Origin of the sequence: Rhodovulum sp. 12E13 (assembly GCF_003340565.1) — a bacterium.
Lineage (GTDB): Bacteria > Pseudomonadota > Alphaproteobacteria > Rhodobacterales > Rhodobacteraceae > HLUCCA09.
On the sequence record NZ_QPLK01000010.1, the window covers coordinates 1 to 55,533 of the forward strand.

At 70.1% G+C, this 55,533-nt stretch carries 51 protein-coding genes and 1 pseudogene (1 of these 52 only partly in view); 22 read left to right on the forward strand and 30 right to left on the reverse strand.

All coding sequences use genetic code 11. The features are described from left to right. The first annotated feature begins 376 nt into the window (after positions 1-376). The 4 genes from DLJ49_RS10455 to DLJ49_RS10470 are packed head-to-tail and all read left to right on the forward strand — an operon-like array spanning position 377 to position 7,283. Complete coding sequence (locus DLJ49_RS10455) at positions 377-1,159, forward strand: cation transporting ATPase C-terminal domain-containing protein (protein WP_158547445.1); 783 nt, start codon at positions 377-379, stop codon at positions 1,157-1,159. Next, positions 1,156-3,570 (forward strand): phosphoenolpyruvate synthase, encoded by a 2,415-nt coding sequence (gene ppsA, locus DLJ49_RS10460; RefSeq protein WP_115393501.1) that lies wholly within the window; start codon positions 1,156-1,158, stop codon positions 3,568-3,570. Before DLJ49_RS10455 ends, ppsA begins: the two co-directional genes overlap by 4 nt. Continuing rightward, positions 3,567-4,571 carry a hydroxyacid dehydrogenase gene (locus DLJ49_RS10465; RefSeq protein ID WP_115393502.1) on the forward strand — a complete coding sequence of 335 codons (1,005 nt, stop codon included), beginning with the start codon at positions 3,567-3,569 and terminating at the stop codon, positions 4,569-4,571. Before ppsA ends, DLJ49_RS10465 begins: the two co-directional genes overlap by 4 nt. Positions 4,572-4,592: 21 nt before the next feature. Next, positions 4,593-7,283: a cation-translocating P-type ATPase gene (locus DLJ49_RS10470; protein ID WP_115393503.1), complete on the forward strand. Its 2,691-nt coding sequence runs from the start codon at positions 4,593-4,595 to the stop codon at positions 7,281-7,283. Positions 7,284-7,370: 87 nt separating this feature from the next. Here DLJ49_RS10470 and DLJ49_RS22075 read toward each other — a convergent pair whose 3' ends face one another. Both DLJ49_RS22075 and otsB read right to left on the reverse strand, forming a co-directional pair. Continuing rightward, positions 7,371-9,848: a glycoside hydrolase family 65 protein gene (locus tag DLJ49_RS22075; RefSeq protein WP_199533346.1), complete on the reverse strand. Its 2,478-nt coding sequence runs from the start codon at positions 9,846-9,848 to the stop codon at positions 7,371-7,373. Next, a complete protein-coding gene (gene otsB / locus DLJ49_RS22080; RefSeq protein ID WP_199533347.1) occupies positions 9,845-11,401 on the reverse strand; it encodes a trehalose-phosphatase in 1,557 nt (518 codons plus the stop codon). Before otsB ends, DLJ49_RS22075 begins: the two co-directional genes overlap by 4 nt. 201 nt (positions 11,402-11,602) lie before the next feature. On the opposite strand from otsB, the gene gpmA reads away from it, so the two are divergent. Next, positions 11,603-12,256 carry a 2,3-diphosphoglycerate-dependent phosphoglycerate mutase gene (gene gpmA / locus DLJ49_RS10480; protein ID WP_115393504.1) on the forward strand — a complete coding sequence of 218 codons (654 nt, stop codon included), beginning with the start codon at positions 11,603-11,605 and terminating at the stop codon, positions 12,254-12,256. A 76-nt stretch (positions 12,257-12,332) separates the two neighbouring features. Beyond that, positions 12,333-13,631: a cation:proton antiporter gene (locus tag DLJ49_RS10485; RefSeq protein WP_115393505.1), complete on the forward strand. Its 1,299-nt coding sequence runs from the start codon at positions 12,333-12,335 to the stop codon at positions 13,629-13,631. Positions 13,632-13,687: 56 nt separating this feature from the next. On the opposite strand, the gene DLJ49_RS10490 is transcribed toward DLJ49_RS10485, so the two are convergent. The 7 genes from DLJ49_RS10490 to DLJ49_RS10520 all read right to left on the reverse strand — a co-directional run bounded on the left by DLJ49_RS10490 (position 13,688) and on the right by DLJ49_RS10520 (position 19,076). Beyond that, a complete protein-coding gene (locus DLJ49_RS10490) occupies positions 13,688-14,227 on the reverse strand; it encodes a VIT1/CCC1 transporter family protein (RefSeq protein WP_115393506.1) in 540 nt (179 codons plus the stop codon). Beyond that, positions 14,224-14,535, reverse strand: coding sequence for a hypothetical protein (locus DLJ49_RS10495; RefSeq protein WP_115393507.1), 312 nt, complete (start codon positions 14,533-14,535; stop codon positions 14,224-14,226). Before DLJ49_RS10495 ends, DLJ49_RS10490 begins: the two co-directional genes overlap by 4 nt. 72 nt (positions 14,536-14,607) lie before the next feature. After that, entirely contained in the window at positions 14,608-16,602 is a 1,995-nt protein-coding gene (locus DLJ49_RS10500) for a protein-L-isoaspartate(D-aspartate) O-methyltransferase (RefSeq protein ID WP_233488945.1), read from the reverse strand. A 7-nt stretch (positions 16,603-16,609) separates the two neighbouring features. Further along, on the reverse strand, positions 16,610-17,101 hold the full coding sequence (locus DLJ49_RS10505; protein ID WP_115393508.1) for a YciE/YciF ferroxidase family protein: 492 nt from the start codon (positions 17,099-17,101) through the stop codon (positions 16,610-16,612). A gap of 53 nt (positions 17,102-17,154) precedes the next feature. Next, positions 17,155-17,385 carry a hypothetical protein gene (locus DLJ49_RS10510; protein ID WP_115393509.1) on the reverse strand — a complete coding sequence of 77 codons (231 nt, stop codon included), beginning with the start codon at positions 17,383-17,385 and terminating at the stop codon, positions 17,155-17,157. A gap of 54 nt (positions 17,386-17,439) precedes the next feature. After that, complete coding sequence (locus DLJ49_RS10515; RefSeq protein ID WP_115393510.1) at positions 17,440-17,979, reverse strand: DUF2795 domain-containing protein; 540 nt, start codon at positions 17,977-17,979, stop codon at positions 17,440-17,442. Then, entirely contained in the window at positions 17,979-19,076 is a 1,098-nt protein-coding gene (locus tag DLJ49_RS10520) for a DUF2795 domain-containing protein (RefSeq protein ID WP_199533348.1), read from the reverse strand. The genes DLJ49_RS10515 and DLJ49_RS10520 overlap by 1 nt, the downstream gene beginning before the upstream one ends. Before the next feature lie 224 nt (positions 19,077-19,300). Here DLJ49_RS10520 and DLJ49_RS10525 point away from each other — a divergent pair, with 224 nt between their 5' ends. Further along, positions 19,301-20,257: a PRC-barrel domain-containing protein gene (locus DLJ49_RS10525; protein ID WP_115393512.1), complete on the forward strand. Its 957-nt coding sequence runs from the start codon at positions 19,301-19,303 to the stop codon at positions 20,255-20,257. 317 nt (positions 20,258-20,574) lie between these two features. Here the strand turns inward: DLJ49_RS10525 and DLJ49_RS10530 are convergent, their stop codons facing one another. Further along, on the reverse strand, positions 20,575-21,132 hold the full coding sequence (locus DLJ49_RS10530) for an NADPH-dependent FMN reductase (protein WP_115393513.1): 558 nt from the start codon (positions 21,130-21,132) through the stop codon (positions 20,575-20,577). A gap of 86 nt (positions 21,133-21,218) precedes the next feature. After that, the gene (locus DLJ49_RS10535; protein ID WP_233488947.1) at positions 21,219-21,743 is read right to left on the reverse strand and encodes a cytochrome P460 family protein; all 525 of its coding nucleotides are present in this window, start codon (positions 21,741-21,743) and stop codon (positions 21,219-21,221) included. 274 nt (positions 21,744-22,017) lie between these two features. Between DLJ49_RS10535 and DLJ49_RS22430 the strand changes: the two are divergent. Beyond that, positions 22,018-22,179, forward strand: a pseudogene (locus tag DLJ49_RS22430) (IS5/IS1182 family transposase); the annotation flags it as partial. A gap of 464 nt (positions 22,180-22,643) precedes the next feature. Further along, positions 22,644-26,084 carry a hypothetical protein gene (locus DLJ49_RS10540; protein WP_115393515.1) on the forward strand — a complete coding sequence of 1,147 codons (3,441 nt, stop codon included), beginning with the start codon at positions 22,644-22,646 and terminating at the stop codon, positions 26,082-26,084. 122 nt (positions 26,085-26,206) lie between these two features. Here the strand turns inward: DLJ49_RS10540 and DLJ49_RS10545 are convergent, their stop codons facing one another. Next, entirely contained in the window at positions 26,207-26,425 is a 219-nt protein-coding gene (locus DLJ49_RS10545) for a peptidase associated/transthyretin-like domain-containing protein (protein WP_115393516.1), read from the reverse strand. Between the two features lie 319 nt (positions 26,426-26,744). Between DLJ49_RS10545 and DLJ49_RS10550 the strand changes: the two genes are divergently transcribed. Continuing rightward, positions 26,745-27,341 carry a thymidine kinase gene (locus tag DLJ49_RS10550; protein ID WP_115393517.1) on the forward strand — a complete coding sequence of 199 codons (597 nt, stop codon included), beginning with the start codon at positions 26,745-26,747 and terminating at the stop codon, positions 27,339-27,341. Positions 27,342-27,433: 92 nt separating this feature from the next. On the opposite strand, the gene irr is transcribed toward DLJ49_RS10550, so the two are convergent. Further along, positions 27,434-27,871, reverse strand: coding sequence for a Fur family transcriptional regulator Irr (gene irr, locus DLJ49_RS10555; RefSeq protein ID WP_369932512.1), 438 nt, complete (start codon positions 27,869-27,871; stop codon positions 27,434-27,436). A 169-nt stretch (positions 27,872-28,040) separates the two neighbouring features. Between irr and fabA the strand changes: the two genes are divergently transcribed. The 3 genes from fabA to DLJ49_RS10570 are packed head-to-tail and all read left to right on the forward strand — an operon-like array spanning position 28,041 to position 30,605. Beyond that, a complete protein-coding gene (gene fabA / locus DLJ49_RS10560) occupies positions 28,041-28,550 on the forward strand; it encodes a bifunctional 3-hydroxydecanoyl-ACP dehydratase/trans-2-decenoyl-ACP isomerase (RefSeq protein WP_115393518.1) in 510 nt (169 codons plus the stop codon). Positions 28,551-28,581: 31 nt separating this feature from the next. Beyond that, positions 28,582-29,811, forward strand: coding sequence for a beta-ketoacyl synthase N-terminal-like domain-containing protein (locus DLJ49_RS10565; RefSeq protein ID WP_115393519.1), 1,230 nt, complete (start codon positions 28,582-28,584; stop codon positions 29,809-29,811). Between the two features lie 5 nt (positions 29,812-29,816). After that, positions 29,817-30,605 carry an enoyl-ACP reductase FabI gene (locus DLJ49_RS10570; protein ID WP_115393520.1) on the forward strand — a complete coding sequence of 263 codons (789 nt, stop codon included), beginning with the start codon at positions 29,817-29,819 and terminating at the stop codon, positions 30,603-30,605. 114 nt (positions 30,606-30,719) lie between these two features. On the opposite strand, the gene DLJ49_RS10575 is transcribed toward DLJ49_RS10570, so the two are convergent. From DLJ49_RS10575 to DLJ49_RS10585, 3 genes are all read right to left on the reverse strand, one after another. Continuing rightward, positions 30,720-31,154 carry a VOC family protein gene (locus DLJ49_RS10575; protein WP_115393521.1) on the reverse strand — a complete coding sequence of 145 codons (435 nt, stop codon included), beginning with the start codon at positions 31,152-31,154 and terminating at the stop codon, positions 30,720-30,722. Positions 31,155-31,224: 70 nt separating this feature from the next. After that, the gene (locus DLJ49_RS10580; RefSeq protein ID WP_115393522.1) at positions 31,225-31,422 is read right to left on the reverse strand and encodes a hypothetical protein; all 198 of its coding nucleotides are present in this window, start codon (positions 31,420-31,422) and stop codon (positions 31,225-31,227) included. A gap of 158 nt (positions 31,423-31,580) precedes the next feature. Continuing rightward, the gene (locus tag DLJ49_RS10585; RefSeq protein ID WP_115393523.1) at positions 31,581-32,078 is read right to left on the reverse strand and encodes a Dps family protein; all 498 of its coding nucleotides are present in this window, start codon (positions 32,076-32,078) and stop codon (positions 31,581-31,583) included. Between the two features lie 280 nt (positions 32,079-32,358). On the opposite strand from DLJ49_RS10585, the gene DLJ49_RS10590 reads away from it, so the two are divergent. The 9 genes from DLJ49_RS10590 (at position 32,359) to mtnA (ending at position 41,137) form a co-directional block, all read left to right on the forward strand. Next, positions 32,359-33,204 carry a response regulator gene (locus DLJ49_RS10590; RefSeq protein ID WP_115393524.1) on the forward strand — a complete coding sequence of 282 codons (846 nt, stop codon included), beginning with the start codon at positions 32,359-32,361 and terminating at the stop codon, positions 33,202-33,204. Positions 33,205-33,334: 130 nt separating this feature from the next. Beyond that, entirely contained in the window at positions 33,335-34,021 is a 687-nt protein-coding gene (locus tag DLJ49_RS10595; protein WP_115393525.1) for a haloacid dehalogenase type II, read from the forward strand. Beyond that, a complete protein-coding gene (locus DLJ49_RS10600; protein WP_115393526.1) occupies positions 34,018-34,854 on the forward strand; it encodes an alpha/beta fold hydrolase in 837 nt (278 codons plus the stop codon). Before DLJ49_RS10595 ends, DLJ49_RS10600 begins: the two co-directional genes overlap by 4 nt. A 100-nt stretch (positions 34,855-34,954) precedes the next feature. Further along, positions 34,955-36,013, forward strand: a complete 1,059-nt coding sequence (locus tag DLJ49_RS10605; protein ID WP_115393527.1) for a threonine ammonia-lyase — start codon at positions 34,955-34,957, stop codon at positions 36,011-36,013. After that, on the forward strand, positions 36,010-36,810 hold the full coding sequence (gene pcaD, locus DLJ49_RS10610; RefSeq protein WP_115393528.1) for a 3-oxoadipate enol-lactonase: 801 nt from the start codon (positions 36,010-36,012) through the stop codon (positions 36,808-36,810). Before DLJ49_RS10605 ends, pcaD begins: the two co-directional genes overlap by 4 nt. Beyond that, a complete protein-coding gene (locus tag DLJ49_RS10615; protein ID WP_115393529.1) occupies positions 36,807-37,031 on the forward strand; it encodes a hypothetical protein in 225 nt (74 codons plus the stop codon). Before pcaD ends, DLJ49_RS10615 begins: the two co-directional genes overlap by 4 nt. A 69-nt stretch (positions 37,032-37,100) precedes the next feature. After that, entirely contained in the window at positions 37,101-38,363 is a 1,263-nt protein-coding gene (locus DLJ49_RS10620; RefSeq protein ID WP_115393530.1) for a TCR/Tet family MFS transporter, read from the forward strand. 29 nt (positions 38,364-38,392) lie between these two features. Further along, on the forward strand, positions 38,393-39,472 hold the full coding sequence (locus DLJ49_RS10625) for an alcohol dehydrogenase catalytic domain-containing protein (RefSeq protein WP_115393531.1): 1,080 nt from the start codon (positions 38,393-38,395) through the stop codon (positions 39,470-39,472). Between the two features lie 564 nt (positions 39,473-40,036). Beyond that, entirely contained in the window at positions 40,037-41,137 is a 1,101-nt protein-coding gene (gene mtnA, locus DLJ49_RS10630; RefSeq protein ID WP_115393532.1) for an S-methyl-5-thioribose-1-phosphate isomerase, read from the forward strand. Between the two features lie 14 nt (positions 41,138-41,151). On the opposite strand, the gene DLJ49_RS10635 is transcribed toward mtnA, so the two are convergent. The 14 genes from DLJ49_RS10635 to DLJ49_RS10700 all read right to left on the reverse strand — a co-directional run. Further along, positions 41,152-42,510: a proton-conducting transporter transmembrane domain-containing protein gene (locus DLJ49_RS10635; RefSeq protein ID WP_115393533.1), complete on the reverse strand. Its 1,359-nt coding sequence runs from the start codon at positions 42,508-42,510 to the stop codon at positions 41,152-41,154. Beyond that, entirely contained in the window at positions 42,507-43,964 is a 1,458-nt protein-coding gene (locus tag DLJ49_RS10640) for a complex I subunit 4 family protein (RefSeq protein WP_115393534.1), read from the reverse strand. The genes DLJ49_RS10635 and DLJ49_RS10640 overlap by 4 nt, the downstream gene beginning before the upstream one ends. Further along, complete coding sequence (locus tag DLJ49_RS10645; RefSeq protein WP_115393535.1) at positions 43,955-45,898, reverse strand: NADH-quinone oxidoreductase subunit 5 family protein; 1,944 nt, start codon at positions 45,896-45,898, stop codon at positions 43,955-43,957. The genes DLJ49_RS10640 and DLJ49_RS10645 overlap by 10 nt, the downstream gene beginning before the upstream one ends. 5 nt (positions 45,899-45,903) lie before the next feature. Continuing rightward, positions 45,904-46,206 (reverse strand): NADH-quinone oxidoreductase subunit NuoK, encoded by a 303-nt coding sequence (gene nuoK / locus DLJ49_RS10650; RefSeq protein WP_115393536.1) that lies wholly within the window; start codon positions 46,204-46,206, stop codon positions 45,904-45,906. After that, entirely contained in the window at positions 46,203-46,697 is a 495-nt protein-coding gene (locus DLJ49_RS10655; protein WP_115393537.1) for an NADH-quinone oxidoreductase subunit J family protein, read from the reverse strand. Before DLJ49_RS10655 ends, nuoK begins: the two co-directional genes overlap by 4 nt. Positions 46,698-46,707: 10 nt before the next feature. Continuing rightward, the gene (gene nuoI / locus DLJ49_RS10660; RefSeq protein ID WP_115393538.1) at positions 46,708-47,223 is read right to left on the reverse strand and encodes an NADH-quinone oxidoreductase subunit NuoI; all 516 of its coding nucleotides are present in this window, start codon (positions 47,221-47,223) and stop codon (positions 46,708-46,710) included. After that, positions 47,220-48,176 (reverse strand): NADH-quinone oxidoreductase subunit NuoH, encoded by a 957-nt coding sequence (nuoH, locus tag DLJ49_RS10665; protein WP_115393539.1) that lies wholly within the window; start codon positions 48,174-48,176, stop codon positions 47,220-47,222. Before nuoH ends, nuoI begins: the two co-directional genes overlap by 4 nt. Then, positions 48,173-50,773, reverse strand: a complete 2,601-nt coding sequence (nuoG, locus tag DLJ49_RS10670) for an NADH-quinone oxidoreductase subunit NuoG (RefSeq protein WP_115393540.1) — start codon at positions 50,771-50,773, stop codon at positions 48,173-48,175. The genes nuoH and nuoG overlap by 4 nt, the downstream gene beginning before the upstream one ends. Further along, positions 50,770-52,077 carry a complex I 51 kDa subunit family protein gene (locus tag DLJ49_RS10675; protein WP_115393541.1) on the reverse strand — a complete coding sequence of 436 codons (1,308 nt, stop codon included), beginning with the start codon at positions 52,075-52,077 and terminating at the stop codon, positions 50,770-50,772. Before DLJ49_RS10675 ends, nuoG begins: the two co-directional genes overlap by 4 nt. Beyond that, the gene (gene nuoE, locus DLJ49_RS10680; RefSeq protein ID WP_115393542.1) at positions 52,074-52,550 is read right to left on the reverse strand and encodes an NADH-quinone oxidoreductase subunit NuoE; all 477 of its coding nucleotides are present in this window, start codon (positions 52,548-52,550) and stop codon (positions 52,074-52,076) included. Before nuoE ends, DLJ49_RS10675 begins: the two co-directional genes overlap by 4 nt. Continuing rightward, on the reverse strand, positions 52,547-54,304 hold the full coding sequence (gene nuoC / locus DLJ49_RS10685; protein ID WP_115393543.1) for an NADH-quinone oxidoreductase subunit C/D: 1,758 nt from the start codon (positions 54,302-54,304) through the stop codon (positions 52,547-52,549). Before nuoC ends, nuoE begins: the two co-directional genes overlap by 4 nt. Next, positions 54,301-54,906, reverse strand: a complete 606-nt coding sequence (locus tag DLJ49_RS10690; protein ID WP_115393544.1) for an NADH-quinone oxidoreductase subunit B — start codon at positions 54,904-54,906, stop codon at positions 54,301-54,303. Before DLJ49_RS10690 ends, nuoC begins: the two co-directional genes overlap by 4 nt. Beyond that, positions 54,903-55,310, reverse strand: coding sequence for an NADH-quinone oxidoreductase subunit A (locus DLJ49_RS10695; RefSeq protein WP_115393545.1), 408 nt, complete (start codon positions 55,308-55,310; stop codon positions 54,903-54,905). The genes DLJ49_RS10690 and DLJ49_RS10695 overlap by 4 nt, the downstream gene beginning before the upstream one ends. Positions 55,311-55,479: 169 nt before the next feature. Then, on the reverse strand, positions 55,480-55,533 hold the end of the coding sequence (locus tag DLJ49_RS10700) for a cysteate racemase (RefSeq protein ID WP_199533350.1). Its footprint extends 648 nt past the window's final position; the window shows 54 of its 702 coding nt (coding positions 649-702); the start codon falls outside the window, past its right edge — the gene reads right to left on this strand; the stop codon is at positions 55,480-55,482.

The following is a 55,533-nucleotide window of genomic DNA, read 5'->3' on the forward strand; positions in this document are numbered from 1 at the left end:
AACGCGTGCTCCGCGCCGGCGCCAGGCTCGTCCTCTCGGGCCGCCGGATGACGCTCGCGCTCTCCAGCAGCGCCGCGCCCTTCTGGGCTCTCCTCTGGCCGAGGATCGACAGGATGCACTGGGCCGGCCCCTGACCACGACCGCCTGAACATCTCCGGCTCCGACACCACCGCCGCGCCCGGCGGCCCGGTCCGACATGCACCGCGACTGCCCACGGACCCGCCTCGCACCGCGTCGAAGGGCCCACGCGCACCGTCAACAGGCGTCGCGCCGCTCGGGAGGGTCTGCACAACCCTCGACCGGTCCTCACGACCGGCCCACGACCGCCAAATCCGCCGCTCAGACGCATTCGGTGAATACTGCGGGCTCAACCGGGGTGGCCGAACTCGTCCTGTTCACCCTGTCCGTCATCTTCGACACCGCGCTGCCGCTGACGCCGGTGCAGCTTCTCTGGCTGAACCTGGTGACAAACGGCATCCAGGACATCGCGCTGTCCTTCGAGAAAGGCGAGCCCGGCGTGCTGAAAAGGCGACCGCGCGATCCCGACGAGCGCATCTTCAATCGGCTGATGATCGAGGAAGTCCTGGTTTCAGGCGTGTACATGGGGCTCGTGGCCTTCGCCGTCTTCCATTTCCTGACGGCCGAGATGAATTTCGACACTTTCGAGGCGCGCAATCACCTTCTGCTTCTGATGGTGCTGTTCGAGAACGTCCACGCCTTCAACGTCCGTTCCGAGACGCGCTCCGCCTTCCGTATTCCGCTCGGCAACAACTGGCTCCTTGTCGGCGCTGTCATCGCCTCTCAGGGCGCGCACATCCTTTCGATGTTCGTCCCCGGCTGGCGCTCCGTGCTGGAAGTCGAGCCTGTCGCCTTCACCACATGGGCGATCCTTCTGGCCATCACGCTGACCAAGTTCGCCATCGTCGAGGGCTACAAGGCATTCCGGGCTCGTAAGCTGGCCGAAGAGACGCAGCGGCAGCCTTCGTACCGTGCGAAAAAGGGCGATGGCTCAAGTCCGGTCATCGCAGATCACGCAAAAACCGCCGACTACGCCGAGCGCGCCGAACATGCCGAGTACGCGAAGACCGCCGAGCGGGCGGAGAGGATCGTCTCGGACCAAGCACCGTCCGACCGAAAGGACAAGGAGAACACATCATGAGCAGCGGGCCGGTTTTCGTGCGCGACCTTGCCGATCTCGGGCGGCGGGATGGAGCGGTCGTGGGGGGCAAGAATGCCTCGCTCGGCGAGATGATCCGCAACCTGCACGAGGTGGGCGTCCGGGTTCCTGCAGGCTTCGCGACGACGGCGGACGTCTACTGGCGCTTCATCGACGACAACGACCTGCGGCAGAAGATTTCCGACGACCTCGACAAGCTGAAGGGCGACCGCAGCAACCTGTCGAAGGTGGGCGAGGCGGTGCGCGGGCACATCCTCGGCGGCGAGACGCCCGGCCCGGTGGCCGAAGCGATCCGGCAGTCTTATCGCGATCTCGCCGCGCGGCTGGAGCGCGAGGATCTCGACGTGGCCGTGCGCAGTTCCGCCACCGCCGAGGATCTGCCCGAGGCGAGCTTCGCCGGGCAGCTCGAGACCTTCCTCAATATCCGGGGCGAGGAGGCGCTGCTTGACGCGGTGAAACGCTGCTTTGCCTCGCTCTTCACCGACCGGGCCATCGCCTACCGCGAGGAGAACGGCTTCGACCACATGGGCATCGCGCTATCGGTGGGCGTGCAGCAGATGGCGCGCTCCGACCTCGCTGGATCGGGCGTGATGTTCTCCATCGACACCGAGACCGGCTTCCCGCGCTCGGTGCTGATCACCGGGGCCTGGGGCCTCGGCGAGACGGTGGTTCAGGGGATGGTGGACCCGGACGAATACCACGTCTTCAAGCCGCTTCTGGGCGATCCCGACATGCGCCCCATCGTGTCGAAGCATCTCGGCGGCAAGGATCGGAAGATGGTCTATGGCGGGGACAGGTCGGAGACGAAGCTGGTCGACACGAAGAAGGACGAACGCGCGCGCTTCGTCCTGACCGACGACGAGATCCTGCATCTCGCCCGCTGGGGGGCCACCATTGAGGGGCATTACGGCCAGGCGATGGACATGGAATGGGCCAAGGACGGCGAGACGGGCGCGCTCTTTATCGTCCAGGCCCGCCCGGAGACGGTGCAGTCGCAGAAGGAGGCCGACACGCTGAAATCCTACCGCCTGAACGAGACGGGCGAAGTGCTGGTGGGCGGGCTGGCCATCGGCGATTCCATCTCGGCGGGCAAGGTCCTGCGCCTCGACAGCCCCGACGAGATCGAGCGTTTCGAGGACGGCGCCGTGCTGGTGACCGGCATGACCGACCCGGACTGGGTGCCGATCATGAAGAAGGCGTCGGCCATCGTCACCGACCACGGCGGACGCACCAGCCACGCGGCCATCGTCAGCCGCGAGATGGGGCTGACCGCCATCGTCGGCACGGGACATGCCACGTCGACACTCGAGGACGGGCAAGACGTCACGGTCTCCTGCGCCGAGGGCGACGAGGGGGTCGTCCATGACGGCATCCTCGACTTCGAGACACGGGAGATCGCGCTCGACGACGTGCCGGACACGCGGACGGACGTGATGGTCAACCTCGCCAATCCTGCGGCCGCCTATCGCTGGTGGCGCCTTCCGACCGACGGCGTGGGCCTGGCGCGGATGGAGTTCATCATCAACAACATGATCCGCATTCACCCCATGGCGCTGATCCGCTACGACGAGCTGGAGGACAAGGACGCCAAGAAGCGGATCGACGAGCTGACGCGCGCCTACGACGACCGGGCGGAATATTTCGTCGATACGCTCGCCCGCGGCATCGCACGCATCGCCTCGGCGCATCACCCGAACCCGGTCGTGGTGCGGATGAGCGACTTCAAGACCAACGAATACGCCGAGCTGATCGGCGGCGCCGCCTTCGAGCCGGAGGAGGAGAACCCGATGCTCGGCTGGCGCGGCGCCTCACGCTATTACGATGACGACTACTGCGAGGGTTTCGCGCTGGAATGCCGGGCCGTGCGGCGGGCGCGGGAGGAGATCGGGCTGTCGAACATCGTCCTGATGATCCCGTTCTGCCGCACGCTCGACGAGGCCGACCGCGTGTTGGAGACGCTGGCGGGCGAGGGGCTGATGCGGGGCAGGGCGGGCCTGTCGGTCTACGTGATGGCCGAGATCCCGGCCAACGTGTTCCTTGCCGAAGGCTTTGCCGCCCGCTTCGACGGGTTCTCCATCGGCTCCAACGACCTGACGCAGCTCGTCCTCGGCGTGGACCGGGACAGCGCACGCCTCCGCCGCCTCTTCGACGAGCGCGACGATGCGGTGAAGGCCGCCATCGCGGAGCTGCTGGGCAGGGCGAACCGTGCCGGCGTGCATACCGGCATCTGCGGGCAGGCGCCGAGCGACCACCCGGAATTCGCGCAGTTCCTCGTCCGGCACGGCATCGGCTCGATCTCGGTCAGCCCCGACAGCTTCCTGCAGGTGAAACGGCAGATCGCCGAGGCGGAAGCGCTGGCCGATCGGCGCAAGCATCAGGAGGCCGCGCAATGAAGATCGTGATCTTCGATGTCGAGCCCTGGGAATGCGAGACCTTCGAGCCGCTGCAGGAGAAACACGAACTCGTCTTCGAGCAGGACGCACTCGATGCAGAGGCGGCCGAGAAGCACGTCGACGCCGATATCGTTTCGGCGTTCATCTACTCGGATTTTTCGCGCGAGGTTCTCGACCGCTTCGGCAACCTGCAGTTCATCGCGACCCGCTCGACCGGCGTCGACCATATCGACATGGACTGGTGCCGCGAAAACGGTGTCGCCGTCTCGAACGTGCCGACCTACGGCGCCAACACCGTTGCCGAGCATGTCTTCGCGCTTCTGCTCGCCATCAGCCACAATGTCGTCGACGCGGCCGAGCGCACCCGGCGCGGCGACTTCATGCAGGGCGGCCTGCAGGGCTTCGACCTGATGGGCAGGACGATGGGCGTGATCGGGACAGGGGACATCGGCGTGCACACGGCCCGCATCGCGCGGGGCTTCGGAATGGAGGTGCTGGCCTTCGACGTGAAGCCGAGGGAGGATGTCGCGCGCGAGACTGGGTTCGACTATGTGGAGATGGACGAACTGCTGCGACGCTCCGACGTGATCTCGCTGCATGTTCCGGGCAACGAGAAGACGCGCAACCTCATCGATGCCGACGTCTTCGACAGGATGAAGGACGGCGCGGTGCTCATCAACACCGCCCGCGGCACGGTGGTCGAGACGGAGGCGCTGCTTCAGGCGCTGTCGAGCGGCAAGCTCCGCGCAGCCGGGCTCGACGTCCTGCCCGAGGAGCCGGTGGTGCGCGAGGAGGCCGAGCTCCTGCGCTCGTATTTCGACCGCGCGCACCATCTCGACACGCTGCTGGCCGACCATATCCTGCTCAGGATGCGCAACGTCCTGATCACGCCGCATACCGGGTTCAACACGCGCGAGGCCGTTCAAAGGATCCTGGACACCACGCGGGAGAATATCGAGGGCTTCATGGCGGGCCGGGCGCCGAACCTCGTCACACCCTGACGGATACCAGAGAGGCGGGGAATGGCCGAACACGCTTATCGGAAATCCGGCGACGAGGTGATCGAAGCTTGGGGCGCAGACCCCGCGACCGGGCTCTCCGAACGGGAGGCGCAGAGCCGCCTCGAAGAGCACGGGAAAAACGTGCTGGAAGAGGCCGAGCGACGCTCTGCCTGGCGCATCTTCGTCGATCAGTTCAAGAGCCTGATCTTCGCCATCCTCTTCGGTGCGGCGGCCCTGTCCTTCGCCTTTTCCGAGGTGGTGCAGGGCATCGCCATTCTCGTCGCCATCGCGATCAACGCGGGCGTCGGCTACTTTACCGAGTTGCGGGCCACCCGGTCGATGGAAGCCCTGCGCGAGATGGAGCGCATTACCGCCCGCGTCCGGCGCGACGGCGAGAAGCGCGACATCGACGCGGCAGAGCTGGTGCCGGGCGACATCGTGCTGCTGGAAGCGGGCGATATCGTGCCGGCCGACCTGCGCCTGATCGAAGCGGGGAACCTGCGGGTGAACGAATCCGCCCTGACCGGAGAGTCGGTGCCGCAGGGCAAGACGACCGACCCCATCGAGGGCGAGGTGGACCTCGCCGACCGCGAGAACATGGCCTACAAGGGCACCTCGATCAGCAACGGCAGCGCCGTGGGCGTCGTCGTGGCGACCGGCATGGGCACCGAGCTCGGCCATATCTCGCGACTCGCCGAGGAGGCCGAGGAGGAGGAGACGCCGCTGGAAAAGCGCCTCGACCGGCTGGCGCGGCGGCTGCTTGTCGTGATCGTCATCGTCGCCGCCGTGACCTCGGTCATCGGCATCGTCGCGGGGCGCGAGCTGTTCCTGATGGTCGAGACCGGGGTGGCGCTGGTCGTGGCCGCCGTGCCCGAGGGGCTGCCGATCGTCGCCAGCGTCGCGCTCGCCCGCGGCATGTGGCGGCTGGCGAAGCGCAACGCGCTGATCGAGCGGCTGTCGGCGGTCGAGACGCTGGGCGCGACCAACGTCATCTGCTCCGACAAGACCGGCACGCTGACCGAGAACCGCATGACGCTTGCGCGCCTCGCCCTGCCGGAGGGCGATGTGGAGGTGCCGGGGGACGAGGGCGGCGCCTTCCGCCTCGATGGCGAGGATGTCGACCCGAGGGAGCGTCCCGTCATCCGCCGTGCGCTCGAGGTGGGTGTGCTCTGCAACGCGGCCGACCTCGACGGCTCGGACGAGGACGAGCGCGGCACGGGCGACCCGATGGAGATCGCGCTGCTGGTCGGTGGCAGTCGGGCCGGAATGCTGCGGGACGAACTCGTCGGCGAATACGAGGAGGTCCGGCGCGAGGAGTTCGATCCCTCGGTCAAGATGATGGCGACCTTCCACGAGGACGAGGACGGTATCCGCGTCGCAGTCAAAGGCGCGCCGGAAGCGGTGCTGGAGGTCTGCACGCATGTCTTTCGGGGCGAGAGCCGTCGCGAGCTCGATGACGAGGGGCGCGACGCCTGGCTGGAGCGCAACGAGGCCACGGCCGCCGAGGGGCTGCGCGCCCTCGCCCTGGCCGAGAAGACCGCACACAGCGCGGACGAGGATCCTTACGAGGGCCTGACCCTGATCGGCCTCGTCGGTCTGCTCGACCCGCCGCGGGCGGAGGTGCGCGAGGCCGTGCAGGACTGCCGCAAGGCCGGCATCCATGCGGTGATGGTCACCGGCGACCAGCCGAGCACGGCCCGCGCCATCGCCGAAGCCGTCGGGCTGGTGGACGACGCCGACGAGGCCGCGGTGATGACCGGCAGCGACATGAAGTCGGCGGTGCAGCTGTCGAAGAAGGACAGACGCCGCATCCTCAGGACGCCGATCTTCGCCCGCTTCGACCCCGAGCAGAAGCTCGACCTGATCCAGGTCTACCAGGACGACGGCCAGGTCGTCGCCATGACCGGCGACGGCGTCAACGACGCGCCCGCGCTGAAGAAGGCCAATATCGGCGTCGCCATGGGCCGGCGCGGCACCGAGGTCGCGCGCGAGGCGGCCGACATGGTGCTGCGGGACGACAGCTTCGCCAGCATCGTCGAGGCGATCCGGCAGGGCCGCACGATCTTCGGCAACATCCGCAAGTTCGTGATCTACATGCTTTCGGGCAACACGGGCGAGATCTTCGCCGTCTCGCTGGTGGCGCTGCTGAACGCGCCGCTGCCGCTCCTGCCTCTGCAGATCCTCTACATCAATATCGTCTCCGACGTGTTCCCGGCGCTCGCGCTTGGCATGGGCGGGACCAAGGCCGACGTGATGAAGCGCCCGCCGCGCGACCCGAAGGAGCCGATCCTGACCCGCTTTCACTGGGGCGTGATCGGCGGCTACGGCGCGGTGATCGGGCTGTCGGTGCTGACGGTCTTCTGGATGGCCTTCCAGCTCGATCTGGGCGCGGATGAGGCGGTGACGATCTCGTTTCTCACCTTCGCCTTCGCCCGGCTCTGGCACGTCTTCAACATGCGCGATCCCGACGCGCCGTTTTTCCGCAACGAGGTGACGACGAACGGGTATGTCTGGATCGCGCTGGCCATCGGCGTCGCGCTGACGCTCGCCGCGGCTTACCTGCCGGGCCTGAGCCCCGTGCTCGGCACCGTGGCGCCCAGCGGCGAAGGCTGGCTCCTGATCGCGGTCGGCAGCCTCGTTCCGCTCATCATCGGCCAGATCGTCAAGCTGCCTTTCGTCCGCCGGCTCCTGCCCGGAGGCAAGCAGACCTGAGTGCGTCGCCGCCCCTCCCCGTGGCGAAGAACTCCGGGAGTGAGGCGGCGGCCGGGGCGGGCGGGCGCCCCCCGACTGCCGCACGGGTCAGCTTGCCGCCGTTTCGAAACGGGTCTGCTGCTCTACCCGGATCCGCTCGCGCTCGGAGCGGTCGGGCTTGATCTCGGGGATAAGGCGGAAGGTGAAGGACTGCCCCGGGCTCATCTCACGGCCCTGCCCACGGTAGGAGATCGTCACCGGATGCGCGGTCATCGGTCGGCTGGTCACGGTCAGTTCGTCCTGCGTGATCTCGAAATCGAGGATCTGGCGGCGGAACCGGACCGTCGAGCGCAGCTGCTTCACCTCCTCGGGCAGGCGCGGGTTGAACATCAGCGTCCCCGCCCTGAGCTCGATGCCCGTATAGCAGCGCTGCATCAGGTCCACCGTCCCGGCCATGGCGCCGAGATGGATGCCCTCCTTCGTCGTGCCGCCCTGGATGTCGGCGATGTCGGCATCCAGCGCCTTGAGCGCCAGTTGCCAGGACCGCTGCCGGTCGGCGCGGGCGAGCACCCAGGCATGCGCCACCCAGCTCAGGGTCGAGCCGTGCGAGGTGCGGCGCATGTAGTACTGGATGTTGCGCAGGATCATCTCGGGGTCGAAGGCATAGCCCAGCCGGTCGAGGATGTGCCCGATCTCGTCGCTGCTGAAGAGGTAGAAGATCATCAGCGTGTCGGCCTGCTTGGACACCTTGTAGTCGTTGGGATCCTTTCCCTCCGCCTCGAGGATTCGGTCGAGGCGCTGTAGGTTGCCGTATTTCTCGCGATACCCGTCCCAGTCGAGTTCCCGCAGCTTCTCGTATCCCTCGAACTGGCTGATGAGTCCGTCCTCGTGGAAAGGGATGAAGAGCCTGCAGCTCACGTCCTCCCAGTGCGCCATTTCCTCGGGGCCGAGCCCGATGCGCTCGCACAGGCGCCGCCGCTCATCCGCCGGGATCAGCTCCAGCACGTCGTCGGCGCGCGAAAGCACCCAGGAGGTCATGAAGTTCATGTAGGCGTTGTTGTCGAGCCCGCCGTCGGTGCTGGGATCGGCGCCGGGATAGGCGGTGTGGAACTCGTCGGGCCCCATCACCCCGCAGATGCCGTAGCGGCCATCAGGGCGCTCTTCGGCGAGGCTCGAGAGATACCGCGCGATCTCGCAGAACAGCTCCGCGCCATAGTCGCGCAGGAAGTCGCGGTCGTCGGTGGCCTGTACGTATTCCCAGACATTGTAGGCGATGGCGGCCCCGATATGTCGCTGGCGCCAGGAATTGTCGGGAATCCACCGCCCCGACCGGGGGTTGAGATGGATGCGCTGGCTCTCTTCCCGGCCATTCGACCCGCTCTGCCAGGGAAACATCGCGCCCTTCAGACCAGCCTCGCGCGCCGCGCGCCGGGCCTCGTCGAGACGATGGTAGCGGTAGCGCAGGAGCGCGCGGGTCAGCACCGGCATGCGAAGCGTCAGATAGGGGAAGATGAACAACTCGTCCCACATGATGTGGCCGCGGTAGGCCTCGCCGTGCCAACCGCGCGGAGGGACACCGACATCCATGTCGACCGAGTGGATCGACGCGGTCTGCAGCAGGTGCAGGATGTGCAGGCGCAGCTTGAGTTGCGCGTCGCTGTCGGCGTCGTCGAGGCGAATGTCGAACTGGTCCCACAGGTGGTGCCAGCCCAGCGAGTGCTCCTCTTCGAGGGCGCGGAAATCGAGGGCGTGGCGCACATGGTTCGCCGCCTCGTGAAGCGGTTCGGTGATACCGGCGTCCCGGCTGTCGAAATGGGCCGCGATCTTTTCGACGGCGACCGGGCGCCCCTCCTTCGCCTCGAGATCGAACTGCTCCTCGACGATATCGGGCAGGATCTCGCAACGTGCGGCCGGTATATGCCCGCCGTCGATCACGACCGAGGTCCGGGCCGCCAGCGCCACCTCTCGCCGGGCCTGCACGAACCGGGACCGCAAGACGAGAACGCCGCCCTCCTCCTGTCCGGTATGCACCGTCTCGAGATGTCGGCTCGCCAGATCGCGGTAGCGTGCCACGCCCCAGTTGATGACGCTTCCGTCCAGACCGGCCCGGAGCTGCATCTCGCCCGACCAGTTCTCGGGCGTCAGCGTCACCGACAGAGCGGCGAGGTGGGGATCGTGCATGGACACGAAGCGCCGTTCGTCCCACCGGGTCACCCGTCCGGCCTGATCCCGAAAGCGCAGGAAGCGCGTCAGCACGTTTCCCCTTAGGTCGATCTCCTGCCGATAGTCGAGATACTCGACATCGTCGGGGCCGAGCCAGTCGCCATCCTCCGCCCGCATGGTCAGCGGCAGCCAGTTGGGAATGTTGACGAGGTCTTCGTTCTCGATCCGGTGCCCCGCGATCTCGGAAGTCAGCCGATCGTAACCGCCGGCAAGGTAAGTGCCGGGATAATGCACCTCGTCGGCATGGGCATTCGGAGCCGCTGCGCGCGAGACGATGTAGCCGTTGCCGAGCGCGCACAGCGTCTCGCGCAGGCCCTCGGATGCGGGATCGTAGCCGGAATACTTCAGATGCCAGGCGTTCATCGTTCCCCCGTGTCCGGTCCGGCCAGCCAGTCGACGAAGCGGCGCACGTCCTGCGGATCGGCCAGCGCGTAATCCGCGAGTGTGGCACGACTGTCGCCTCGCACGGCGATGCAGAGGCCGGACTCGCCCAGGGCGCTGAAGGCGTCTTCGTCGGTCAGGTCGTCGCCGAGATAGATCGGCAGGGCGTCGCCGCCGCCGAGCCGCGTGTGCGCGAGCAGCCATTCGACGGCCCGGCCCTTGTCCCAGTCGGCGCGGGGCTGGATCTCGAAGACCTTCTTGCCCCGGCCCTTGCGCAGCTTCTCGTGGCGTGCGACCACCCTGTCCACCGCGTCCTCGATCGCAGCGACCGCCGCCTCGGCAGCGCGGCGATAGTGCACCGCCACCGAAAAGGTCTTGCGCTCCACGTCGGCCCCCTGGATGCCCGACAGCGCCTCTCGCAGGTCGGCGTCGGCGTCGTCGATGGGGCGCAGAAAGCCCTCGGCCTCGTCGGGGCGTGCCTCGAGAACGTCGGGCCCGGCGATGTCGAACCCGTGGCTGCCGGCATAGATGACTCCGTCGAGGCCGACACGCTCGCGCACGTCGCCGAGGTCGCGGCCGCTGATGACGGCGACCGGGCAGCGCCCGGCCAGGCGCGCGACGGCGGTGCGGGTTTCCTCGGAGATCGTCGCGTCGCGGTGATCGGCGACGATGGGCGACAGCGTGCCGTCGAAGTCGAGGAAAACGGAGAGCGGCCGCGACCCGAGGCGGTCGCGGATGTCGTCCATCCGGTCCCAGACAAGCGGCAGCCGGTCCAGGAACCTGATCCCGCCCTCGGGCAGACATAATTGCCGCAGATTGCGTGTGACGAGGTCGGCACCGTTCGACCGCAGGGCATGGCGATGGCGGCCGGAATCGGCCTGCCGGTCCACGCCGATCACGAGGCCGAAGCGCCCGGCCGCGCCAGCCTGCACACCGGCGACGGCATCCTCGACCACCGCGGCCTCGGACGGCGCGCAGCCGAGGCGCTGCGCCGTCTCCACCAGTTGGTCCGGTGCGGGCTTGGGCGACAGGTCGCGCTCGTGTGCATCCGCACCGCCGACCGTGGCGCCGAAGAGCTCGGCGATCCCGGCGCTTTCCAGCACCCGTGGCGCGTTGCGGCTGGCCGAGAAGACGCCGACGCCGATGCCGCCCTTCTTCAGTTCGTCGATCAACTCGACGGCATCGTCGAAGACCGTCACGCGGTTTCCTTCCAGCCACTCGCGGAAATACCGGTTCTTCCGATTGCCGATGCCACGTATTGTTCCCAGGCCGTCGTCGTCATCCGCGCCCTCGGGCAGCTCGATCCCGCGCGAGCGGAGGAATTGGCGCACGCCGTCGTGGCGGGGAATGCCGTCGACATGGGCGAGGTAGTCGTCCCGCGTGAACGCTGCATCTTCCCCGCGCGCCTCGAGAACCTTGTCGAAGACCCGCTTCCATGCTGCGAAATGCGCACCCGCGGTGTCGGTCACGACACCGTCCATGTCGAAGACGACCGCCGCGATGTCCGCGCCGTTCTGGCCGGCAGACCCGTTCATTCCTGACTCCCCGTCCAATTCGCCAGACGCCCTCTCGCCTTGCCGGAGCGGACGCGCGCGCCGGTCCACCCGGTAAAACCCCGGGCGCGAAAATCGGTTCCCTTGCCGTGAACCCGAACCTCGGGTTGCGACGTTGGGCCCGGACACGCGAGGCCGCCATCGAGGCCCGGCCCCGGGCGGACACCGCGAGAGGAGGGGCGAATGCCGCGACTTGTTCTTCTGCGCCATGGCGAGAGCCTGTGGAACCGCGACAACCGGTTTACCGGCTGGACCGATGTCGACCTCAGCGAGGACGGCATACAGGAGGCACGCCGGGCCGCGATGCTGATCGCCCGCGACGGCATCGCGTTCGACCTATGCCTCACCTCGGTGCAGAAACGCGCGATCCGCACGCTCTGGATCGTCCTCGACGAGCTCGACCTCATGTACATGCATGTCGAGCGGCACTGGCGCCTGAACGAGCGCCATTACGGCGCCCTGCAGGGCCATAACAAGGACGAGAAGCGCCGCGAGGTCGGCGAGGCGCAGGTGCACGAATGGCGCCGCAGCTTTGCGACCAGACCACCCGCCCTCGACGAGACGGACGAGCGCTTTCCTGGTCACGAGCGCAAGTATGACGGCCTGCCCGACGCCGAAGTGCCGCGCACCGAGAGCCTGGAGGACTGCATCGCGCGCATGCTGCCCTACTGGCGGATGCGCATCGAACCTGCGCTCATGGCAGGCCGCACACCCCTCGTCGTCGCGCACGGCAACAGCATGCGCGGGATCGTGAAGCATCTCGACGGTATCCCCGACGACGAGATCCCGGGCCTCGAGATCCCGACGGGCGTGCCGCTGGTCTACGAGTTCGACTAGGCGCTGCGGCCGAGCGGCAGCCGCTACCTCGACGAGTCCGGCCAGCTCCACCGTCGATGAGAGGCGCGAGGTTTCCATGACGAACGCCGTTCAGTCGACGTCGTCCCTGATCCTGCTGATCGGCCTGCTGATCGCCGCAGCGGTCGCGGTGCGCGCGTTTCTCGACCGCACCTACGTGCCCGCGCTCGTCGGCTTCATCGGTCTGGGCATCCTGCTTCGGCTGGCAGACGACAGGTTCGACCTCCTCTCCGAGGATGGCCACGCCGCGTTCGACATTCTGGCGGAGCTGGGCATCGTCGCGCTCCTGTTCCGGGTCGGGCTGGAAAGCGACATCGCCGGGCTGCGACGGCAACTCGGCAGCGCCAGCCTCGTGTGGCTGGGCAACATCCTGTTGAGCGCCGTGCCCGGCTATTTCGTCATGTCGTGGCTCCTGGGCTACGACCAGATCCCCAGCCTGATCGCGGCCGTGGCATTGACGGCGACGAGCATCGGGGTTTCGGTCGGCATGTGGCAGCAGCACGATGCGCTGGGAACGCCGAAGGGCCAGCTGCTGACGGACGTGGCCGAGCTGGACGACCTGTCGGGCCTCGCGCTGATGGTCATGCTCTTCGCCATCGTGCCGATCCTGCACGAGACCGTGGCCGGCGCCGAAGGCAACCGCCCCGGTGCCAACGGGCACGGGTCCGGCGGTGGCATCTGGTCGCAACTGCTGTCCACGGGCGGCATCCTTCTTGCCAAGTTTCTCGGCTTCGGCGCGCTGTGCGTGGCCTTTGCGCGCCATCTCGAAAAGCCGATGACCCGCGCCTTCGAGGGCTACGCGACGCGATCCGAGACGATCGTTTTCGTCGCGGGCATCGGGATCGCGATCGCGGGCGTGTCGGCCTGGCTCGGATTCTCGGCCGCGGTCGGCGCGCTCTTCGCCGGGCTGGCCTTCAGTCGTGATCCCGACGCCGTGAAATTCGATACCGGCTTCACCGGCCTGTACCATCTTTTCACGCCGTTCTTCTTCATCGGCATCGGCCTGTCCCTCGAGCCCGCGGCCTTCGCCTCTGCCCTCGGGGCGGGCGCAGCGCTTGCGGCGGTGGCCGTCGCGGGCAAGGTCGTCGGGGCCGGCCTTCCGGCGCTTGTCGCCACCGGCGCGACGGGGGCCGCGCTGATCGGGGTCAGCATGGTGCCCCGGGCGGAAATCACGATGATCATCATGGAACGCGGGCAGCGGCTCGGCGACTGGGCGGTGCCGGACGACCTTTATGCGGCCTTCGTGCTTGTGTCGGCTATCACCTGTCTGGTCGCGCCCGTGAGCCTCGAAGTCATGTTCCGGCGGTGGCCCGCCCAGATCGGCCGGGCGCGGAAGTCAGAGAAGAAAGCCGAATGATCCGCACGGGCTGACGGCTTCGGGCGATGTGCGGCATGCATGGCCCGCGGTGACGCTCACGGGGGCCGGCCTGCGCTGCCGGTGATTTGCGCGCCCAGATGGCCCACACCGAACGCCACGGTCGCCGCGCCAGCGCCTATGAGCAGCATTTCTAGACCGGCGCGAAGAAACGTGCGGTCAGTGAAGAAGGCGCGCGACGCGCCGACGAAAAACAGCATGGCCCCGGCCAGTCCTGCGGAGAGCGCGAAGCGCGGAATCTGGAAGGACGGAAGGAGATAGGCCAGAAGCGGAACGAAGCCCGCTGCGATGAAGCCGCAGAAGGTCGCCGCGCCGTGGCGTGACGCTTCGCGTAACGACGGGCGATTCTCGGATCTCGATCTTTCGGCCAGGACGTTGCTTGCCGCCATCGAGATCCCGTCCGCGAAAAGGCTGGCAAAGCCCAGGATCAGAATGGCGCTGCTCGTGAGGGAGGCGCCGACGATGCCCGAAACGATGGCAAAGGTCGTGACGATCCCATCGTTGGCGCCGTAGACCAGCTCCGGAAGGTAGCGACGTATCAGGGTCTTGGCGAGGGTTTCCGAACGGTCGCGTCTCATGCCTGATCCGGCTCCCCGTCCGCTGGACGGGAGCGGGACAGGGGCCCGAGCCCCGACGTGGCGATCCAGGCGTCGAGCGCGGCTGTTGCGAGCACCACCTCGTTGATGTCGGGGTGATCCTGCCACCCCGGAGCCTGCCGCCGCCTCGAAGCGGACCGAGTGGCAGGACTGCGCCCGCTCGTCTCGGTGCGAGCGCGGAGCGGGTCACCCTCGGGCCGGTCGCCGAGCCGACCGGCACCGGAACCGCCTCCAGTGCGTGCGGCGAAGTCGTCCATCGGGCGCATCGCCGCCGTGGTGTCAGTCTTCATCGAGACCCCTTCTGCAGTGGCTTGCTCGTCCGCATTCGTGAGATCGCCCGTCCACCTGAATGCCGCCCTCGCTCAGAGACCGAACGGCCAGGTGTCGGGCACGCCCTCGCGGCGGTGGTCGGGCGGCAGCGGCGTGATGGCACGGGTTTCGTCGAACCAGACCCAACCGTCGAACTGTCGTGGCAGGGCGGCGTTGGCGTAGTGGCTCGCCAGCTCGGTTTCGGGGCGGTAGATCACGCCGATGAAGCGCTCGAGCCGCTGATCCATGAGGCGCCGACGCAGCGCCTCGTCGCGGCGCATGTCGAGCAGGAAGCCAGGCATGCCCGCGTCGTGACACACCCGCTCGTAGCTGTCCTCGCGAGAGGGCCGCACGCGCTTGACCTCCATCTCTCCGCCCCAGTCGGTCGCCGCAGCGACGGTGCCGGTGTGGGTGCCGAAGCCGATCAGCGCGGCCTCGTCGCCGAACCGCTCGCGGCAGAGCTGGCCGATATTGTGCTCTCCGCGGACGGCGCCCATCTCGGTCGCGCGGGCATCGCCGATATGGCTGTTATGCGCCCAGACCACCGCCTTCGCCTCCGGGCCGCGCGCCTCCAGAAGGTGCTCGAGGGTCTCGAACATGTGGCTGTCGCGCAGGTTCCAGCTCTCGGCGCCGCCGTAATACATGACGCGGTAATACTGCTCGGCCGACCGCACCAGACGCGCGTTCTGTGCCGCGTCGAGAAAACTCGCCCCGTCCTGCGCCTCGTAGTCCAGCCGGCGCTCGAGCAGGTCGCGGAGTTGGGCCACCACCTCGTCCTCGCAGTCGCGATAGCGCTGGCTCAGAACCGCCCGGCCATAGGTGGCGGGATCGCGCTGCCAGGGCGTCAGGCAGCCGTACCGCTCGCGGGCGATGCGCGCAGCGTCCGGGTCGACCTCGTCGAGATAGTCGAGCACCGCCGCGATGGAACCGCGCATGTTGTAGATGTCGAGACCGTAGAAACCGGCCTGCCGTTCTGGGTCGGCGAGGCGGCCGTTATGCACGCGCAGCCATTCGGCCAGGCCCTCGATGACGGTGTTGCGCCACATCCAGGTCGGGAAGCGGGTGAAGGCGGGATCCTCGAAATCGCGCGCGGTCTGGTGCGTGACGTAGCGGTTGACCGCGGCGGCGTCGGGCCAGTCGGCCTCAACGGCGACGATGGTGAATCCGTGGTTCTCGACCAGGTGCCGCGTGATCGCGGCATGGGCGCGGTAGAACTCCGACGTGCCATGGCTGGCCTCGCCCAGGAGCACCACGCGCCGGTCGCCGTAGCGGTCGAACAGCGCACCGAAGGCCGGGTCGTCGATATCGGGCAGCGGCTCCGCGGCGTCTGCGAGCATCCGAGGCAGTGTCTTGCCGCTGTTCTGACCGGGCACGTGGCTGGAGGCAGCGCGGCGCCCGTCCTCGGTCCAGCCCTGCGCGCCGATCAGAGGCACGAAGCGGACCGCGCCGATATCTTCCTCGTCCCAGCTGTCGGGGCCGGTGCGGGTGATACGCCGCAAGGATTGCCCGAGTTCGGCCTCGCCGACCGGAATCACAAGTCGACCGCCCTCCTTCAGCTGCTCCTTCAGCGCCTCCGGCACCGAGGGTCCGCCGGCGGCCACCACGATCGCGTCGAAGGGCGCGGCGTCGGGCCAGCCGAGCGTGCCGTCGGCAACGTGCACCTCGACGTTGTCGATACCGGCGGCGGCGATCCGCTGCTGCGCGGCATGGCCCAGCGGCCCCTGCCGCTCGATCGCATGCACATGCGCGGCGATCTCGCCCATGACCGCGGCGGCGTAGCCGGAGCCGGCGCCGATCTCGAGCACGCGGTCGCCCGGCTGGATGCCGGCCGCCTCGATCATCAACGCGACGATGTAAGGCTGCGAAATCGTCTGGCCGTGCCCGATGGGCAGCGGAGCGTCATCGTAGGCAAACTCCTCGTGACCGGGCGCGACGAAGGCCTCGCGCGGCACTTTCCGCATCGCGCCGAGCACGTTCGGATCGCGCACGCCGCGCCGCGCGATCTGGACGTCGACCATCCTGTTGCGGGCGTCTTCGGTTCCGGGCATGGCGTCTCTACGCGGCCGCATCTGGGTTGACCTCGCCCTTCGCCAGCCGGGTCAGCGCGTCGTCTGCCGACTTATCCTCCGCGAGGATCGCGCGCAGGGTCGCGGCATCCTTCTCGAGACCAAGCTGCACGGCCCAGCTGGCGAGCGTTCCGTAGACCGCGATCTCGTAGTGCTCGATACGCTGCGCCGAAGCGATCAGCCCGGCATCGCGACACGCCTGGTCATCTACCATGCCGGCCCACTTGTCGGTCTCGGCAATGATCCGCTGCATCGACTGGTCGCTGTGGGCGCGTGTGTCGACGCCGTGACGCCGGAGGATATCGTCTATCCTGTCGAGCTGAGACCGTGTCTCGCCCAGATGGTCGGCGAGCGCGCGCTTCAGGTCTTTCGCGTTCGCCGCATCCCCCATCTTCGGCAGGGCCTCTGAAAGCTGTGCCTCGACCGAGCGCGCTTCCTGCAGCTCGGCGAGGTAGCGGTCTCCGAGATTCTCGACGTTCATCAGTATGCTCCCTTGTCCGGAGACGACGCCGGCGCGGCGGGTGTCTCGACAGGTCAGTCGACGACGACGGGCGGCGCCGTCCATGGCCAGGCGATGGCCAGCAGGCCCAGCCAGAACAAGACCAGGATCAGGATCGCGAGGCCGGCCGCCGTGGCGCTCGCCGCGTATCGGTAGCCGCCGCCGCGGCGGTAGGGCCAGCGCTCATAGGTGTAGGGCCAGGTCGGCCATGAGAAAATCATCACGACCAGCAGCAGGATGAGAAGCCAGAAGAAGAAGTCCGCCATTTTCGGTGTTCTCCATTTTCGTTGCGTGACAGGGGGCTTCGACGGAGCGGCCGGTCAGGACCGGTCCGCGCCCTTCACCTCGCCGAAGGCCTGCGCGACATCGGACATGTCGCTGTATCGACGATCCGGCAGGCGGGAGATGACATCCATTTCGCGCTCTCCGGCCTGCGCGCGCGCGTGGGATTTCAGGTCCTCCGCGGAGGCGGGGAACTCCATCTCGGCAAAGAGGCTTGCTGCGCGCGCCGCCGAAATCGCTTCGGTCTGCATCGCCGCGTCGCCACCGCGTCGGCTCGGCTGATCGTCCGGCTTCTCCTCGTGCGCGCGGATCCCGCCGAAGGCCCGCGCGACATCAGCGGCGTCGCGATAGTCGCGGTCTGGCAACTGTTCCAGAATGTCGGCGATCTCGTCCGCGCCGCTGTCGTGCGCATGCCGGGCCAGCGCGTCGCGGGACGCCGGATACTCCATGCCGGAGAGGGCCTGTTCCAGATCGGCCGCCGAGGGCGCGCGCTCCGGGTGTGACGTCTGCATGTGCCGGCGGTACTCCGACAACGTGTCGAACTCCGCGCCGCAGATCTCGCAACGGTGCCGGCTCATCAGCGCACCTCCCCGACTGCCTTGCTCACATCTGCCATTGTTTCGAAGCGGCGCTCCGGCATGTTCTCGATCAGGTCGATCACCTCGTCGGGCGCGTCGTTGTCGCGGGCCTGGCGGACCAGCCCGGCGCGATCGGACGGAAAGGAGATGCCCGTCAGCGCCGAGGTCACGCCGGCCGCGGAATCGGTGCGCGCTGCCACGGGCCCGCCGCGCCGGCCGCCCTTGCTGCGGTCACCCTCGGACTCCACCGGCTCGGCGTCGCCCGTCGCCGCGGCGAAGGCGCCGCTCTCGAGCGGGTCGTCGGGCCAGTCCCCCGCCGCGAGCCCAAAGGTCGCGAACGGGTCCGCCTTGCCGTTGGCGCCTATCTCCAGGGGGGCGGCCTGCTCTTCCGCGCCGATCAGCACGAGCTGTGCGTCCTCGTGATCCAGAAGCCGGGAGTCCGAGATGTCGATCCACCGCTCGTCGGCGAACTTTACGGAGAGATCGCTCGGATAGTCCGGCTGCGCGTCGGGAAACCCAGGCACCTTGACCGAGGGGTTTCTGACGGCAATCACGAAGCGCGCCTCGTCCTGAATGTTCAGAGCCTCTTGCGCCGCGCCGACCGTCTTGGGCGCGCGCAGCCTGTAGGCGATCTGCGTGGAGTCGTCGCGCGCCGCGATCACGTAGCGGCCGGAGCCAACGGGGATCGCCTGCGGCGTCTGCCGTTCGCCACGGGTCTTCGTCTCGTAGTGTACGGGGCGCAGCGCCTCGCCGATCTCCACCGGCGTGCCGACCTCGGCCAACAGCAGCCAGTGCCGCTCCGACGGGTCGGCCTCCCCGGCAAGAATGTCGGGCAACTGCTTGCGACCGACGATGAACAACCGGGCGAGATCCCGGTCGTCGGGCACCAGCGCGAGATACATGCGCTGGAGGTCGTCGACGCCCGAGGGCTGGTACACGTCGATCTTGGGCCTGTAGAAGAAATGTATCTCGCCCGTCTCGATCATCTGTGTCATTGCGGCCTCGCATACGGTCGGTGATGTCAGCGGCACCCCGAAGGCCGGAAGCGTGGGCAGATCGGCATCCCGTTTTTCTCCTGCCCGGGCGGCCGTCTCCACGCCGTGGTCCGACATCCGCGAAACGCGAGAGACCGAAGGAGGTTCCTCGCCGCCATCCCCCACAGCGACGTTCAGAACGTCCCGGCGATGATGGCCTCCCGTTCCGCCACGTCGGCGCGGTCGTGAAAGCCCCCAGCCTTCTTCGGAAGGCGGCGCCGTCCGGCTGGAACAATGCACCGTGACAGCCCTTTCCATCGGGGAATTCGTTCGCAAAGGAGATCGACATGCTGTTCAGGATCGCCAAGGCTGCAACCAGCGCAGTCGCCCTGATCGCGGCCGTTCCTGCCTCGGCGCAGGACCAGGAGCAGGATGGAGTGGAGCTGCTGTCAAACTGGAGCTACGATCCGCTCTACGCCGAAGGCTGGAGCGTCGAGAACATGTTCGACATGACGGAAATCGTCGACGCTGCCGGCGAGGAAATCGGCGATGTCGAGAACGTCCTATTCGCCAACGACGGAGAAGTGCTCGGCATCATCGCCCAAGTCGGCGGGTTCTGGGACATTCTCGATACGCATGTGTATGTCCCATGGGACGAAGTGACCATGGAAGCGGGCATTCAGCGGATGGGAATCCCGGTAACGGAAGAAACCGTAGACGACTACGACGTGTTCGGCGACTTCGACTTCGACGAACAGGTCATCGACGAGAGCGATACAGGCGAAACGCAGCCGGTCGACGACGACCTCGCTGCAGGGGCGGGGGTCTTCAAGGCGACCGACCTCGTCGGGGATTACGCCTACCTCTCCGATGGGGCGCGGTACGGTTACGTGGCGGACCTCATCGTGCAGGATGGGGCGATTTCCGCCGTCGTCACGGATGCGGCGGCTTACGGCCGCCCCGGCTATTACGCATACCCCTATTCCTATCGTGGCGCCATGAGCCCCCGATACGAAATTCCCTATGACCCGGTCGAGATCGACACGCTCGAGAACTTCGACTACGAGCAGCTTCAGTCTCGCGCGATGCCTTGGCGCAGTGCCACGTCTCCCGGCCGCCGGCCCTCAAGCTGCGCGCATGGGCCGGCGGTCGGTCTGCTCTCCGGCACAAAAACGACATCGGGCCGTCGGCTGGCGGGGCAGGGGGGCTGCCCGGCGCCGTACAACCCGTGCGAGGATGGTGGAGCCCACCATGAATGGGCCGTCCTGCTTGGGGAGCGGACGAGCCCCAGGCGGGTTCGTTGAGGGCAATGGCGAGGGAAATCGACGTGTCGCAGGAATGACGTCTCAGGCCCCTCTGCCCGTCATCGCGCCGTTCGATCACGAAACTCATGAACTCGTGCGCCAGCAATGCTTGATCGGCGCACGCCACGGCATGCGCCACGGCGTCCGAGGGCATGCATCGGGGGCCGCCGAGCGCAGCGCGACCGAGCTGTGACCAGGCCGCTCGATGCGCTACGCCGGCCAGCGAAGGTCAGCCGCCGACGCGCCGGCGGCAAGCATTTCCGGTACGAGGCGCAGCTGCCGATCTTGCCGCCATCGTCCGGTCGCGGTCCCGATCGTCACGCGTGGCGATCGACCCAGGCGGCGAATTTCTCCAGCATGTCCTTGAGAACGGCGCGCGTCTCCTCGTCGGTGAGCTGGCCCTCGTCGTCGAACCGTTCACCGGCACGGGCGATCAGAACCTCCGCCGTGGGCAGCAGGGGCATCGCGTTGTAAAAGACGACCTGGCGAAGATGCGCCTGCCCGCGCGCCGTGCCCACGAACGCGGGAGTCGCCCCGACGATGGCGGCGGGCTTTCCGTTCAGGGGCGCGTCCCCCTCGGGGCGCGACAGCCAGTCGATCGCGTTCTTGAGGACTCCCGCGATGGAGTAGTTGTACTCGGGCGCGGCGAAGATCACTGCGTCGGCAGCCTGCACCCGCTCGCGCAGATCCTGAATGCGGTCGGGCCAACCGACGGCCTCGACGTCCTCGTTGAAGAGAGGGGTGTCATCGAGCGTGACGATGTCGATGTCGAGGCTTCCGGGGGCGAGCTCCTGCGCGGCGCGCAGGGTCGCGGTATTGTACGAGCCCTTGCGCAAGCTCCCGGAAATCCCGGCCACGCGGTAGGTGCGTGTCATGATGCTCCCTTTCGTGTGGAAGGGCCTGTCGCTGCAGGCGCTCGGGCCGACGCGCTCCCGGGCAGGGAGTGGTCGGTCGGTCGCCGTCAGTCGGACAGGGCATTGGTTGTGAACAGGTAATCGCCGCCGTCCGCGTCCGCGTGGCAGCTGATGCACCCTCGTGCCGGCCCGGCCAGTGGCGTGCCGTCCGGCGCCCGGTCGAGGCTGCCGTTGGGGAGATACTTCGCCCAGAACCAGTTGCCGCTGTCGGGCGCATAGCCGTCGCCCCGTCGGAACATGATCGTGATTGAGGCGAGGTGGTCGTCGCCCGCGCCGAGAACCTCCTCCACGGTCACCCCTTCGGGGCCATAGTTGCGCTTGATCACGAGGTCGCCCGAATGGCCGTCGATCGTGGCCTCGGTGTAGAACGTCTCGAGCATCATCCCGTGCGGATCGGTGCCCGCGTAGGGAAATGCCTGCACCGCATTCTCGCCCGCCAGGTCACGCTCCGTCATCATCTGCCAGAGTTCGGCTGCGTAGCCCTGGTCCGCTTGCCCGGCGCCGTTCTGGCCGAAGGCGACTGTCGCGCCAAGGAAGGCGGTCGAGGCGAATGCCATTCCTGCTCTGTTCATGCGGGCCTCTCCACGGTCGAGGATTTCGCACTCGTCCAATCCGGCAACAGTCGGCGGAAGTATGTTGTTCCCCGCACGAACCGGTTCGGGGATGCTCCTGGACGCGGGCCACCTTGGCGCCGCCGCGCCTGTTCGGACACGCTGCCCGGAAATGAGGAACCGCATGACGATAGTCCTGGCTGCGACCGCGGCGTGCATGTCGGCGGCACCGGGGCGTCTTCGCGCATAGGCCGGGGGGAGCCATCTCGCGAGTCCAGCGTGGCAGGTGGCCTGCATCGGCAGACCCGTCCCCCCGGGCCAGGAGACCGAGAACCGGACGGGCGACAACGAAGCGCCGAAGCAGCGCGGCTCCCCGGGGGGCCGGTTCGACCCCGACATGGCCGAGGTGCCGCCGCCGACCGGCAAGCGAGGCCGGCGGCCGCAACATGGCGGCGCGGAGGATCGGCAACCGGCGCGGCCAAAACGGACAGTCGCCGGTGGCGCGTTTTCCGGGCAATCGGGGCTGCCCGCCGACGAGCGCGATCCGGACATGCCTTGCGATGAAGCTCCTCTCGGGCATGGTCGGCATTGGAGCGCCACCGGTACGGGCGACACTCTCCACCCGGCAGACGACGGCGGTCACAGCAGGTCCGGCGCACCAGCGTCATCATGGCCGTTGCGCCGACGCCGGTCGGGGCGTGCGCGCGCGAAACGCTTGCTGCACGGTGCGCTGGCACTGTCCGCCGTGCCGCTGCGTGCCCTCGGCTCCCGTTCGCGCTCCTCGAGACACCGTCGCCCCGGTCTTGCCATTGGATCGGAGCGGTCGGTGGGCTACCGAGACACGGGGGACCATGCCGCAGCGGCATCCGCGCGGACCGCAATGCGCCCTCGGTCCGATGAGCCCCATCGAAAGGAGCCCCGATGCCCCTCGTCAGATTCCTCGGATTTCCCACCGGCTCGTCCGTCTCGCTCGTGGCGAGCCAGGACACCGAGACCGCCGACATCACCGTGGCGCCGTGGAACGTCGCCCGCTCGACAGAGACGCTCGCCCTCGCGCTGTCCCGCACGCGCCCCGAGTTCCGCCGCGCGCCCGAGGCGATCTGGGCCGAGGCGGTCACCGCGGGCTTTTCGGGTCTGACGCGCCTGATCGAGGTGCCGAGCCCCTCCGGCAGCGCGACCTGGTCGAACGGGCCGGGCAGCCACGCGGCGCTCGACGTGGCGACGCGCAGCGGCCCGGCTCTCTTCCATCTCGCCAGCATCGAGGCCGGTGCAGACCCGCGCGGGGTGGTCTTCGAGGCGGGCGGCACCGGAGACGGCCTCGCCGCGGCCTTCGACGCCGAGGGCGATCTCGTGATCGGCGCAGGCGATGGAACGGCGACCGAAAGCGGGCCGGGCGCGGTGTTCCTGCGCGTGCCGCGCAATTGGTTCGTGAACCGCACCACCGACCTCTGGCTCGCCTTCGACCCCGCCTCGCAGCGCATGCGGGCCCACGTGGTGGACTCCGCCACGGGCGAGCTTCGCGCCGTGCTGACGAAGCCCGGAACATCGGTGGCGCTTTCCGGCACCGGTAACGCTGCCGCGATTGCCGCGCTCTTTTCAAATTCCGAACAGGGGGCGTGGTTCGACGTCAACGACCTGTCGACTCTCGCGGCCAACCCCGATGGCACCGGCGCGGTGAGCGTCGGCGACCGGGTGGGCCATGTTGCCGACAAGTCGGGCAACGGCAACCACCTGACCGCGAGCGGGGATGCGCGGCCGATCCTGCGCCAGGACGCGGGCGGCAAGTATTACCTGGAGTTCGACGGGGTAGACGACTTCATGCTCACGGCGAACAGGGTGGCGTGGTTCGGGGCCTCCACTGGCGGCACCGTGGGCTATGCTGGTCTGGCCACGGGCGAAAACGTGCATATCATGGATGCGCGCGAAAGCTCCCCAAACGAGGCCGTTTGGGGCCTGATTGTCGATCAGGCTGGAACCACCGAGCCACGCTTTTACCCTTACGACACCGGGAGGAACTTTCCTTTCGGGGTCGAGTTTTCGGGAGAGACGGTCGCGGACCTGACACCCCATATCGGGGTGGGCATCGCCACCACCACCTCGGCCGAATTGTGGACGAACGGGGTGAGCGACGGGCCGTCGACTGTCGGCAGCCCCGTGACGTATAGCAACACCGCTTACCTGTCGCCGGTCGGCAGGGCGGATGGCATTGTTGGCGCTGGCCATTTCTACGGCGGCATCGTCGTCAACCGTGCGGTCACCGAGGCCGAGCGCCTCGCCATCCAGGGCTGGCTGGCCTCGCTCTATGACACGGAGTCCATCGGCATCTCGCAATGGGCCGATGCGGGGGGTGTGGGTGTCGGTCAGGCCAACGGCCAGGTGCGGGCCGGGGTCGCGACCGGCGCGCTGACGGACTGCACGGTGGGCGACGTGTCCATCTGGTCCGGGCAGCTTCCGGCCGACTTCGCTGACGACCTGCCCCACCTCTACGATCCGGAGTTCCACGAGATTTTCTACGAGTGGGACTGCGTGCGCCCCTCGGACGGCACGCGCCTGACCTACACCGCGCCGCAGAACGTGCTTCCGGGGTTCGAGGACGCCGGCAAGCAGCGCGGGCGGTTCGCCTGCTTCGTGATGCCCGAGCCGGGCGACTGGCAGATCACCTGCACCGCCCGGCAGGTCAAGTCGGTCGATCCCCTGACCTTCGTGGAGGTCTCGGCGTCCGAGACGGTGACGGTCGGCGCCGACCTGTTCGGCCCGACCGAGGGCGACCCGCTATGGACGGCCGACAACACGATCTGCATGGCCGCAGACGGCGACTTCACCGGAGCGCCGACCGGCCACCACATCGCCTACGAGCCTGCGGGGTCAGGCAACGCCTACCGCACTGCGCTCGCCAGCGCCTTTGCGAACGCCCCCGATTTGGGCGACGGGACGAAAGCCGTGCGCGTGCTGCTCAAGCGCGGCGAGGGGCAGGATACTCCGATCAGCGGCGAGTGGTTCAACATCGACGAATTGGTTGGCCGATTTGGGGAGCGTTTCCCGCATGTCGTTTTGGGGGCGTGGGGTGAAGGGCCCAACCCGATAACAGACGGCTCTCTTGCTTACGGCAACGGGCAAGCCCCGAATAATAGCGAGACATTCATAGCGGCCAACATCGACATCAAGGGATCACTCAATCACATCACCCGCGATTACGAGGAAAATACTTCCATCAGAGGGTATTTCCCCAAGCCCAAGCCCGGATCGTATCACCTGTTCACCGGGTTTGCGATGAGTGACTTTTGGGGCATCGGCATCTATTGGCTCCCAACTGCCGGCGGAGCAGAATATGAGGCCAACCCCTATATCGCCGTGGTGCATGACTGCGCGTTCGACAACGTGATGGACTATGCGTGGTTCGGCAGCTACGGGCCGGGGCGGGGCTGCAAGACGGCGTTCATCGGCAACAGGGCGCTGCACCCGGCCGAGGCGCCGACTTACCTCCAAGGCGAGGGGCCGGGACAGGCAGGAAGGAAAAATCACGGGCCTCTACGCAGCGGCGGGTCGGGCGACTTCGTGGTGGACGGCAACGATTTCTTCACCCGGCACGGCTGGACAGGTGGCATCGGGTGGCCCGATGGAACGCCACAGGTCGCGGCGCAGCCGCATGTCAGGATCGGCGGAAACGGGCGGGTCGTATTCACCCGGAACACGGGCGAGGGCGACGGCTCGATGGGGTCGTTCAACTCATTGGGGCAGTTCAGCACGTCCGTCCAGAACGTCCTGATAGATGGCAATTACAAGCTGTTCGGGGCCAACCCCGTCAGCTTCTGTTCCAAAGAGGGCGGAAGCGTGACCGTCCGCAACAACATGGCCGTCTATCATTATGTCAATGGCGGTCGGCCGTTTTCGTCGGTCTTCTCATCTTTCCGGATGAACGCCCGCCTCGCCTACACGGTCGAGCAACTGGCATGGGAGCCGGTGGCGGATTACGGGAACACGATGGTCGTGCTCGGCGGGAACAACGGCGTCGTGATCGACGATTCCGTCAGCATCGCGGACGAGTTCGAGATCTACACGGTGTCGAACAACGTGATCTACGCGCCGGGCGTCGCGGGCCAGCCGGGCCATGTCGACCTCGCCCCGTTCGACGCGACGGAGATGTTCGAGGCACGCTATCTCGGCCGGTGGGAGGGCGGATACGACACCGCTCTTGTGACGTCGCTTGCCACGCCCGACGGCACCGCAAGCCTCTACGCCCCGTTGTCGGGCTCCGCGGTCGACGGGGGGGCGACGGCGGGCTACGTGCCGCTGTTCGACATTCTCGGCGCGCCGCGCTGGCCGCTGGCCACGCTGGGCGCGGTGCAGGTGCCACCGAGCTGAGGAGGAGCGCGGCGCCTCTCGGCCGCGGCGCCGGGGGGCGCCTCGCCCGACACGGGCGGGGCGGGATGGCGACCCCGGTCGGGGCGCGGGATCACCGGCATGCCGGATCGCGCGCGCCCCGTTCACGGGCGACGCGGCGCGATGTCGAAGATTAGCTCCTGACGCCCGGGCTTGTGCACCGGCTCCACGTTCATTTCGGCCTCGATGCGCCCGTCGGCATCGGTGACGAACACACGCTTGCCACCGCGCAGCACGGTGACCGCCCATCTCTGCAGCGACAGTGCGTGGCGCAGCAGCTCGCGGTCGCTTGCCAGTGCCAGCAGGCGCTTGTTTTCCTCCATGTCGGCACGGGCCTCCGGCGTGATCGGTATCTCGATCCGGGGCGACGACGGATCCGGCCTGTCGATGCGACAGACCGGCGGATCGGAGGGCGCATCCCCCGCGTCTTCGCCAGGGTATCGATCGGACCGGACGGCAGGCACACGCTGCTTGGTAGACATGGATGGCTCCTCGAGCTGTCATGCGAGGAAGGCCGCCCGATGCGAAGGATCGGCGTCGAGGATGCGGCGCCCGTGTGACGTTCCCCTTGATTCCGCGCGGTCGCGGGGGGAGCCAGCGCGCGTCTTGCCCGCTCATGCGCCGCGCCGTAAGCCGCCGCGCATGGCCAAGCTCTATTTTCACTATTCGACGATGAATGCCGGCAAGTCGGCGATCCTGCTGCAGGCGGCCCACAATTACCGCGAGCGCGGGATGGAGACGCTCCTGCTGACGGCAGGGGTCGACACGCGCGCAGGGGCCCGCACCATCGGCTCGCGCATCGGTATCTCGGCTCCGGCCGAGGTCTTTGGCGCCGAGCACGATCTCTTCGCCCGGATCGCCGCGCGGCGCGCGGAGGGGCCGCTCGCCTGCGTCTTCGTCGACGAGGCCCAGTTTCTGACCGGGTCGCAGGTCTGGCAACTCGCCCGCGCGGTCGACGACCTCGCCGTGCCGGTCATGTGCTACGGGCTACGGGTCGATTTCCGCGGCCAGCTTTTCCCCGGGTCGGCGGCGCTTCTCGCGCTCGCCGACGAGATGCGCGAGGTCCGCACGATCTGCCATTGCGGCAAGAAGGCGACGATGGTGGTCCGGACCGACGCCGGGGGCCGTGCGCTGACCGAGGGCGCGCAGGTGCAGATCGGGGGCAACGAGACCTACGTCTCGCTCTGTCGCCGCCATTGGCGCGAGGCGGTCGGAGACAGGCCGACGGACGAGGGCTGAGCCACAGGCCGAGGAGAAAGAAGATCAAGTGTCGACACAATCGCCCCCCGGCGCCCCTTGCGCAGCCGTCATCGGAGGGCGCCGACCGTCGGTCAGCGGCGGCGCAGGCGGATCACCACGTCGACCTTGCTGACTTCGGCGCCCTCGGGCGCCTCGGGCAGGCGCGCGATCTCGAGTTCCTCGGCCGGCGCGTCGGTCAGGGCGTGGGTATCTTCCCAGTAGAAATGCGGGTGATCGTCGATGCGCGTGTCGAAATAGCTCTTCGAGCCGTCGACCGTGATCTCCTGCATCAGGCCGGCATCGCAGAAGGCCCGCAGGGTGTTGTAGACCGTCGCGAGCGACACCTTCTCGCCGGCGTCGCGCGTGGCGTCGAACAGGCTCTCGGCGGTCACGTGCCGATCGTGCCCGTCGCCCACCAGAAGCGCGGCCAGAACGAGTCGTTGCCGCGTGGGGCGCAGCCCCGCCCGGCCAAGCCATTCAGACCCGCGCGTGCGGGCGGCGGTGTCCATCTCTCGCGATGCATCGGTCATGTGAGCCGTATATGGCATGATCTGCCCGATATTCAAACGAAAACGGGTCTTGTTCGCACCATGTCCGGTTCCCCTTGGCGCCGGCGCTACCGTCGGGGCCGCCCTTGCACCCCGCGAAGGCGCGGTGATAGACGACACCGGATTTCGCCCGAGGGAGGACCGGCCGGGCATGGCCCAATATCCGACGAGCTTCGACAGGGAGGCGCTGCTGGCCTGCGCGCGGGGCGAGCTGTTCGGCCCGGGCAACGCCCAGCTGCCCCTGCCACCGATGCTGATGATCGACCGCGTCACCGATATCTCGGAGGATGGCGGCGCGCACGGCAAGGGCCATGTCGTGGCAGAGTTCGACATCGACCCCGACCTGTGGTTCTTCGAGTGCCACTTTCCGGGCAACCCGATCATGCCGGGCTGCCTCGGCCTCGACGGGCTGTGGCAGCTCACCGGGTTCAATCTGGGCTGGCGCGGGTGGCCCGGCCGCGGCTACGCCCTCGGCGTGGGCGAGGTGAAACTCACCGGCATGGTCCGCCCCGACCGCAAGATGCTGCGCTACTTCGTCGATTTCACCAAGGCGGTGAACCGCGGCCGCATCCGCATGGGCGTCGCCGACGGCCGGGTGGAGGCCGACGGCGAAACCATCTATCAGGTCACGGACATGAAGGTCGCCCTCTCGGAAAGCTGAGAGCCGGCCGGAGCCACGAGGGAGCCCCCACATGCGCCGCGTCGTCGTCACCGGCCTCGGCATTGTCTCGCCCATCGGCAACTCGGCCGACGAGGTCACGGCCAGCCTGCGCGAAGGCCGTTCGGGAATCGAGCACGTCGCCGAGATGGAGGAGCACGGCTTCCGCTCCCGGGTGGCCGGTACGCTCAAGATCGACCCGGCCGAGCATGTCGACAAGCGCACCCTGCGCTTCATGGGGCCTGGCGCGGCCTACGCCCATATCGCCATGGCGCAGGCGATCGCCGATTCCGGCCTGACCGAAGCCGAGGTCAGCCACGAGGGCACCGGCCTGATCGCGGGCTCGGGCGGGCCGTCGACCTCGGCGATGTTCGCCGCCCACCAGACCGTGCTGAAATCGGGCTCGCCCAAGCGGATCGGGCCCTTCGCCGTGCCCAAGTGCATGTCGTCGACGATCTCGGCCAACCTCTCCACCGCCTTCCGGATCAAGGGCATCAACTTTTCCATCACCTCGGCCTGCTCCACCTCGCTGCATTGCATCGGCATGGCCGCGCAGCAGGTGGCTCTGGGCAACCAGGAGGTGATGTTCGCCGGCGGCGGGGAAGAGCTCGACTGGACGCTGTCGTGCCTCTTCGACGCGATGGGCGCCATGTCGTCCAAGTTCAACGACACGCCGGAGCGGGCGAGCCGTGCCTTCGACGCCGACCGCGACGGCTTCGTGATCGCGGGCGGCGGCGGCATGGTCGTGCTCGAAAGCCTCGAGCGCGCGCAGGCCCGCGGCGCCCCGATCTACGCCGAGGTGACCGGCTTCGCCGCCACGTCCGACGGGCACGACATGGTGGCCCCCTCGGGCGAGGGCGGCGAGCGGGCGATGCGCGGGGCGGTGAAGACCCTGCCCGAGGGCCGCGCGGTCAGCTACATCAACGCCCATGGCACCTCGACGCCCGTCGGCGACGTGGGCGAGGTCGAGGCCGCGCGCCGCGTCTTCGGCGACGGCGCCACCCCGCCGATCTCGTCGACCAAGTCGATGACCGGCCACTCCCAGGGCGCCACAGGTGCGCAGGAGGCGATCTACTGCCTGCTGATGCTCAGGGGCGACTTCATCGCGCCCTCGATCAACGTCGAGACGCTCGACCCCGCGCTCAAACCCGAAGAGATCGCCACCGAGCTGGTCGAGAATGCCGGCCTCGACACGGTGATGACCAACAGCTTCGGCTTCGGCGGCACCAACGGCTCTATGCTTCTCTCCGGAATGAGGGACTGACGGACATGGCGGATCTGATGCGGGGCAAGAAGGGCCTCATCATGGGCGTGGCCAACGAGCGGTCGATCGCCTGGGGCATTGCCCGCGCGATGGCCGCCGAAGGGGCCGAACTCGCCTTCACCTACCAGGGCGAGGCGTTCGGCCGCCGTGTCGCTCCGCTCGCCGAGTCGGTCGGCTCCAGCCTGCTCTACGACGCCGACGTCACCGACGATGCCAGCATGGATGCCGCCTTCGCGGCCCTGCGGGCCGACATGGGCCGACTCGACTTCGTCGTGCATGCCATCGCCTATTCCGACAAGACCGAGCTGACGGGCCGCTTCATCAACACCACGCGGGCCAACTTCACCCACTCTCTCCAGATCTCCTGCTACTCGCTGATCGACGTGGCCCGCCGCGCCTCGGAACTGATGGACGAGGGGGGCTGCGTGCTCACCCTTACCTACCAGGGCTCGAACCGCGTGACGCCCTATTACAACGTGATGGGCGTGGCCAAGGCGGCGCTCGAATCGGCGGTGCGATACCTCGCCAACGATCTCGGCCCCGACGGCATCCGCGTCAACGCGATCTCGCCGGGCCCGATGAAGACGCTCGCGGGCGCCGCGATCGGCGGCGCGCGCCGCACCTTCCGGCTGACGGCCGAGAACGCGCCCCTGCGCGCCAACGCCACGCTCGAGGCGGTGGGGGGCACCGCGGTCTATCTCGCATCGGAGTACGGCGCTTGCACCACCGGCGAGATCGTCCATGTCGACGGTGGCTTCCACGTCCTCGGCATGCCCCAGCCCGAGAACATCTGAGCAGGCGCCACTCGCCGCGGGCGCCGGGCGCGCGCCTCCCATCATCTTGGCCCAAATACTCCCGCCGGAGGCCCGCGCCCGGAACGGGCGCTCGGCCTCGGCGACATCGCGCGCTCAGACGGGGACGTTCTCGAGCGAGCCGGTGTCGGTCTCCGGAGGATCCCACTCGGTGGCGGGGACCATCAGGCCCAGCGCGGCGCCCGAAGCGTCGGCGACGATGGCGATGCGGCCCACGTCGGGCACCTCGAAGGGGGGGCGCATCACCCGCCCTCCCGCGGCGCCGGCCTCATCCAGCGCCACGTCCAGATCGTCGACGGCGAGATAGGTGAACCAGTGCGGCGGCACCTCCTCCATGCCCTCGAGACCGGTCATGTCCATCACGCCGGCCACGGGGCGGCCATGGGCCATGGCGACATTGTAGGTCACGCCGCCTTCCATCGGCACGTCGTCGAAGCGCCAGCCGCAGACACGCTCGTAGTAGGCCTTCGCCGCGTCCACGTCGCGAGTCATCAACTCGCTCCACCAGACGATCCCGTGCAGCTGGCTCATCGCGCTCTCCCTCCGGTTGGCCGGGTCTGTCTGCCCGACCGGGCGAGCGTCGCGGGCCCTTGGCGCGTGATCAACGGGGTGCGTCGTCGCGGTCGCGCGAGGGCCGATAGCTGTTCGGCGCATCCTCGGCGAGGGTCGACTTGGTGACCCGCCCGCGGACGGTGTCGTACCATCTCTGATCGGTCGCCCGCTTCGACCAGAGAGCGATGACGCATACGGCGAGCAATGTCAGAAGGGCGAGGACGGGCAGAAAGATCCCGACTTCCATGGCATATCCTTTCTTCCAGTGTGGGGCTCGTTCGGCGGGCAGCGGACCCGGCATGGTCGGGGCCGCGACCTGTGCCGCCCCCGGAAACGTGTGCCGCCCCGGGCCGGGCAGCCGGCCCGGGGCGGCACCGCGCACGGCCCCGGCCCACGCGCGGTCAATCAGTGGCGCGCGATGGCCCGCAACATCCAGGCGGCCTTCTCGTGAAAGGCCGAGCGGCTTACCGCCAGGTCTTCGGTGACGATGTCGCGTTGCCCGCCGGCCAGTTCGGCCAGCGCATGCATGCGCTTGGCGACGCGGGAATGGTCGGCCGCGAGGCTCTCCACCATCTCTCCCGCGCTCGGCGTGTCTTCCATGTCGGCCACGACCGAATCGTCGATCAGCCCCTTGAAGCGCATCGGCGTCAGCCGGCCCAGCGCGCGGACGCGCTCGGCGAGATCATCGACCGCCTCGAACATCTCCTCGTACTGCTCCTCCGTCATCTCGTGGACAGCGTGGAACAGGGGGCCCTCAACGTTCCAGTGGATCGCGTGCGTCTTGATCGTCAGCCGGTAGGTGTCTGCCACCACGTCGGCCAGCGCCTCGGCCACCTTGTCCTCGTCGCGGACGCCGGTGGCGGGATCGGACGGTTTCGGAACCACGTTCAATGCGTCGGCCATATCTACAGCTTTCCTCATTCGACTCGGTATTTCGTTCGTTGCGTCGGGCGCGCCGGCACGGACACGGCCCGGCACATCCCCTCGGGAACGGACGGCGTCTGCGACTGTTCCGGCGACGGGCGGCACGGGTGCGGTCACGAAGACGCGAGAATGGCCCCGCAGGCGGCGCGGCGGGCCGCCAAAATCAGACCTTCGCCCGCGCGCGCGGCCTTCGCCCGCGCGCGCGGAACGATCGTGTGTCTGGAGCGTTGACCAGGGCGCTACAGGGAGAAGACCGACAATGATCGATCCGCAAGCTGCCCCCGGCGGGCCGGAGCCGCTGTCCGACAGGCTGGCCGAGCACCTGCCTCGCCTGCGCCGCTACGCGCGCGCTCTGACCGGCCGACAACAGAGCGGCGATGCCTATGCCGTCGCCACGCTCGAGGCCCTGGTCGCCGCCCGCGACGAGGTGCGCCGCGCGCCCGATCCGCGTGTGCTTCTGTTCCGCACGTTCCACGACATCTGGGAGACGACCGGCCAACCTGCCGACCCCGATCCCGACCCCGACCTGCCTCTGCCCGAGCGCCGCGCGCAGGCGCGGCTCGCCGCGCTCACACCGCAGACGCGCGAGGCACTGATCCTGCACACGATCGAGCGGTTCGGCTTCGACGAGATCGGCGAGATCATGGGCACCGACGGCGCGGAGGCTCGCCTGCGCGTGCAGACCGCGCGCGAGGAGATGGCCGACGCCGTCAGCGGCCGCGTGTTGATCATCGAGGACGAGGCGATCATCGCGATGGACCTCGAGAGCCTCGTGGTCGAGGCGGGCCACGAAGTGACGGGGATCGCCCGCACCCGCGCGGGCGCCGTCAAGCTCGGCCTGCGCGACAAGCCCGACCTGATCCTCGCCGACATCCAGCTTGCCGACAATTCGAGCGGCCTCGACGCGGTGCACGATATCCTCGCGCAGTTCGGCGATATCCCGGTGCTGTTCATCACCGCGTTCCCCGAGCGGCTGCTGACCGGCGAGCGGCCCGAGCCCGCGTTCCTCATCGCCAAGCCGTTCGACGAGGAGCAGGTGCGCACGGCGATCAGCCAGGCGCTGTTCTTCTCGTCGACGGCGACGCTCGAGGCCGAAAGCGCCTGACCGACGGCCGGACCGGCGCCGCGCGCCTCGGCCACCGGGCGCGCGGCGCCCGTTCCATTCGGCGCGGCGCTGTGATTACGTGCTCCCGCGGGGCCGTGCGCCGGCCCAGAGCCGCCGCCCGGGAGGACCCATGCCGAAACGCGCTGTTGTCTTCGACGCCTACGGGACATTGTTCGACGTGGGCGCGGCCACGCGCCGCGCCGCCGCCGCGCCCGGCCGCGAGCGGCTCGCCGAGCACGAGGGGGAGTTGTCGCGCCTCTGGCGGGAGAAGCAGATCGGCTATTCGTGGTGGCGGGCGGTCACGGGCGACTACGCGAGCTTCTGGCAGGTGACCCGGGATGCGCTCGACCACGCCCTCGCCGCGACCGGCCTCGACGGAGACGCGGCCCTGCGCGACGCGCTGCTGACGCTCTACTGGGAGCTCGCCGCCTACCCCGAGGTGCCCGCCGTGCTGGCCGCGCTGCGGGCGGCAGACCGGCGCACGGCGATCCTGTCGAACGGCTCGCCCGACATGCTGGCGGCTGCGGTCGAGGCGGCAGGGCTTGCGGACACGCTCGACCACGTCCTGAGCGTCGACGAGGTCGGCACGTTCAAGCCTGACCCGCGCGTCTATGCCATGGTGGAGCACCACCTCGGCCAGCCGCCCGCCGAGGTGCTGTTCGTCTCGGCCAACGGGTGGGACGCCGCGGCGGCCGCTGGCTACGGGTTTCCGACCCTCTGGGTGAACCGGGCGGGGGCGCCGCGCGAGCGGCTTCCGCACGCGCCGAGCCACGAGGCGCCCGACCTGACCGCCGTGCCCGGGCTCGCCGCAGCATGACAACCCGTTTCACCACCTCCGACGGGCTGTCGCTGGCCTACGACGACAGGGGCGCGGGCCAGCCCGTCCTGTGCCTCGCGGGCCTGACGCGCAACATGGCCGACTTCGACCCCGTGGTGGCCAGCTTCGCAGACCGCGCGCGGGTGATCCGGCTCGACGCGCGCGGGCGCGGCCTGTCCGACCACGCGCCCGACTGGCGCAGCTACAGCCTGCCGCGCGAGGCGCAGGACGTGCTCGAACTGATGGACCATCTCGGCCTCGAGACCGCCTCGATCCTCGGCACGTCGCGCGGGGGATTGCTGGCGATGACGCTGGCCGTGGGCCATGCCGACCGTCTCGCCGGCGTCTTCCTCGTCGATATCGGGCCGGTGATCGAGAAGGCAGGCCTCGAGCCCATCATGGGGTATATCGGGCGGCCTCCCGCGTGGCGCACCCATGCCGAGGCCGCCGCCGCCCTGCCCGAGGCGATGGCGCCGCGTTTCGCGGGCGTGCCGGAGGCGACATGGCGGGCCCATGCCGAGCGGCTCTGGTCGGAGGGGCCGGAGGGGCTGGCGCTGCGCTACGACCCGCGCCTGCGCGAGGCGGTGCTGGAAGGGGGGCAGGACGGCGCGCTGCCCGATCTCTGGCCGCTCTTCGACGCGCTGGCAGGCAAGCCGCTCGGGCTGATCCGGGGGGCCAATTCCGACCTGCTGTCGGCAGAGACCGCGGCCGAGATGCGCCGCCGCCGGCCCGACATGGTGTCCGCCGAGGTGCCCGACCGGGGCCACGTGCCCTTCCTCGACGAGCCCGAATCGGTCGCGGCCATTGCCGCCTGGCTGGACCGCCTGTCGTGAGGACAGCGGAGCGCCTGCGGCGCGTTTCCCTTTTCCTGCGCCCGGTCCGGGCGCGTGCCTCCGGCGGGAGTATTTGGGCCAGGATGATGGAGAGCGCGCCATGCGGGGACGATGCGAGGGGGGCGACGTGACGGGGGCAGACTTGACGGGAAGCGACGTGACGGGGGGCGACGTGAGGGGGGCGCCGGACCGGGCCGCGATCGAGGCGGCGGCGGCGCGTCTGAAGGGGCAGGCGGTGGTGACGCCGCTCCTGTCGTCGCCGTTTCTCGACGAGGTGGCGGGGCGGCCGGTCTACGTGAAGGCCGAGTGTCTGCAGAAGACGGGATCGTTCAAGTTCCGCGGCGCATGGTCGGCGGTGAGCGCGCTGCCCGAAGGCGTGCGCGGGGTGATCGCCTGCTCGTCGGGCAACCACGCGCAGGGCGTGGCGCTCGCGGCGCGGATGCGCGGGTTGCCGGCGGTCATCGTGATGCCGGACGATGCGCCGCGCACGAAGCGGGAGAACACGGCGGCGCTGGGGGCGGAGGTGGTGCTCCACGACCGGACGCGCGAGGACCGCGACGCGCTGACCGAGCGGCTGGCGGCCGAGCGGGGGCTGCATCTCGTGCGGCCGTTCGACGACGCCGACGTGATCGCGGGCCAGGGCACCTGCGGGCTGGAGATCGCCGTGCAGGCGGAAGCGGCGGGGGTTTCGACCGGCACGGTTCTGACCTGCTGCGGGGGCGGCGGGCTGACCGCGGGCATCGCGCTGGCTCTGGAGGCGCGGGCGCCCGCGCTGACGGTACGACCGGTCGAGCCTGCGGGATACGACGACACGGCGCGGTCGCTCGCGGCGGGGGCGATCCTGCGCAACGAGGAGGTGCCGACCTCGATCTGCGACGCGATCCTGACGCCGGCGCCGGGGCGGCTGACCTTTCCGGTCATGCGGCGGCTCTGCGGTCCGGGGCTGGCGGTGACGGACGACGAGGCCGGGCGGGCCATGGCGGCGGCGTTTTCGCGGCTGAAGCTGGTGCTGGAGCCCGGGGGCGCCGTGGCACTGGCGGCGGCGCTGTTCCGGGGCGAGGCGCTGGCGCCGGGACCGGTGATCGTGACCGCCTCGGGGGGAAATGTCGACGCCGCCCTTTTCGCCGAGGTTCTGGGTCGATACGGGGAGGCGCCATGAAGCAGATCGAGACGAACGGCACGGCGCTGCACGTCGCCGATACGGGGCCGGAGGGGGCGCCGGCGGTGGTGTTCCTGCACGCGCTCGGCACCGACCTGCGCATCTGGGACGGTGTCGTGGCGCGGCTTCCCGGCGGGCTGCGCTGCGTGCGGCTCGACATGCGGGGGCACGGGCTGTCGGCCTGCCCGCCGGCGCCCTACGCGATGGGCGCGCTCGTGAGCGACGCCGAGGGCGCGATGGAGGCGCTGGGCCTTTCGGAGGCGGTCGTGGTGGGGCTGTCGATCGGGGGGATGATCGCGCAGGGGCTGGCGGTGAAACGGCTGGACCTCGTGCGCGGGCTGGTGCTGTCGAACACCGCGGCCAAGATCGGCACGCCGGAGACATGGGCGCAGCGGATCGAGGCGGCGCGCGCGGGCGGCCTGTCGGCGCTGGCCGACGCGACGCTCGAGCGGTGGTTTCCCGAGCCTTTCCGCTCTGGGCCGGAGGCGGCGCTGGTGCGCCGTCTGTTCGAGCGGCAGCCGCTCGAGGGGTGGCTCGGCTGCGCGGCGGCGATCTCGGGCACCGATTTCTACACGCCGACCGCGGCGTTGCGCCTGCCGACGCTGGCCATCGCGGGCGACCGCGACGGCTCGACGCCGCCCGACCTCGTGCGCGAAACGGCGGAGCTGATCCCCGGGGCGCGCGTCCACCTGATCCGCGGTGCAGGGCACCTGCCCTGCATCGATGCAGCCGGGGAGTATGCGACCGTCCTCGCGGAGTTCCTGCGCGAGATCGGACATTCGGGAGGCACGGCATGATCCTGCCCTTCGCCGTCTCCTGCGTGCTGGCGCTGCTCATCGCGGTGTCGGTCGACCGGCAGCTGCCCTTCCGCGGTGGCAAGGTGCTGAGCTTCCTCGTGGCGCTGGCGCTCGGCACCGCGGCCGCGAGCTTCCTGACAGGCACGCTCGGCCTGCCCGGCCTGATCGGCGCGGCGATCGGCGCCGGCGGCGGGCTGCTTCTGGGTCGGCGACCGGATTGACGGCGCCGACTGTCAGGCTATCCTGACAGTGCGGCGGAGCGGCCGCGCCCACCGACGATGAGTCCGCCCATGACGGTCGCCCCCGACGCGGAGCCTGCGCAGGATGGAGAGCCGAGGCGGCAGCGTCTGGCGCTGACCTTCATCCTCGTCACGCTCGCGATCGACGCGATGGGGATCGGGCTGATCCTGCCGGTGATGCCTGACCTGATCGGCGAGGTCTCGGGCGGCACGCTGGCCGACGCGGCGCTCTGGGGCGGCGTGCTCGCCACCTCCTACGCGGTGATGCAGTTCCTGTTCGGGCCGGTGCTGGGCTCTCTGTCGGATCGCTACGGCCGCCGTCCGGTGCTGCTGGTCTCGCTCGCGGTGATGGCGCTCGACTACCTCGTGATGGCGCTGACCCAGTCGATCTGGCTGCTGCTCGCCGCCCGCATCGTGGGCGGTATCGCGGCGGCGCAGCAGGCCACGGCCCGCGCCTTCATCGCCGACATCTCGACCGACGCGCAGAAGGCGGCGCGCTTCGGGCTGGTCGGCGCGGCCTTCGGCATGGGCTTCGTCTTCGGGCCGCTGCTGGGCGGCCTGCTCGGCGAGCTCGGCACGCGGGCGCCCTTCTGGGCGGCGGCCGGGCTGGCCACGGCGAACCTGATCCTCGGCGCGCTGGTGCTGCCCGAGACGGTGACCGATCGCATCCGCCGGCCCTTTCGCCTCGCCCGCGCGAACCCGTTCGGCGCCTTCGCGCACGTGAGCCGGCTGCCCGGGGTGGGGCGACTGCTGATCGTCTATTTCCTCTACGAATGCGCCTTCATCGTCTATCCGGCGATCTGGGCGTTCTTCACGCAGGCGCGGTTCGGCTGGCAGCCGGCGACCATCGGGCTGTCGCTGGCGCTGTTCGGCATCGCCATCGGGGCGGTGCAGGGCGGGCTGATCCGGCTGATCCTGCGCGCGCTGGGCGAGCGGGGGGCGGTGCTCTATGGCCTCGCCTTCAACTTCTGCGCCTTCCTCGCCATGGCGCTGGTGCAGGCGGGGTGGCTCGGGCTCGTGCTGATCCCGCTGACGGCGCTCGGCGCGGTGGTCACGCCGGCGCTGCAATCGATGATGTCGGCGCAGGCGGGGGCCGACGGGCAGGGCGAATTGCAGGGGGTTGTCGCCTCGACCCGCTCGGTCGCCATGATCCTGTCGCCGCTGGTGATGACGGGCGTCTTTTTCGCCTTCACGCGCGAGGGGGGCGGGGTTTGGTTCCCCGGTGCGCCGTTCCTCGTCGCGATGGCCTTGATGGTCGTTTGCGGCGTGGTCTATGTCGCGCGTCCGCGCGCCATGCCTGCCCCGGCGGAGTGATCTGGCGGCGACAAGGGGACGGAGGGACGATGCCGACGATCAGGGCCGCCGTATGCCACGCGCATGCAGAGCCGCTTCTCGTGGAGGAGGTGCAGCTCGCGCCGCCCGGGCCGGGCGAGGTGCGGGTGCGGATGGAGGCGGTGGCGATCTGCGCCTCCGACATCTCCTATGCCGACGGGGGCTGGGGCGGCACGCTCCCCGCCGTGTTCGGCCACGAGGGCGTGGGCCGCGTGGTCGAGGCCGGCGACGGCGTGCGCGGCTTCGCGCCCGGTGCGCGGGTGCTGGTGACGCTGATCCGGTCGTGCCACGCCTGCCCGTCCTGCGCCGCTGGGCGGCCCGCCTATTGCGAGGAGGGGCTGCACCGGGACGGCCCGCTTTCCACGCTGCAGGGCACGCCCATCGTGCAGGCGATGCAGTGCGGCGCCTTCGCGGAAGAGGTCGTGGTCGATACCTCGCAGCTCGTCGAGATCCCCGAGGAGATGCCGGCCGCCTCGGCCTGCCTGCTCTCCTGCGGGGTCATCACGGGGGTCGGCGCGGCGGTTAACGCGGCCGCCCTTCGCCCCGGCCAGACGGCCGTGATCGTGGGCGCGGGGGGCGTGGGGCTCAACGCGATCCAGGGCGCGCGGCTTGCGGGCTGCGCCCGGGTGGTGGCGATGGACGTGAGCGAGGAGAAGCTGGCCGATGCCCGCGCCTTCGGCGCGACCGACACGATCCTCGCCACCGAGGACAAGCCATGGCGCCGCCTCGCCGAGATCGCGCCGCGCATGGCCGACGCCGTGCTCGTCTGCACCGGGGCTCTGCCCGCCTTCCGGACGGCGCCGCGCCTGCTCGGCCGCGGCGGGCGCGTGGTGATGGTGGGGATGCCGCATTCGGGCCAGACGGTCGACTACGAGCCGGTAATCCTCGCCGCGCTCGGTCAAGGCGTGACCGGCTCGAAGATGGGCGACACGGTGCTCGCCCGCGACATCCCGTGGCTCGTCGACCTGTATGCGCAGGGGCGGCTGGAACTCGACGCGCTGGTGTCGCGCCGCTGGGCGCTGGACGAGATCAACGACGCCATTGCCGACACGAAGGCGGGCCGTGCCCGGCGCAACGTCCTGGTGTTCTGAAGGCGGTTCGCAAGGCGGCCGTTCGGCTCGTGAAGGGCGCTGTCGAGGCGCTGGCCTCGATCCGACAAGGGCGCTTTGCAGCGACCGGAAAATCGCGGCGCCCCGACGAGGCACGGGAGAACCGCCCGCACCTGACCGGCACGAAGCTGTCGCGCCATCGGAGATCATCTCCGGGGACCCCTGATCGCGCTCCTTGGCCGCACCGAGATGGTGGCCTGGTCGCATGCCGGGGAGAGCCTTCTGGTTTTCCCCCAGACGTGATCCGGGGTTCGCACCGAGGCATGACCACCTTTCGGGCCGGTGTCCGTCGGCTCGGGTGGCGGTCGGGTCCGAGGCTCCTGCCTCGTCTCCCGGCCCCCCTGAGCCGGCCATGACGCGGCCGCTGTCGTTGCCGGGGCTCGGGGTGTGGCGGCGGTGACTCGGTCCATGGACGCGCAGTGCTCCTCCCCGTGGCGCCGTAGACGCGTGCCCACGCCCTGAAGCCGAGGGGCTTCGTGACCGTAGCCGTTGACAAGCGAGCGACGGCACCACCACCTGCCGGTAGACAGGCACGGGAGGCGAAAGATGAAGGTCGGCGACATCCATTACCGCTCGATCTGGCGCGATGCGGCCACCGACGAGATCCGGGTGATCGACCAGCGTTGGCTTCCGCACGAGTTCCGCGTCGTGGCGCTCGACACGCTGGCCGACTTCGCCACCGCGATCCGCGACATGTGGGTGCGCGGCGCGCCCCTGATCGGTGCGACCGCCGCCTATGGCGTGGCCCGCCAGATGGCGCGCGACCCCTCCGACGAGAGCCTCGCGACGGCCTATCACGTGCTCCATGCCACCCGCCCGACCGCGATCAACCTGCGCTGGGCGCTCGACGATCTGAAGGCGCGGCTGATGCCGCTGGTGCCCGCCGACCGCGCCTCCGCGGCCCTCGCCCGCGCCGATGCGATCTGCGACGAAGACGTCGCGGTCAACCGTGCCATCGGCGGCCACGCCCTGCGCCTCATCGAGGAGATCGCGGCGCGCAAGGGCGGCGAGCCGGTCAACATCCTGACCCATTGCAACGCCGGATGGCTCGCCACGGTCGACTGGGGCACCGCGACCTCGCCGATCTACCAGGCGGCCGAGGCGGGCATCCCGGTGCATGTCTGGGTCGACGAGACGCGCCCGCGCAACCAGGGCGCGCAGCTGACCGCGTGGGAGATGGCGGGCCACGGCATCCCCCACCACCTGATCGTCGACAACGCGGGCGGCCACCTGATGCAGCGCGGGCAGGTCGACATGGTCATCACCGGCACCGACCGCACCACCGCCACCGGCGACGTCTGCAACAAGATCGGCACGTATCTCAAGGCGCTCGCCGCCCGCGACACCGGCGTGCCCTTCTACGTGGCGCTCCCGTCCTCGACCATCGACTGGACGGTATCGGACGGCCTCTCGGAGATCCCGATCGAGGAGCGTGACGGCCGCGAGGTCACCCATGTCTACGGGGTCCGGCAAGACGGGCAGACCGACTGGGTGCGCATATCTCCCGAGGGGTCGCCGGGCGGCAACCCGGCCTTCGACGTGACGCCCGCGCGCCTCGTCACCGGCCTTGTCACCGAGCGCGGAATCGCCGAGGCGAGCGCCGAGGGCCTGCTCGCCCTCTTCCCCGAGCGGCGCCCCAACCGCTGAACGATGGCCGGCCCTCAGGGCAGGGCGGCGGCCGAGGCGAGGGCGATCAGCGGCTCGGGGTAGAGGCCGGGGCCGACGAGCGCGGCGAGCGCGACCACCAGCGCGGCGCGCGCCGGCCAGCCCAGGGTCGGCCCCGGCGCACCCTCGGCCGAGGCGAAGGCCGCCACCGCGAAGCGCAGGTAGTAGACGAAGGCGAGCGCGGCACCGAGGGCGGCCACGCCGAGCAGCGCCCAGGCCTCGGCCGCCGCCAGCGCCGAGAACAGGTAGACCTTGCCGATGAAGCCCGCCGTGGGCGGCAGCCCCGCCATCGACAGCAGCGCGAGCGCCATCGCCGCTCCCGCCAGCGGCTGCCGGTGCACGAGGCCGCGCAGATCGTCGCGCGTGACCGGGCCGAGCGCCGCCGCCACGCAGAGTGCCGCGAGGATCGCGGGAACGTAGGCCGCGAGATAGACGAGCAGCGCCTCGCCCGCGAGCCCTCCGCCCGCCGCCAGCACGAGCGCGAGATACCCCGAATGGGCGATGGTCGAGTAGCCGAGCATCCGCGACAGGCTCTCCTGGCGCAGCGCGACGAGGTTGCCGAGGATCGCCGCCGCGCCGCCCGCGAGCGCCAGGCCGAGCGGCCAGGCCGCGCCGCCCGGCGCCGCCTCGGTCAGGCGCAGGAGCGCGATGCCCACCGCCACCTTCGAGACGGCGCCGGCCATCGCCGCGGCGGAGGCGGGCGCCCCCGAGAACAGGTCGGGCGTCCACATGTGAAAGGGCACGAGCGAGAACTTGAAGGCGAGACCGGCCAGGACGAGCGCGGCCCCCACGGCCGCCACCGGTCCGCCGCCGGCCCAGGCGTCGAGCATCAGCGACCCGCTGTCGGCGAACCCGAAGGCGAGGCCGAGCAGCAGCGCCGCCGCGCCGGCGCCCGCCATCAGGAACAGCTTGTAGCCGGCCTCCGCGGCCTCGGCCGTGCGGGGCAGGACGGCGAGCGCGATCATGGCGAGCGTGGTGATCTCGAGCCCCAGGAACAGCACCGCCGCATGCGCCGCTCCCGCCAGCGCCACCGCTCCCGCCGTGGCGACGGCGACAAGCGCGGGTGCCTCCCGCGCGCCGCCCTCGGCCCGGGCGAAGGCAAGCACGCCGAGGCCCGCGAGCAGCGCCAGCACCGTGCCGAACCGCGCCAGCCCGTCATCGACCATCAGCGCGTAGGGCGCCGCCGGCTCCGCCCCGGCGCGGCTCAGCGCCACGACCAGCGCGAGTGCCACGAGAGCCGCCGTCACGCCCCGCACCGCACGCGCCGGGGCGACCGGCGCCAGCGCCATGCCGGCGATCCCGGCCAGCCCCGTCAGCGCAAGCGGGGCGAGCGAGAGGAACTCCGCCCCGCTCATGGCTGCACGAACAGAAGCGGCGTCAGAGCGGCCTCGACCGCCGGGCGCAGCACCGAGATGAGCGCCTGCGGGAACAGGCCGAAGAGCAGCGTGCAGAGGCCGAGCACCGCGATGGGCCACAGCTCGTGGCGGTAGAGGTCGTGCGCGCCCTGCACCGCGGGCTTCGGCTCGCCGAAGACGATGCCGCCGATCAGCCGCGTGGCGTAGACCACCGACACCACCAGAGACACCAGCGCGATCGCCGCGAGCACCCAGTTGACCTGGAACATGCCGGTGATGACCAGCGCCTCGCCGAGGAAGTTCGCCGTGCCCGGCATCGCCAGCGCCGCGGCGAAGAACAGGGCGAAGGAGGTGGCGAAGGCCGGCGCCGTCTTCTGCAGGCCCCCCAGTTCGCGCAGGTCGCGCGTGCCGGTCCGGTGCTGCAGCGCCCCGATCAGAAGGAACAGCGCCGACGACGAGAAGGCGTGCGCGATCATCTCGACGCCGGCGCCCATCAGCGCGAAGTGCACGCCGCCGCACACGCCCATCAGGACGATGCTCATGTGCGCGACCGAGGTATAGGCGACGAGCCGTTTCGCGTCGGTCTGTCCGCAGGCCAGGACCGCGCCGTAAACCACGCCGAACGCCCCCAGCGCCATGCCCCACGGCGCCAGCGTCACCAGCCCCTCGGGGAACAGCAGCGGCGGAAAGCGGAAGAGACCGTAGGCGCCCGTCTTGAGCAGCAGCCCCGCGAGCAGGATCGAGCCCGCCGTGGGGGCGTTGGTATGCGCATCGGGCAGCCACGCGTGGAAGGGCGGCACCGGCAGCTTGACCATGAAGGCCACCGCGAAGCCGAGCAGCAAGAGCACCTGCGCGGTGTGCGAGCGCTCGTCGCGGGCCAGCTCGAAGGCGTCGAACGTGATCGGGTCGGATGTCGCGCCCATCCAGAAGACGGCCGCCAGCAGGCCGAGCCCCGCCACCGCGTTGAACACGAGGAACTTGATCGCCGCCGCCTCGCGGTCGCCGTGGCCCCAGAGGGCGATCAGCAGGAAGGCGGGCACGATCATCAGCTCCCAGAAGAAGGCGAGGATCAGCAGGTCGAACGACAGGAACACGCCGTTCGAGGCCGCCACCGTCCAGCAGATCGCGGCGTGGAAGAGAGGCGAGCGGTGGGTGACATGCCACGAGATGAACACGCAGATCATGCCGAGGCCCGCCGAGACGGCCAGCAGCGCCGCCGAGAGCCCGTCCATCGCCAGCAGCACCTGGATGCCGAAGGAGGGCGCCCAGTCGGCCCGGGTGAACGCGAGCCACCGCCCGTCGTCGCCCGACACCACGGCGAGCAGAAGCACGATCAGCGTCAGGGCCATCACCGCGATGGTCGTCCAGCGCTCGCTAAGGCCCGCAAGGCGCGGCGCGAGCAGGGCGGCGAACCCCCCGAAGAACGGCAGCAGGATCTGCAGCGTCAGCGCCATGTCATTCCCCATCCAAGGATCAGAAGTGCGGCGAGGCCCACGGCCAGTGCCAGCGCGTAGTCGCGCACCCGCCCCGTCTGCAGGTTGCGCCCCCGCTCGGCCGCGCGCCCGATGCCGGCGGCGCCGCGCATCCACGCGATGTCCATGCGGTCGGGCGAGAAGGGCGTCAGAACCACCCGCCGCAGCCAGAGGCCGAGCGCCACCGTCGCCTGCCCCACCGGGTCGGCCGTGGCCCCGTCGGGCGGGCGGCCGAGCCGGTCGACCCACGCGCCCTCGCGCCCGGAAAGGCGGCGCACGAGCCGCCGGTAGGGCCGCACGAGAAGGGCGTAGTAGCGCGCATCGAACTGCAGGCCGGCGCGCAGCTTTCGGGCGCCGCGCACCCGGGCCGCGAGGGTCGGCACGAAGACCACCGCGACCGATCCCGCGAGGCCGGCCAGCGCCGCCACGGCGCCCACGATCTCGACCCAGTGCGCCGGGTGAGGCGGGTGGCCGCCCATCAGCGTGGTCATCGGCGCCACGGCGAGGCCGCCCGCCAGCGCGAGCAGGGCCAGCACGATCAGCGGGCCGCTGGCCAGCGGGTGCTCGCGGCAGCGTCGCCGCGGCGTGGCCGGGGTCGCCGCCGCCACGAGCACGGGCCGGAAGGCGTAGACGCCCGTCAGCACCGCCGCCGCGAGCGCCACCGCCCAGACCGCCGCCCCGAGCGGCCCCGAGACGACGGCCGAGGCGAGGATCGCCTCCTTGGACCACCAGCCCGCGGTGACGAAGGGCAGGCCCGCGAGCGAGGCCGCCCCGGCGGCGTAGCAGATGAAGGCGATGGGCGTGGCCCGTGCCGCCCCGCGCAGCGAGTCGATCGTCGTGCTGCCGCCGCCCGCGTGGCTCATCACGCCCGCCGCCATGAACAGCAGCGACTTGAACGCGGCATGAACGACGAAATGCGCCATCGCCACGGCCGGAGCGCCCACGCCCACGGCGGCCACCATGTAGCCGATCTGGCTGATCGATGAATAGGCGAGCAGGCGCTTGACGTCGGTCTGGGCCACAGCGCTGGCGGCCCCGAACAGCGCCGTCGTCGCCCCCGCCACGGCCGTCGCACCGGCCACGACGGGGTAGGCTTCGATCACCGGCGCGAAGCGGGCGAGCAGCACCGCCCCCGCCGCCACCATCGTGGCCGAGTGCAGGAGCGCCGAGACCGGCGTCGGCCCTGCCATCGCGGTGGGAAGCCAGGTATGGAACGGGACCTGCGCCGACTTGCCGAGCGCGCCGATCAGCAGCAGCGCCGCGATGATGCTGCCCCGAACGGGCTCGGCGACCGTGCCCGCCGGGATCAGCTCGGTCAGGCGCACCGAGCCGGCTTCGAGGAACAGCAGCAGTAGCCCCGCGAGCAGCGCGGCGTCGGCGATCCGGGTGATCAGGAACGCCTTCTGCCCGGCGGCGAAGGCCCGCGGCGAGGTCATGTTGTAGGAGATCAGGAAGAACGAGCACAGGCCCATCAGCTCCCATCCCAGGAAGAAGGTGATGGAGTCGGCTGCCAGCACCATCGACAGCATGCCGGCCACGAACAGGTTCATCAGCGCGAAGAACCGGCGCAGGTCGGGTGTGCCGGCATAGGACATGTAATCGAGCGCGTAGATCATCACGCAGGCCGCCACGAAGGCGACGGTCAGCGCCGCGACCGCGCTCACCGCGTCGAGGCCCATCGCCAGCGCCACCTCGAAGTTGCCCACGTTGATGAAGAAGATCGGGGCGACCTGATCGCCGATCGCGCCGGTGAGATGCAGCGCGGCCAGTGGCCCGATGACGAGGAGGGGCGCGCAGCCCGCCGCCAGCCCCGCGGCCTGCACCGCGCGCCGGTCGAGGCGGTAAGGGTCGAGCGCCAGAAGCAGGAAGCCCCCGAGCGACGGCATCGGCACGAGAAGGAGCAGGTAGGCCAGCATCCCGTTCACCCCCTCAGCCGGGCCGTGGCATCGGCGTCGCCGCCGCCTTCGTGCCGCCGCAGGTGCAGGTAGATCGCGAGGCCGACCGCCACCTCGGCGGCAGCCAGCGCCAGCACCAGCAGGAACATCGCCGTCCCCTCGACCGCGCCGTGGTGGGCGCCCGCCGCCACGAAGGCGAGCGCCGGCCCGGCCAGCATGATCTCGAGCGAGACGAGCTGGAGCACGATCGTCCGCCGCGCGAGCACGCCGAACAGCCCCGTCACGAACAGTCCGCCCGAGAGCGCCAGCAGCGCGTTGAGCCCCGTCATTCCCCGTCTCTCCCCTTCCGCGACAGCGCGCGCACCCCGATCATGCCGGCGATCAGCAGAAGCGAGACGAGCTCGGTCGCCACCGCCCACTCCCCGAACATCAGAAGCCCGAGGTCGGCCGCGCCGACGCCGCCGGGCGTCCCGTCCGCCGTGCCGCCGAGGCCGACGAGCATCGGCAGAAAGGCGAGCACCGCCACCACGGCGGGCCAGCGCCACGCGCCCGAAAGCAGTGCGCGCTCGCGCGCCCGCGCCTCGGGCCCCGCCTCGACCGTCATGATGACGAAGACGAACACCGCCACCACCGCGCCCGCGTAGATCAGCAGCTGGATCGCCCCGGCAAAGGGCGAGGCCAGCGCGAAGAAGGCCACCCCCAGCGCCACCAGCGCCGCGAGAAGCAGGAGCAGCGCGTGCACCACCGAGTCGCGCGTCACCGCGAGCGCCGCCGCGGCGAGCGCCAGCGCGCTCGCCCAGATCGCCAGTCCCCAGCTCATGGCCCCCACCTCATGGGCACAGATCCCGCAGGTCGGTCGGCGGCGCTTCTCCCTGCGCCTCGCCCTTGTCCTTGCCGGCGATCGCCTTGCCCGCCACGGCCCAGTAGGTATAGCCGGCCTGCTTGCCCTCGCCCGCGATCAACAGGTCGTCCTTGTCGTAGACGAGGCTCGATCGCTCGTAATCCGCCGTCTCGAAATCGGGGGTGAGCTGGATCGCCTGGGTCGGGCACGCCTCTTCGCAATAGCCGCAGAAGATGCAGCGGGCAAAGTTGATGCGGAACGTCTCGGGGTACCAGCGCCCGTCCTCCGTCTCGGCCTTGACCACGTCGATGCAGTCGACCGGGCAGGCCACGGCGCAGAGATTGCACGCCACGCAGCGCTCCTGCCCGTCGGGGTCGCGCGTCAGCACGATCCGGGCGCGGTAGCGGGCGGGCAGCTCCGGCTTCACCTCCGGGTAGCCGGCGGTGTACTTGCGCGTCAGCAGCTTGCGCCCGACCGCGGCAAGGCTCTGGACGACTCCCCTCATGCCGACCCTCCCAGAACGACGACCGCGCCCGTCACGAGCAGGTTGGCCAGCGCCAGCGGCAGCGCCCATTTCCACGCGAAGGCGACGAGCTGGTCGTAGCGCGGCCGCGGCAGGATCGCCCGGATCCAGACGAAGGCGAGCGCGAGCGCCCCGACCTTGAGGCCGAACCACACCGGCGCGGGCAGCCAGGGGCCCAGCCAGCCGCCGAAGAACAGCGTGACGGCCAGCGCCGAGACGAGCAGGATGGCGAGGTATTCGCCGAGGAAGAACAGCGCGAAGCCCATCCCCGAATACTCGGTCATGAAGCCCGCCACGAGATCCTGCTCGGATTCCTGCAGGTCGAAGGGCAGGCGGTGGGCCGCGGCGATGCCGGCGATGGTGAACAGCGCCGCGCCGAGCGGCTGCTGCACGACGAACCACAGCCCCTCCTGCGCAGCGACGATCTGCCCGAGGCTCATCGACCCCGCGAGCATGACCACGCCCATCAGCGACAGGCCGAAGAACGCCTCGTACGAAAGCATCTGCGCCGCCGCCCGCAGGCCGCCCAGCATCGCGTAGCGGTTGCGCGAGGCCCAGGCGCCCAGCACCATCGCGTAGACCGTCAGCGCCAGCATCGCGAGGATGAAGATCACCCCGATGTCGAGGGCCGAGATCGCCCAGCCGGGCGCGAAGGCGACGACGGCGAAGCCCACCAGCACCGGCGTCGCGGCGAGCGCGGGCGCGAGACGGAAGGTCAGCGCGTCGCCGTCGGGCGGCACCTCGTCGGCCTTGAACAGCAGCTTCACGGTGTCGGCGATCCACTGGAAGAAGCCGAAGGGGCCCACCCGGTTCGGCCCCAGCCGCTCCTGCAGGAAGCCCAGGCCGCGCCGCTCCACCCAGGTGAAGACGCCCGCCGCCACAAGCAGCGCCGCGATCAGCCAGACCGAGAGGATGAGGGTGAAAGCCGCGCTCATTCCGCCGCCTCCACGATGGCCCGGTGCCCGCCGCCGCGCGGCAGAAGCCGCCCGGCCGTGGCGGCGACGTGGCCCTTCGGCACCGCCGGGTCGAGGGTGAGCGGCACCGCCTCGCCGCCGTCGACGGCGACGCGCTGGCCATCGGCGAGGCCGATCTCGGCGGCGTCGTCGGGGTGCAGCGCGATCACGGGCGCCGGACAGCGCTGCGCCAGCCGCTGCGCCCGGCGGCCGAGCTCGTCGCCCGAGAACGGCTCGTGCAGGGGCAGGGGGGCGAGGCCCGCGCCGCGCGGCGCGTGCTCTGCCAGCGGCGCGGGCGCGGTGAAGCCCGGGAGCACCGACACGCCGGGGTCGTCTCCCGCCATCGGGCCGTCGGGGCCGTCGGTCAGGAAAGGCGCGGCCGAGGCGGAATGCCAGCCCGGCACGCCGTAGGACGTGCGCAAGGCGGGCGGCGCGTCGGCCCCCTGCGCGCCCTCCATCGAGAAGGCGAGCGCCGCGTCGTCATCGGCCGGCGGGGTGCCCTCGGGCACCCGCCCCGCCAGGTCTTGCGCGGTGCGCCCCGACATCCGCCATGGGGCGCGCGCCACCTGCCCGAGCGGCAGGCGGAAGGCGGCGCCCGGTGCGGTCTCCTTCGCGGGCGCCAGCTGCGGCAGGTCGCGGGCGAGAGCGTCGAGCATCGCGTCGAGCGTGTCCCAGCCCGGGCGCACGGCCATCAGCCCCGCCAGCACGCGCCAGCCGGCGGGGCGGCCGCCCGAAACGGCGGCGAAGCTGCGCTGCGCGCGCCCCTCGTGGTTGACCAGGGTGCCCGCCGCCTCCGACCAGTCGGCCACCGGAAGCACGATATCGGCGCGGGCAGTGGTGCGCGTCTCGGCGCTGTCGAGGGCGATCACCGTCTCGGCCGCCGCGAAGAGCCGCTCCACCAGCCGCGGATCGGCCCGCTCGACCAGGTCGACCTCGGCGATGACGGCCGTTCCCGCGCGCCCGTGCTCGAGCGCGGCGACGGCCCCCTCGAGCCCTTCCGCCCCCGCCAGCGCGAGGCCGAGGCTGTTGGCCTCCGGCGGGAACAGGGCGAGCCGGGCATGCTCGCCCAGCGCCTCGGCCACCGCGCCCGCCGCCTCCACCGCGTCGCCCCGGCCGGTGCCGAAGCCCGCGATCACCAGCGGCCGCTCGGCGGCCTTCAGCGCCTCGGCCACCTCGCGCGCGGCCTCCTCGGCGGCCTCGCCCCGCAGGGCGGCGGCGACGGCCTGCCCGAAGGCGGCGACTTCTTCCGGCGGGCGGCGCAGCGCCCATGTCGCCACGTCGTCGAGCGCGTCCGTCATCGGCGTCACCAGCGCGACGGGAGGCCTGCGCCCCTCGCCCGCGACGCGGGCGGCGTTGTCGAGCCAGGCGGGCACGCCCTTTTCCGCGGCGAGCGCATCGGCCGCGCCCCGGGCCGTCTGCCGAAGGGCCAGAGCCGCGCGGGGTGCCGTGCCGGTCAGGTCTTCGCCCAGCACCAGCACCGCGTCGGCGGCTTCCATCTGCTTGAGCGAGGCGCCGCGCCCCTTGGCGAGCCAGCCGGCCATCCGGCCGACGGCGCGCGCCTCGGCCTCGCCCACCCCGGCGAAGAACCGCTCCGCCCCCACGAGCCGCCGCAGCGCCGCATTGGTCTCGAGGCTCGCCCGCGGCGAGCCGATGCCGACCGCGCCCTTCGCCAGGGCCTCCTGCACGGCCGCGCGGGTGGTCTCGGCATCGGCCGGGGCACCGCCGATGCGCGGGTGGTCGAGTCGCGCCTCGGCGACGTGGAGCGCGCCGAACCGCCCCCGGTCGCAGATGAAATGCCCGTTGATCGCGCCGTGATAGCGGTTCTGCACCCGGCGCACGCGGCCGCCCCGCTCGGCCGCGAACAGGTTGCAGCCGACCGAACACTGCGTGCAGATCGCCGGGGTCGCGGCCATGTCCCACTTGCGGGCGTAGTGCTCCGACCAGCCCTTGTCGTTGAACACGCCGGTGGGGCACACCTCGGCGAGGTTGCCGGCGAAGGGGCTCTCCAGCGGGCCGTCCTCGTAGCGGCCGAAATAGGCGCGGTCATGGGCGCCGAACACGTCGAGGTCGCGGCCGCCCGCATAGCCCCGGTAGAACCGCGTGCAGCGGTAGCAGGCGATGCAGCGGTTCATCTCGTGGGTCAGCAGCGGCCCGAGATCCTGGTTGCGGTGGGTGCGCTTCTCGAAGCGGAATCGCCGCCGGTGATGCCCGGTCGCCACCGTCATGTCCTGCAGGTGGCAGGCGCCACCCTCTTCGCAGACGGCGCAGTCGTGCGGGTGGTTGACCATCAGCCACTCGATGACGCGGGCGCGCATCTCGGCCGCCTCGGGATCGGCCAGTTCCACCCGCTGGCCCTCGGCCACGGGCGTCATGCAGGCCATCTCGATGCGGCCCTCGTCGTCGTCGGGGCCGTCATGGATGCGCACGGCGCAGAGCCGGCAGGCCCCGACCGAGCCGAGCGCGGCGTGCCAGCAGAAATGCGGAACCTCGACGCCGAGGCCGAGCGAGGCCGACAGCAGATCCTGGCCCGCCTCGACCTCGCGCGCGATCCCGTCGATCGTCAGGCGCACCTTGCTCATGCCGCCGCCCTCCCGTGGTCGCGGGCTACGGGGCAGCACTTGTCGGAAATGTGCTGCTCGAAGAGAGCGCCGAAACGGTCGAGGCCGGTGCCGAGCGGGCTCATCGCGCCGCCCATCAGGTCGCAGAACGCACGGCCGCGCGGGCCGCCCACCTGCACCGTCATGCGCAGGATGTCGAGATCGGACAAGTGCCCCGCCCCCGCCTCGATGTCGGCCATGATCTTCGCCGCCCAGGGCAGCCCGTCGCGGCACGGCGTGCACCAGCCGCAGCTTTCGCGTGCGTAGAACGCCATGTGCCGCGCGATCACACCCACCGGGCAGGCCGTCTCGTCCAGCACGATCAGCGTTCCGGTGCCGAACATGCTGCCCGCCGCGCGCACATGGCCGAAGTCGAGCGGCACCTCGAGCGCGTCCGGCTCGAGGAAGCCCGAGGCGCCCCCGCCGGGCTGGAAGCAGCGCAGCACGCCGTTGCCCGACACGCCGCCGCTCATCTCGATCAGCTCGGCCGCCGTGGTGCCCATCGGCGCCTCGATCACCTGCGGCGCGTGCACCCGGCCCGAGACCGCGAAGACCTTGGTGCCGCCCTCCTGCGTGCGCGACAGCCCCTGGAACCAGTTCGACCCGTTCGCCACGATGTGGCTGACGCACGAGACCGTCTCGACGTTGTTGACCGTGGTCGGCCGGCCCCAGAGGCCCGATTGCGCGGGAAAGGGCGGGCGCTTGCGCGGCACGGCGCGCTTGCCCTCGAGCGCCTCGATCAGCGCCGTCTCCTCGCCCACGATGTAGCGGCCGGCCGAGGGATGCACCCACATCCTCACGTCGACCCCCGAGCCGAGCACGTCGCGCCCGAGATACCCCGCCGCCTCGGCCTCCTCGATCGCGCGCGAGACGTTGCGGATCGCGTCGCGGTAGGCGTCGCGGATCAGCACGATGATCTCGGTCGAATGGGTGGCGTAGGCGGCCAGGATCGCGCCCTCGATCAGCTGGTGGGGCAGCGCTTCGAGCAGGATACGATCCTTGAAGGCGCCGGGCTCCATCTCGTCGCCGTTGACGATGAAGTAGTTCGGCCCGTCGCCGGGCGCCTCGCCCGGTTTCGGCATGAAGCGCCACTTCCTGGCGGCCGGAAAGCCCGCGCCGCCGCGCCCGTTCAGCCGCGCCTCGTCGACCATGTCGAGCACGCGCTCGGGGCTGAGCTCGCGCAGGCCCCGCTCGACGGCCTCGTAGCCGCCGAGGTCGCGCCATTCCTCCAGCGTGTGCGGCCTGCGGTCGGGGCGGGCACGGCCGGTCAGGGGTTTGTCGGTCATCGCGCGTCCTCCCCCAGAAGCCCCTCCAGATCGTCCGCGGTCAGCGGACCGACGAGCTTGCGGTCGCGGCCGATCACGGCGGCCGGCGCATGGTCGCATCCGCCCACGCAGCAGATGTTGACGAGGGTGTATTTCCCGTCCGCGGTCGTCTCGCCGAAGCCGATCCCGAGCCGCGCCATCACCGCGTCGCGCACCGCGTCGCCGCCGTTCAGCCAGCACGACGCGCCGTCGCACAGCAGGATCACCTTCTCGCCCACGGGCCGGCGGAAGATGAGCGAATAGAAGGTCGCGACGTCCTCCATCTCGGCAGTCGTGACGCCGAGCAGCGCGGCGGCCTCTTCCAGATGCGCGTCGGACACCCAGCCATGGTCCTGCTGGATCATCCGCAGGGCTTCCAGCATCGCCGGGCGCGGGCCGCCGTGGTGGTGCTTCGCCGCCTCGATGGCGGCGCGGAGATCGGGGGCGAGGCTCATTTGTCGACATCCGACATGACGAAATCCAGCGAGGCGATGTGCATCACGAGGTCGGCCACGGTCAGGCCGGGCGCGATTTCGGGGATCGCCTGAAGGTTGGCGAACGAGGGGGTGCGGATGCGGGTGCGGTAGCTGTGCCCGCCGTCGTCGGAGACGATGGAATACTGCGCCAGCCCGCGGGCCGACTCGATCTGCCCCGTCGCCTCGCCGACCGGCACCCGCGGCCCCCAGGCGGTGCCGACGAAATGGTGGATCAGCGTCTCGATATCCTCGAGCGTCTGCGCCCGCGGCGGCGGGAAGGCGCGCGGGTGGTCGGCTTTGACCGGGCCGCCGGGCATCCGGTCGACGCATTGGCGGATGATCCTCAGCGACTCGCGCATCTCGTCCACCCGCACGCGGGTGCGGGCGTAGATGTCGCCGGCTTCGGCCGTCACCACGTCGAACTCGTAGGTCTCGTAGCCCGAATAGGGCCGCTCCTTGCGGATGTCCCAGGGCAGGCCGGCGGCACGCAGCGAGGGGCCCGTCATCGACCATTTCAGGCAGGTCTCGGCATCGGCCAGCGCGACGCCCTTCGTGCGCGCCCGGAACATCTCGGAGCGCATGACCATGCCCTCGTAGTCGTCGAGCCGCCGGGGCATCCAGTCGAGGAAGTCGCGCACGAGGCCGTCCCACCCGGTCGGCAGATCCATCGCCACGCCGCCGATGCGCAGGAAGGCGGGGTGCATTCGCCCGCCGGTGATCGCCTGGATCACGTCGTAGGCGCGCTCGCGGTCGACGAACATGTAGAAGATGGGCGACATCACGCCGGCGTCCTGCGCCAGCGTGCCGTAGAACAGAAGGTGCGAGGTGATGCGGAAGATCTCGCACAGCATCACGCGGATGCATTGCGCCCGCTCGGGCACCTCGATGCCGCACAGGCTCTCGACCGCCATCAGGTAGGGCAGCTCGTGGGTGACGCCGCCGAGATAGTCGATCCGGTCGCAATAGGGGATGAAGCCGTGCCATGTCTGCCGCTCGGCCATCTTCTCGGCGCCGCGGTGGTGGTAGCCGAGATCGGGGTAGGCCCAGACGATCTCCTCGCCGTCGAGGCCGAGCAGGATGCGGAACACGCCGTGCGTCGAGGGGTGATGCGGCCCCATGTTCAGCACCATCAGCTCCACGCCGTCGCGGTGCGTGGGCAGGCCGAGCCGCGCGGGGTCGAGCGTGTTGGCCTCCTCCGTCGCGGCGAAGCTTTCCGGCGTCATCCGGTAGGGAGGCTTTTCGGTCGCCCGCGCGTGGTGGTTCTTGCGCAGCGGGTGGCCCTGCCAGTCGTTCGGCATGTAGATGCGACGCAGCAGCGGGTGGCCTTCGAACTGCACGCCGAGCATGTCGAACGTCTCGCGCTCGTACCAGTCGGCGCCGGGATAGACGGGCGTCAACGAGGGCGCGCGCGGGGCCGCCCCGTCGCAGGCGAGCTTGAGACGGATGTCGGCGTTGCGCGCGGGCGAGACGAGGTGGCTCGTCACCGTCACGCCCGAGGGCGGCAGGCCCGGGCGGTGATGGCGTGCGGTCTCGTCGGTGCCCCAGAGGTCGGCCATCAGCGTGAACGGCCGCTCCATCTCGCGCAGGGCGCGGTGCGCCTCGACCCAGGCCTCGCGCGCGATCCAGAGCACGGGAAAGGGCTCGCCCGTCGCCTGCTCGGCCACGACGCCCGCGCCGAGGCGGGCGCGCAACTCGTCGGCCGGGTCGTCGATGCGGGGCGCGTCGAGGCTCATGGTGCCTCCGGGTCGTCGTAGCGGCGCACGGCCATGCGCGCGTCGTGCAACCTGTCCTTGCGGGGCTCGGCCGCGAAGGTCGGCTGCGGGGCGCCGAGCGTGATGCCAAGGGGGCGGCTCTCCGTCCCGATCTTCTGCTGGAGCAGGATCATCGCGTCGAGCAATTGCTCGGGGCGCGGCGGGCAACCGGGGATGTAGACGTCGACCGGCAGGAACGAATCCACCCCCTGCACGACCGAATAGATGTCGTACATGCCGCCCGAATTGGCGCAGGCCCCCATCGAGATCACCCAGCGCGGCGGCTGCATCTGCTCGTAGAGGCGCTTCAAGGGCACCGCCATCTTGGTGAAGACGGTGCCCGACACCACCAGCAGATCGGCCTGACGCGGGGTGGAGCGGATCACCTCTGCGCCGAACCGCGCCTGGTCGAAGACGGGGGTCAGCGCCGTCGCCATCTCGACGTAACAGCACGACAGGCCGAAGTTGAACGGCCACAGGCTGTTCTTGCGCGACCACGCCACGAGGTCGTCGAGCCGGGCGAAGAGCTGGCCGGCGGCCATGCTGACGCCGGCGGGCGGGCTGTTGTGCGGGTGCTCGCTCATGCCTGCCTCGCCGCGCCGCCGGAAGACTGCGCGCCCACGTCGAGCGCGCCGTCGGCCCAGAGGTAGAACAGCGCGACCAGCAGCACGCCGATGAAGATCGCGGCCGAGACGAGGCCGGCCACGCCCGCGGCCGGTGCAGCCATCGCCCAGGTGAAGAGCACGGCCGCCTCGAAGTCGAAGATCACGAAGAAGGCGGCGATCTGGAAATACTGCGTGGGCACCGGCGCCGTGGCCGGCCCGCGCACAGGCGCGCCGCTTTCGTAGACGCCCCAGGCGCGGGTCGACTCGCCCTTCGCCCGCAGCAGGGCGGCCACCCCAAGCACGGCCGCGACCGTCAGGATGGCGGCAACCGAGTGAATCGCCAGAGAAATCCGCGGGTCGAGTCCGGTCAGAGCCTCGTGCATGTCCGCCTCCCGTCGCGCCTGAATGGGTTGGCCCCGGCGCGGGCAGACTGCTCACCTGCGGGGCAAGTCCTCGAATGGCACGGGTCGCGGGTGCCCGGCTTTGAGCCAGATCAAGCCCGCATGCCTTTGAAATGGCGCCGCTTTCGCATACCGTGGCATGCGCCGCGCGCTATCGTTGCGGCACCTTCGCCGGGGTCGTGGCGTGGGCGACGATGGCGGCCAC

Excerpts from the sequence above, each read along its gene's own strand:
- ppsA (WP_115393501.1), top strand. The coding sequence starts at position 1,156 with ATGAGCAGCGGGCCGGTTTTCGTGCGCGACCTTGCCGATCTCGGGCGG.
- DLJ49_RS10465 (WP_115393502.1), top strand. The coding sequence starts at position 3,567 with ATGAAGATCGTGATCTTCGATGTCGAGCCCTGGGAATGCGAGACCTTC.
- DLJ49_RS10470 (WP_115393503.1), top strand. The coding sequence starts at position 4,593 with ATGGCCGAACACGCTTATCGGAAATCCGGCGACGAGGTGATCGAAGCT.
- DLJ49_RS22075 (WP_199533346.1), bottom strand. The coding sequence starts at position 9,848 with ATGAACGCCTGGCATCTGAAGTATTCCGGCTACGATCCCGCATCCGAG.
- otsB (WP_199533347.1), bottom strand. The coding sequence starts at position 11,401 with ATGAACGGGTCTGCCGGCCAGAACGGCGCGGACATCGCGGCGGTCGTC.
- gpmA (WP_115393504.1), top strand. The coding sequence starts at position 11,603 with ATGCCGCGACTTGTTCTTCTGCGCCATGGCGAGAGCCTGTGGAACCGC.
- DLJ49_RS10485 (WP_115393505.1), top strand. The coding sequence starts at position 12,333 with ATGACGAACGCCGTTCAGTCGACGTCGTCCCTGATCCTGCTGATCGGC.
- DLJ49_RS10490 (WP_115393506.1), bottom strand. The coding sequence starts at position 14,227 with ATGAGACGCGACCGTTCGGAAACCCTCGCCAAGACCCTGATACGTCGC.
- DLJ49_RS10495 (WP_115393507.1), bottom strand. The coding sequence starts at position 14,535 with ATGAAGACTGACACCACGGCGGCGATGCGCCCGATGGACGACTTCGCC.
- DLJ49_RS10500 (WP_233488945.1), bottom strand. The coding sequence starts at position 16,602 with ATGCCCGGAACCGAAGACGCCCGCAACAGGATGGTCGACGTCCAGATC.
- DLJ49_RS10505 (WP_115393508.1), bottom strand. The coding sequence starts at position 17,101 with ATGAACGTCGAGAATCTCGGAGACCGCTACCTCGCCGAGCTGCAGGAA.
- DLJ49_RS10510 (WP_115393509.1), bottom strand. The coding sequence starts at position 17,385 with ATGGCGGACTTCTTCTTCTGGCTTCTCATCCTGCTGCTGGTCGTGATG.
- DLJ49_RS10515 (WP_115393510.1), bottom strand. The coding sequence starts at position 17,979 with ATGAGCCGGCACCGTTGCGAGATCTGCGGCGCGGAGTTCGACACGTTG.
- DLJ49_RS10525 (WP_115393512.1), top strand. The coding sequence starts at position 19,301 with ATGCTGTTCAGGATCGCCAAGGCTGCAACCAGCGCAGTCGCCCTGATC.
- DLJ49_RS10530 (WP_115393513.1), bottom strand. The coding sequence starts at position 21,132 with ATGACACGCACCTACCGCGTGGCCGGGATTTCCGGGAGCTTGCGCAAG.
- DLJ49_RS10535 (WP_233488947.1), bottom strand. The coding sequence starts at position 21,743 with ATGAACAGAGCAGGAATGGCATTCGCCTCGACCGCCTTCCTTGGCGCG.
- DLJ49_RS10540 (WP_115393515.1), top strand. The coding sequence starts at position 22,644 with ATGCCCCTCGTCAGATTCCTCGGATTTCCCACCGGCTCGTCCGTCTCG.
- DLJ49_RS10545 (WP_115393516.1), bottom strand. The coding sequence starts at position 26,425 with ATGGAGGAAAACAAGCGCCTGCTGGCACTGGCAAGCGACCGCGAGCTG.
- DLJ49_RS10550 (WP_115393517.1), top strand. The coding sequence starts at position 26,745 with ATGGCCAAGCTCTATTTTCACTATTCGACGATGAATGCCGGCAAGTCG.
- irr (WP_369932512.1), bottom strand. The coding sequence starts at position 27,871 with ATGACCGATGCATCGCGAGAGATGGACACCGCCGCCCGCACGCGCGGG.
- fabA (WP_115393518.1), top strand. The coding sequence starts at position 28,041 with ATGGCCCAATATCCGACGAGCTTCGACAGGGAGGCGCTGCTGGCCTGC.
- DLJ49_RS10565 (WP_115393519.1), top strand. The coding sequence starts at position 28,582 with ATGCGCCGCGTCGTCGTCACCGGCCTCGGCATTGTCTCGCCCATCGGC.
- DLJ49_RS10570 (WP_115393520.1), top strand. The coding sequence starts at position 29,817 with ATGGCGGATCTGATGCGGGGCAAGAAGGGCCTCATCATGGGCGTGGCC.
- DLJ49_RS10575 (WP_115393521.1), bottom strand. The coding sequence starts at position 31,154 with ATGAGCCAGCTGCACGGGATCGTCTGGTGGAGCGAGTTGATGACTCGC.
- DLJ49_RS10580 (WP_115393522.1), bottom strand. The coding sequence starts at position 31,422 with ATGGAAGTCGGGATCTTTCTGCCCGTCCTCGCCCTTCTGACATTGCTC.
- DLJ49_RS10585 (WP_115393523.1), bottom strand. The coding sequence starts at position 32,078 with ATGGCCGACGCATTGAACGTGGTTCCGAAACCGTCCGATCCCGCCACC.
- DLJ49_RS10590 (WP_115393524.1), top strand. The coding sequence starts at position 32,359 with ATGATCGATCCGCAAGCTGCCCCCGGCGGGCCGGAGCCGCTGTCCGAC.
- DLJ49_RS10595 (WP_115393525.1), top strand. The coding sequence starts at position 33,335 with ATGCCGAAACGCGCTGTTGTCTTCGACGCCTACGGGACATTGTTCGAC.
- DLJ49_RS10600 (WP_115393526.1), top strand. The coding sequence starts at position 34,018 with ATGACAACCCGTTTCACCACCTCCGACGGGCTGTCGCTGGCCTACGAC.
- DLJ49_RS10605 (WP_115393527.1), top strand. The coding sequence starts at position 34,955 with ATGCGGGGACGATGCGAGGGGGGCGACGTGACGGGGGCAGACTTGACG.
- pcaD (WP_115393528.1), top strand. The coding sequence starts at position 36,010 with ATGAAGCAGATCGAGACGAACGGCACGGCGCTGCACGTCGCCGATACG.
- DLJ49_RS10615 (WP_115393529.1), top strand. The coding sequence starts at position 36,807 with ATGATCCTGCCCTTCGCCGTCTCCTGCGTGCTGGCGCTGCTCATCGCG.
- DLJ49_RS10620 (WP_115393530.1), top strand. The coding sequence starts at position 37,101 with ATGACGGTCGCCCCCGACGCGGAGCCTGCGCAGGATGGAGAGCCGAGG.
- DLJ49_RS10625 (WP_115393531.1), top strand. The coding sequence starts at position 38,393 with ATGCCGACGATCAGGGCCGCCGTATGCCACGCGCATGCAGAGCCGCTT.
- mtnA (WP_115393532.1), top strand. The coding sequence starts at position 40,037 with ATGAAGGTCGGCGACATCCATTACCGCTCGATCTGGCGCGATGCGGCC.
- DLJ49_RS10635 (WP_115393533.1), bottom strand. The coding sequence starts at position 42,510 with ATGAGCGGGGCGGAGTTCCTCTCGCTCGCCCCGCTTGCGCTGACGGGG.
- DLJ49_RS10640 (WP_115393534.1), bottom strand. The coding sequence starts at position 43,964 with ATGGCGCTGACGCTGCAGATCCTGCTGCCGTTCTTCGGGGGGTTCGCC.
- DLJ49_RS10645 (WP_115393535.1), bottom strand. The coding sequence starts at position 45,898 with ATGCTGGCCTACCTGCTCCTTCTCGTGCCGATGCCGTCGCTCGGGGGC.
- nuoK (WP_115393536.1), bottom strand. The coding sequence starts at position 46,206 with ATGACGGGGCTCAACGCGCTGCTGGCGCTCTCGGGCGGACTGTTCGTG.
- DLJ49_RS10655 (WP_115393537.1), bottom strand. The coding sequence starts at position 46,697 with ATGAGCTGGGGACTGGCGATCTGGGCGAGCGCGCTGGCGCTCGCCGCG.
- nuoI (WP_115393538.1), bottom strand. The coding sequence starts at position 47,223 with ATGAGGGGAGTCGTCCAGAGCCTTGCCGCGGTCGGGCGCAAGCTGCTG.
- nuoH (WP_115393539.1), bottom strand. The coding sequence starts at position 48,176 with ATGAGCGCGGCTTTCACCCTCATCCTCTCGGTCTGGCTGATCGCGGCG.
- nuoG (WP_115393540.1), bottom strand. The coding sequence starts at position 50,773 with ATGAGCAAGGTGCGCCTGACGATCGACGGGATCGCGCGCGAGGTCGAG.
- DLJ49_RS10675 (WP_115393541.1), bottom strand. The coding sequence starts at position 52,077 with ATGACCGACAAACCCCTGACCGGCCGTGCCCGCCCCGACCGCAGGCCG.
- nuoE (WP_115393542.1), bottom strand. The coding sequence starts at position 52,550 with ATGAGCCTCGCCCCCGATCTCCGCGCCGCCATCGAGGCGGCGAAGCAC.
- nuoC (WP_115393543.1), bottom strand. The coding sequence starts at position 54,304 with ATGAGCCTCGACGCGCCCCGCATCGACGACCCGGCCGACGAGTTGCGC.
- DLJ49_RS10690 (WP_115393544.1), bottom strand. The coding sequence starts at position 54,906 with ATGAGCGAGCACCCGCACAACAGCCCGCCCGCCGGCGTCAGCATGGCC.
- DLJ49_RS10695 (WP_115393545.1), bottom strand. The coding sequence starts at position 55,310 with ATGCACGAGGCTCTGACCGGACTCGACCCGCGGATTTCTCTGGCGATT.